This is a genomic window from Shimia sp. SK013, from assembly GCF_001292625.1.
Taxonomy (GTDB): Bacteria; Pseudomonadota; Alphaproteobacteria; order Rhodobacterales; family Rhodobacteraceae; genus Shimia.
The window spans coordinates 456,155-512,750 of record NZ_LAJH01000012.1 but is presented as its reverse complement, the minus strand read 5'-3'; the positions used below and the strand labels follow the sequence as shown (position 1 = coordinate 512,750).

Sequence of the window (56,596 nt, the reverse complement as noted above, 5' to 3'; positions counted from 1 at the left end):
TCCAGCCCGGCAAAACCACCGGTGTGATGCCTGTCTGAAGCGCGCTTTCGATGCCTTCCCAGGTCTGGCGGTGACGCTTTTGCGCGCCAATGAACACAGCGTCTGGCGTCACGCCTTGCTGTTTCAAAGCCACACCCAGCGCTGCGGATTGGCGATGGCCCAACTCTGACAGGTTGTCATAATCGGCAGCGCCAAAACTGGCCTGCGCATGGCGCACAAGGTGGAACATCTGACTCATTTCATGCGGGCCTGAAGCCGGGTCCAAGCGGCGTTGTATTCCCGCTCAAAACGGTCCACCAAATCAGCAGTCGGCACCACGTCTTTGACCGCACCGATGCCCTGACCTGATCCCCAGATGGTTTTCCAAGCCTTTGGTTTTTCCCGATCATCGCCAAAGTTCATGGTTTTGACGTCGCCTTGCGGCAAGTTGTCGGGGTCCATACCCGCATTGGCAACCGAACCTTTGAGGTAGTTGCCAGCCACGCCTGTGAACAGCGAGCTATAGACGATATCGTCCGCGCCACTTTCAACGATCATTTCTTTGTAATCTTGCTGCGCGTTGGCTTCTTCCGTGGCAATGAACGGCGTGCCGATATAGCCAAGGTCGGCTCCCATCGCCTGTGCCGCCAAAAGCGACGCGCCGGTGCCGATTGAACCGGATAGCAAAAGCGGCCCGTAAAACCACTCGCGAATTTCGCTGATCAACGCCAGCGGGCTTTGTGGGCCAGCGTGGCCGCCGGCACCGGCCGCGACTGCGATCAGCCCGTCAGCGCCCTTTTCGATGGCTTTCTTGGCAAAGCGATTGTTGATGATGTCGTGCAACGCAATGCCGCCGCAGTCATGCGCGGCGTCGTTGACCTCAACCCGCGCGCCAAGCGAGGTGATCCAGATCGGCACTTTGTGTTTGTGGCAAAGCTCGATGTCGCGCTCAAGTCGTGTGTTTGAGCGGTGCACGATCTGGTTCACTGCGAAGGGCGCCGCTGGCGAGTCGGGATTTGCCTGATTGTGACGGTCGAGTTCTTCGCTGATTTGCGTCAGCCATGTGTCCAGCAACGGGTGTTCACCCTCACCTTCGCGCGCGTTCAGCGCCGGAAAGCTGCCGATAATACCGGCCTTACACTGGGCAATCACCAATTCTGGCACCGAGATGATAAAAAGGGGAGAGGCAACCGCGGGGATACGCAGACCCTGAAGTGCCTTTGGCAGATGGCTGTCACCGGACATGAAAAACTCCTGTTGTTGGTGAGCAGGATAAGGCAGTGCGCCGTGCGCTCAAGCAAGAGCGTGCGAAAGTAACATGACGTCACATGACGCTGCGCTGATAACTTGCGCCGTTACGATTGAGAGCGTCAGGCGTTTGGCGAAGGACGTTTTTTGCAGAAACAGGTATTTGGGGAACAAAAAAGCCTAAGCCCGCGCCAGAAAACGGAGGATGCGCGATGCGACGTCAGCTGGCTGTTGATGCAGGATCCAATGATCAGCGCCCGCGACCTCCTCGATTGTAAGGTCGTCGCAAAAGGCGTCGAGTCCATCATAGCTTTCCGGCAGGAGCGCGCTGTCGTTCATGCCCCAGATCAGCAGATGCGGCATTGCCACGCGCAGGGCATCGCTGGGCAATGCCGGCAAGTCCTCGGGTGGGATAGGCTGGCTCGGCTTGGCGAGTTTCAGCGGCGAGGCGCGATACCAGTTCAGCATGGCGCGCACACCGTTTTCATCCCCCCAAGCTTTACGGTAAGCCGCCCGCCGCTCCGGCGTCATCCAGCTCATATCCATGTCTTTGTTGAAGATTTCAAAAATCGCGGCGTGGTCATCCTTGATCAGATCACGCTCTTTTCCCTCGATGCGCAGATCATCAATGTATTGGCTTGCTTCTGTCTGTGCCCCGCCCGCCGCCATGGCACGCTGAAACGGGGCTGGATGAACGCCATTGGCGACTACAAGCGCGTCAATTTGAACCCAGTGGCTCATAGCAAGCGCATAGGCCACCGCCGCCCCCCAATCATGGCCAACCACAGCCGCAGCACGTCCGCCGCCAAAGTGGTCCACCATGACAGCCGCGTCACCCGCGAGCTTTCCGGTCTTGTAAGAGGCGACGTCCAATGGTCGCCAACTTTGACCAAACCCGCGCTGGTCCGGTGCAACGACAAAATAGTCCTCGGCAAGTAAAGGCAAAACCTCCTCATAGGCCCCGGAGTATTCCGGAAACCCATGCAGGCACAAAATCAGAGGCGCCCCTTCTTTTCCTGCCGTTTTGGCAAAAAAGGGGCGCCCGCCAATTTCGAAATGGATGTCACGCATCCGGCAGTTTGTGATCGCCAAACTGCTTGCGCAATGTCAGCTTGGACACCTTGCCCGTCGCTGTCATTGGCAGGTCTTCCACGAACACCACATCGTCAGGCAACTGCCATGTGGCGAAGTGTTCTTTGAGCATGTCCATCAGGTCACCAACCTCTGGTTTGCCCTCAGGCGAAGGCACCACGATCATCAAGGGCCGCTCGTCCCATTTAGGGTGCGGCACTGCGATTACGGCACAATTCGCCACCTTGGGGTGCGCCATGACCGTGTTTTCCAGATCCAGCGAGGAAATCCATTCCCCGCCCGATTTGATCAGGTCCTTGGCACGGTCAGTGATGGTCAGAAAGCCATGTGTATCAATAGTGGCCACATCGCCTGTGCCAAACCAGCCGTCTGCGTCAAAGGCCGTCTTGTTGGCCTCTTCGTTCTCGAAATAGCCGGACGTGATCGCGTTGCCGCGCACATAAAGTTCGCCAGCGGCCTCGCCGTCATGCGGCAGGCGTTTGCCGTCCTCATCAACAATCTTGAGATCCACACCAAAGACACGGCGCCCCTGTTTGGATTTGATCGCGATGCGTTCCGCCATCGGCTTGTCGTTGAGGTGATCTGGCAAATTGCCCTGCGTGCCAATCGGGCTCATCTCGGTCATGCCCCAAGCGTGACAGACGTTGACGTCGCCTTCTTCAAAGAACTGGATCATTGAGGCTGGCGCCGCAGAGCCACCGACAACCATGTCACCAAGCCCCTCGGGCATACGTCCCTGCTTGGTGATCTCGCCTTGCAGGCCGAGCCACACCGTTGGAACACCCCAAGCGGAGTAGACCTTTTCGTTGTCCATCAGGCGGAACAGGCTTTCACCATCCAGCGCCCCGCCCGGGAAAATTAGCGAGGCCCCTGTGAGCGGCGCCGCATATGGCAGGCCCCAGGCGTTTACATGAAACAGCGGCACAACCGGCAGAATACGCTTACCCGGCTGCAAAGCCGTTGGCAGAGACAGACCCACCATCATCGCATGCAACACGGTGGAGCGATGGGTATAAAGCGTGCCTTTGGGATTGCCGGTGGTGCCGGAAGTATAGCAAAGACCCGCTGCTGTATCCTCGGGGAAATCAGGCCAATCAAAGCTGTCGGATTGACCGTCCAACAATTCCTCGTAGCACAAAAAATCACCTTCCGGCATGTGATCGCGGTCAGTCATGACCACAACCTTCAAACCCGCCGGCCATTGATCGCGCAACGCTGCCACAAGCGGCACAAACGTTGTATCCACGAACAGCATCGTGTCGTTTGCATGGTTGACAATATAGGTCATCTGCTCGGCCGACAGGCGCGGGTTGATGGTGTGACACACGCCGCCTGCTCCTGAGATGGCATAGTATAGCTCAAGATGGCGGTAGCCGTTCCAAGCCAAAGTCGCGACCCGGTCGCCGGTCTGCATGCCCTGCGATACGAGCCCATGCGCCAGCTTTGCCACGCGACGTGCGGTGCCGGCATAGGTCTGGCGATGGATATCGCCCTCGGTGCGCACCGAGACCACCTCGCTCAACGGGTGAATTTCTGCTGCGTAGCTGAGAATGTCCGCGATTTTGAGCGGACGCATCATCATGGAGCCTTGCATTTCCGGCCCTCCCCTGCCTGAAAGATTCGAGTGGCGTGCAGCCTATGCCGGACAGCGCAAAAATCAAAAGCCCATCTGCGCCATGCCGCAGCGTCGTTATGGATGTAAATCGGGGAAAAGTTGTCGCGGAATCAGGGCAAGGAGTTCGCGAAGCTTGGTGTCTGTCCATATATTGCGGCAATGTCTGGCTTGCTCGCAAAATATTGATTTTTCGATGTGCGGCGCCTGAGGGCGCCTTTTGGATGTCTGAGGCAGGTTGAATGGCTGAGATTGATCTCCTGATGAACGGTGGTGAGGCGGCGGATGCGCCGACATTTCTATTTGCCCATGGGGCCGGCGCCACAATGGACGCGCCGTTTATGGTGATGGTTGCTAAAGGTCTGGCCGCGCGGGGCATTCGGTTGGCGCGGTTTGAGTTTGAGTATATCGCGACGCGACGGCCAAATGGGTCAAATCGGCTCCCGCCGAATGGGGACATCCTGCAGCAGGAATACCGCAAGGCGATTGCGGCACTTTCATGTGACGGGCCATTGGTGATCGGCGGCAAGTCGATGGGGGGGGACGCGTTGCCAGCCTGATCGCGGACGATCTGTTTACCACGGGCGCGATCGGTGGGCTGCTATGTTTGGGCCATCCGTTTCATCCCCAAGGCAAGTCGGAAACGCTGCGCACCGCACATCTTGCGGGGCTGACTGTCCCCACGCTGATCTGCCAAGGCACTCGCGATCCTTTTGGGATTAAAGAAGACGTCGTGGCCTATGCGTTATCCAACAAATTCGACCTCTTTTGGGGGGCAGATGGTGACCACGACCTGAAGCCACGCAAGCGGGTCACGGGGCCGAGCCATGCCGCCAAGTTGAAGCGGGTGTGCAGTACGGGCGGCTGGATGGATCCAACAGCATCTCTGATCTGTTGCGGTGAACGGAAGAGGGTGAATTCGAGCGGAAACCGGACCTTCGCCGCGTTTTGAACCGACGGCGGCTTTTGGAAGCCTGTTGAATCCGACACTGCTCTGGATACGACAGAGTTGCCAATTGGACCGGTGGTCTATTCGTTGCCCGAATATGCAATCAGATCCGCGATCGTAAGGCTGTCATCTTTGCGTTCAAACGTTCGAATGTAGTCGACCATAGTGTGGGAATGCTCCCGCATCATGCCCTCGGCGCGCACAGCATCGCCTTTTTCGATTGCCTCGTAGATGACCTGATGCTGTGCGTTGCCAAGATGCAGCCTGAACAAACCCCGTTCGTTCAGGTTTGGCGACGTCGTCGTAGCGCGATCAAACACCATCGACCCGGCTGACAGCATCGGAAGGTGGCTAATCTGTTCGCAGGCATAGCTGACGTAGTCGTTGCCACAGGTGGCCAGAATGGTGGTGTGAAATGCCTTGTTGGCCACCTGCGCCTGGCGCTTGGCACTGTCACCAAACTCTCCGGCGCTCAAAAGCTTGTCGATGTCCTCGATGGCTTTTGCCATCTTTGGCAGGTGGTCCGCACGATCCTCGGCTTGAGCCATAAGGCGAGCGGCGAGGCTTTCCAAATGCCCGCGCACCTGCACAGCCTGAAGAACATCCTGCACCGTTGGCGCAAAAACCGTGTATCCGCGCCCCTCGCCGCGCCGCAGGAGTCGTTCGCGCTCAAGTATACGCAAGGCAAGGCGCACGGGTGTGCGTGACACATTATACGCCTCACAAAGGCGCGCTTCGGAGAGACGTTCCCCCTCGGTGTAGGCGCCCAAGATTATGTCTTGTCTGATTTGTGCTGCGAGTTCTGTGTCGATTGATTCCATGCTTTGTTGCACCACACTTGGGATCCCAAAGTCAACCATCCAGCGCCTCAAGCGACATCTCGTCGAATTTCATTCCAAAATGGATCCCAAAAATCAAGTAATTAGCCAGAATCGGCGTAATGTTGAAAATTTTTCTTGCTTTGGGATCCCAAAAAGATGTTCATAAAGCGACTCGAGGAGAGTTTCGGGGTTTTTGAGGTTTTTCGGTAGATTTAGGATCCCGAGCCTTGCCAGCCTTGATCAAAATGGGAGGACACTATGAAATTTTCACGTATCACAATGGCTGCCGCGCTTGCCGTCGGCCTTGGCGTTTCGGCACAGACTGCGTCAAGCGAAGAGCTGACGGTTGCCACTTTCCTACCGCCACAACACCACACAAACACGGGCATGTTTGCATGGTTCGCGGAAGAAATCGAAAAGCGGTCCGGTGGATCGTTGACGATGAAACTTTACCCTGCAGGCCAACTTGGCGCAGGTCCGGTGCAGCAGTACAAACGCGCGGTCGAAGGCGTGGCTGACATCACCTTTGGCGTATCCGGCTACACGCCTGCGCTGTTCCCGAAAACGATGATGGGTATTCTGCCTGGCACCGCAGTGAATGCGGATCAATCGACCCGTGCGATATGGGGAATCTATGACGATCACCTTGCCGACGAATATGAAGACGTCAAAGTTCTGGCCATCGGCACAGTGGCAGGCAACCTGTTTGCGGCCACCCGCGATGTCTCCACCATGGAAGGCCTCAAGGGCGCCAAGGTTGTTCCCTACGCGTCCATGACCACACCGATTATCGAAGCACTTGGCGCAGTCCCGGTCCAGATGCCTGTGACAGAGATGTACACCGGCTTGTCCACGGGCACGATTGACGCAACAACCGCGTCTTACAACAACATCACCGCTCCTTGGAATTTCTCGGACGTCTCCACCTATGTCGTTGAAAACATTCCAGCAAGCTTTGCCGTGACCTATGCGGTCATGAACAAGGAACGCTACATGGGCCTATCGGACGAGCATCGCGCAATCATCGATGAGGTGGCGGGGCTGCCGATGTCGCTTGAGCTGGCAAAGTCTTTTGACGGTGCGGATGCGCGCTCCAAGAAGATGATCGAAGAAGATCAGGCAAAGAAGTACGAATGGGTTGTCGTATCCGATGCGGAACGCGCCAAGATGGATGCTGCTGTTGCACTGGGCTTGGAAGAAATCTTCACGGATTACGAAGGCCGCGGCATCGCCAGCGTCCGTGAGATCTACAAGGCTCTGAACCCGTAAGCGTCCAAGCGCCTAACGGCCGCTTGCCTTCCAAACAGGTCCGGCTTTGCCTCCTGGCTCCAAAGAGCCGGATCTGTTCCACCTGACCGCAAATCTAGTATTGTTGGAGTTGTCTGAAATGGCAGTGATCACGCCGACCAACACATCCGTGCAAGAATTGAACGGCCTTCATCTGTATCACGGTGATATGTCGAACTGTTCGATGCGTGTGCGGATGACCCTGATCGAAAAGGGTCTGGATTGGACCAGCCATCACATCGATCTGAAGAAAAAGGAAAACATCTCAGAGGAGTACTTTGGGATCAATCCAAACGGCCTTGTCCCGACATTGGTGCACGACGGTGTTGTTCACATCGAATCCAACGACATCATTGACTATCTGGACAACACTTTTCCGCACCCGTCGTTGCGGGCACTCGATAACAACGCCGAGATGATGGAATGGCTGCATCTCGCCGCCGCTATTCACCTGCCAGCGATCAAGCCCTACGTCTACGCAACCAAGATCGCCAAACACCTCAAAAAGACGCGGGAAGAACAGGCACAATACGACGCGCTTCAAGCCAACGACGACCTCAAAGAGTTCCATGCAAAGCACAAGGGGAGCCGCCAGTTCAGTGACGAAGATGTCGGCAAAGCACAAGCGATCCTTGCCGAGTGTCACGTCAAACTGGAAACAGCCCTACAAGGGCAGGACTGGATCATGGGCGAACAGTTCACGCTCGCCGATATATCCTGGATCCCGCTATATCACGTGCTTTTGGGGTGCGGATACGCCTACGACACATACCCGAACATCCAACGCTGGGCAGCTGCCCTTCAGGAGAAGCCAAGCTTTCAGCAAGGTGTCCTGAAATGGTGCCCGGATTTCTCCAAAGTTTGACTGTTGGAGAAGGAAAAAGAGACATGAAAGAACAATCGAACATACCGAAACCGATCGAATTTCTGGATAGAGGCTTGATCTGGACGTCCCTGATTTTCGGCGGTTTAACGCTGGTGTTCATGACCGCCTTTTCGGTCTGGAACGTGCTGATAATGCGAAAGGCGTTGAATTCCCCCGTCTTGGGGGCCGAGGACCTATTAATCCTGTCGCTCGTGGTGATCGTAGCCTTTTCGATCCCTCTGGGCGCCCGCACCGGTGCGCATATCGAAATCGAAGTGCTGGAGTCCCAAATGTCCGCGAGATTTGCGAAATGGTCGATGATCTTTGTGAAGCTGCTGGGCGTTGGGCTGCTGATCGTTACGTCATGGCGGCTATGGCACGCGGCTGGTACAGCTCAGAAGTTTGGCGAAACCACCCAGCAATTGCTGATCTCTTACCAGCCGTTTTATTATCTCCTGTCCATATCTGCGGGCCTTTATGCGATCGTTGTGTGCCTCGATATCTGGCAGATGCTGCGTTCAGGGCGTGTACAGTACCTTCACGTCGGCGGGGGTGCGCTATGATCAGCATGACACTTCTGGGCCTCTTTGGGCTATTGGCGCTCTTTGTCCTGCTCGCCCTGCGCATGCCAGTTGCACTTTCTATGCTTGGCGTCGGATTCGTGGGAACCGTGATTGCCAATGCCAACAAATTCATTGGCGTGGGCATGGCCGAAGATCAGGCATGGGCCCGCGGGCTCAAAATCGCCTACTCCAACCTTGCGGGCGAGACCTTTGAGGCGGCTTCCAACTACAACTTGTTGGTGATCCCCATGTTTGTCCTGATGGGCAATCTGGCGGGCGTGTCCGGCATGTCCAACGACCTGTTTGCCGCCGCCTATCGTTGGATGGGGCATTTGCGGGGCGGTTTGGCCTCAGCCACAATTGCGGCCTGCGCCGGTTTTGCCGCCCTGTCCGGCTCCTCGCTGGCTTCCGCGGTCACAATGGGCCGCGTCGCCCTGCCGGAAATGAAACGCTACAAATATGCCGATAGCCTGGCCACCGGGTCCGTTGCCGCAGGTGGAACGCTTGGGTTCCTGATCCCGCCCTCCGGTGGCATGATCATCTATGCGGTCCTGACCGAGCAAAGCATCGGTCGCCTGTTTATGGCCGGCGTATTCCCCGGTATCATTCTGACTCTCCTTTTCATCGGGGCCATCCACCTCGTTGTGACAAGACGCCCGGACGCCGGCCCGCGTGGGCAAAAGTTTGGGCGCAGCGAACGCTTGGCCTCTCTCTGGCGCGCCATGCCCATTCTTGGTGTCGTGCTGGTGACCATCGGCGGCATGTACACGGGCTTTTTCACACCGGTTGAAGCCTCCTCTGTGGGCGCGTTCTTCACCTTTCTTGTGGCGGCGTGGCGCAAATCTCTGGATTGGCGCGCAACCAAGGCTGTCGTGCTTGAAACCATGAACGCCACAGCAACCGTGTTCATGATCATTATCGGTGCCTTTGTGTTTATTCCGTTCATGTCACTGACCGAATTGCCCGCGCAAATGGTGACGATCCTCACATCGCTGCCCATCGGTGATCTCGGCATCCTGCTGGTGATCGTGGTGATTTACATGTTCCTCGGCATGTTCCTTGAAGCCATGGCGATGCTGGTTTTGACCATTCCGGTGGTCATTCCAATCGCGATTGCACTGGATTGGAACCTGATCTGGTTTGGCATCATTGTGGTGATCGTGCTCGAAATGGGCATGATCAGCCCGCCAGTGGGGATCAACGTCTTCATCGTGAAATCTATCGCCCCTGATGTGCCTATGGCCGAAATTTTTCGCGGCATCTGGCCGTTCTGGTTCGCCATGGTCGCGATGATCGGCCTTCTCATTCTTTTCCCGCAAATTGTGCTGTTCCTGCCCGAAAAAGTCGTCGGCGGATAGCACCACTTGGAGAGTTCTTATGAACAAAGCAACAGACATCAAAACCCTCCGCCATTTCATAGCGGGCGATTGGGCCGACGCCGAAAGCGGCGCAACTTTCGACGTCCTAAACCCGCTGGATGACAGCCTCTATTGCCACGCAGCGCGCGGCACGGGTGGTGACATGCAAAAAGCAGTGGGCGCGGCCAAAGCTGCCTTTGCACCCTACCGCAACACCCTGCCCAAGGACCGGGAGCTCTGGCTTCTGCGGGTTGCCGAAATCATGGAGGCCCGCAAAGGCCAACTCCTTGATTGCCTAATCGACGAAATCGGCTCGCCTTTTCAAAAGGCCATGTTTGAGTTTGAGAAATCATTGACGATGGTGCGCGCGGCCGCTGGCATGTGCAGAAATGTGCGCGGCGAAACCATCCCCTCGGATGCGCCTGGCAAGTTTTCTATGTCGGTGCGCGAACCCTTGGGCGTCGTTGCTGTCATTACCCCGTTCAACGTGCCGCTCATCAAAACGTCACGGCTGGTTTGCAACGCCCTGGCTCTGGGCAACACGGTCGTGCATTTGCCCTCCGAAATGGCGCCCCACCTCTCCGTCCTGTTTGCCGAAATCGTTGCAGAGGCCGGCGTTCCGGCGGGCGTATACAACGTGGTGACAGGCCTCGGAGCCGAAATCGGCGATGACCTGACAAGCCACAAGGACGTGGATTTTGTCACCTTCACAGGCTCTTCCTTGATCGGTCAGCACATCAGCGAGATTTGCGCAAAGAACAAAACGCCAAGCACGCTCGAACTCGGTGGGAAAAGTCCTACGGTGATCTTGGCTGACGTGGACCTGGATGAGGTGATGCCTCTTGCCGCACGCTCCATCTTTATGTTTGGCGGTCAGGCCTGCATCGGGTCCAGTCGATTTTATGTCGAACGGCCTTTGTATGACGACTTCGTCAAGCGGTTCTCAATGGTGGCAGGCAAAGTCGGCATGGGCGATCTGCGTGATCCAAACACCGTGATTGCACCGATTATTTCAGAGCGGCAGCGCGCCCGCGTGCGCAACCATATCGCCGACGCGGTGGCCAAGGGCGCGACGGTCGCTGCTGGGGGTGAATGGGAAGGCAACCGCTGCCAGCCGACACTGTTGACCGATGTAAGCGATGACATGACGGTATGCAGGTCGGAAACCTTCGGCCCTGTGTCGTCAATCTATCCGATCGACAGCTATGAAGAGGGGCTTGCGAAAGCCAACGATACAGATTTCGGCCTGTCCTCTGCGATCTTCACGAAAGACATCGACAAAGCCTTCCATTTCGCGCGCAATATTGGCGCGGGGATGTGCCACATCAACGGCCCTACCATCCATGATGAGGCGCATGTGCCGTTTGGCGGCAACGGTGAATCCGGTGTTGGGCGGGAAGGTACCGATGCTGACATGGAAGCAATGACAGAACTCAAATGGATTACGGTGCAGCTATGACCTTCACGCTTTATCATCATGGATCTTCGGTCTGCGCGGCCAAGGTGCGTTTTGCCATGGCGCAAAAAGGCCTCGACTGGGAGGGTGTCTACATCGACATTCTCAAAGGCGAGCAGTTTGATCCCGAGTACATGAAACTCAATCCCAAGGCGGTTGTTCCGACGCTGACAGATGACGGAACCGTCATCGTGGATAGCACGGTTATCTGCGAATACCTTGACCGAATCGCGCCTAAAACAAGCCTGCATCCGAGTGATCCTTGGGGCCATGCACAGGTGCGATACTGGACCAAGGCGGTAGACGAGGATTTGCACCCGGCCTGTGGCGCTATGACCTTTGTTTGTTCGCATCGGCACACGGTTTTGAAGAATCTGGGTGAGGAAGGCGTAAAAAAGTTTCTTGCATCCACGCCCCCAATGTCGGTCACGTCGAATTGGAAAGACCTGAAAGACGGCTACACCCGATATGGGTTTGACGCACCCGGCGCGACCGAGAAGGTCAAGCTTTACGACAGCTACCTTTTCAAGATGGAAAAGGCGCTGGAGGGCAATGATTGGCTGGTTGGCAATGCCTTCTCCATAGCGGACGTCGCGCTCACACCTTACGTGAACCGATTGGCGATGATGTCGATGCGCGGCATGTGGGAAAACGGCCGACTGCCCAACGTTGCAAAATGGATTGCCCGGATCGAGGCCCTGCCGAATTTCAAGCCGTGCCTGATTGACTGGGTACCCAAAGACCTGACCAATGATCTGAGAGACAATGGCGCCAAAAGTTGGCCCGAGGTTGCCAAGATTCTGGAAATCGAAATTTGACACGAGAGGACAAACCAATGGGACGTTTGCAAGGAAAAACCGCTGTCATCACCGGCGCCGCGCGTGGAATCGGGGCCGTGATGGCCAAACGCATGGCCGAAGAAGGCGCCAATGTTGTGGTGGCCGATGTACTGGACACAGCCGATACCGTGGCCGAGATCACCAAAGCCGGCGGATCTGCGATTGGTCAAAACGTTGATGTCACCTCCGATGACGACATCGCGGCGATGGTCGAGGCGACTGAAAAGGAATTCGGCGCGCTGGATGTTTTGGTCAACAACGCATCGATTTTTGCGGCGCTGCAGCCCAAGCCGTTCCTGCAAATCGACAATGACGAGTTCGACAAGGTAATGACAGTGAACGCGCGCGGCGTGCACCAAATGACCAAAGCTGTCGTCCCTGCGATGATGCGGGCCGGACACGGAAAAATCGTCAACATCGCCTCCGGTACTTTCTACTATGGGCCTCCGGGGCTGTCTCACTACACCGCCTCAAAGGGGGCCGTAATTGCGTTGACCCGTTGCTATGGGCGTGAACTTGGCGACAAGAACATTCAGGTGAACGCCATCGCGCCCGGCCTGACCGAAAGCGAGGCGTTGCAGGGCCACACCGGCTTTGATCCCGCGCGCGGGCCGACGGTGCAGTCGCGCTCGATCAAACGCGAAATGCTCCCCGAGGATCTCTTGGGGTCACTGATGTATCTGATCACGCCCGACAGCAATTTTGTCACCGGCCAGACGTTGAACGTCGACGGCGGAAAGGTGAATCTCTGAGCCATGTCAAAGCGCTATTCACACGTTCCACCAGGTGGCGGCGCGGACTACGACTGGTCCGCGGATCACACATATGTCAAGGTTTCCGCCGCCGACACCGGTGGCCAGTACACCTTGATGGAAGACAACCTGAAGGCCCATTTTGCGCTGGGCCTTCATATGCATCGCTATCATGCCGAAACCTTCTATATTCTGGAAGGAGAGGTGGATTTTTTCGTGGACGGCGATTGGTTAACGGCTGGCCCAGGCACTTGTTTGCACGTGCCTCCGGGTATTGAACATGCCTGCACGCTGGCAAACGGATGTACAGCGGGCCGCATGCTGATGATCTATCAGCCATCCGGATTTGACGGCTACCTTTCGGAACTGGCGCAGATGACTGAGGCCGATTTTGAAGATCAAGCAAAGATGGATGCGCTGAACCATAAATACGACATCGTAAACATCGGCCCAGTGCCAGAAAGAGATGGATCGTGACCCGCTCTGCAACAACTACAATCCACAGCACCAAGGCCGGCAGCTACCTTCAGCAGCTTTGCAAACATTTCGGCCACAAGGTCGAGGCTGACTTCACCCCCAATAGTGGGTGGATCAAGTTTGGTTTTGGCAGAGCTGACCTCAGCGCTGAGCCCGACTGCTTGAAGATGACAGCGACGTCAGACGACCCGCAGGCACTGGCAACGCTAAAACAGGTGTTGGCCTCTCACTTGGAACGGTTCGCGTTTCGCGAAGACTTGAGAATTGATTGGAAAGAGTGACCATGGCAAAATTGGGTGAAGACATCATCGGCACCAGCGGCGTGCCGCCCTTTTTCAAACTGACGAATGCTGATGACGTGGCCATCGACGCGCCAGAGAACCGCAAAGGTGACGCGCTGCGCACGTGGGTGCGATCGTTGTCAGGGTTTCAGAAAGAAGCCTTGGTGCGCTCTGCCAAAACCGGCGACACATGGCGGCTGGTTTCAGACGAAGGCCCGTATCTGAACGGACACGACGCGGCCCCATGCCCTTTGGCGTTTTTGTCGACAGGAATGGTCGCGAGCTACATGAATGAGATTGTCGCCTTGGCCAAGATGCAAGGTGTCGAGATCCGCAAGCTCAAGCTCGTTCAGGATAACTATTACACAATGAAGGGCTCGATGCCCAAACGAACGATGGTGGGCGGCGCGGAGCCCGTAGAATTGCAGGTAGAGATTGACTGCGATCTGGACGATGGCGCGCTGAACACACTTTTGATGAATGCGGTTCATGCCTCCCCCCTGAACGGGTTGATGCGCGGGCAACTCGAAAGCCTGTTCAAACTGGGCAAAAACGGACAGGAATTGCCGACCGCCAAAGTTGTCGAACTGGATGGCCCGCTGTTTCCCGATCCCGGCGACCATTTTTCTAAAGCCACACCACAGGCCCCCGATCTTTCCTTGATGGCACCTGTAGGCCTGACCCCCAAGAAGGAAGTTGCAAAAGGTACGGCGGCGGGCGCATCGTCGCTGTCAGATGAACAGGACCGGCGTCTGAATATTGGTGCAGTTGCCGAATTGCGCGAAGATGGGATCAAGGACATCCAGCAAATGCAGTATTCGCCGTACGGCACATCGTTTCGGTTTCTGTCCTCCGAAGATGGTCGGGCACCGGATGCCGCCACATTGATCAGCGCCGGCATAGGGTTCTGTTTCATGACCCAATTTGGGCGTTTCGTATCGATGCTGAAACTGGACCTCCCGGATTATCGCATCGTTCAGGATACGCATTTTTCACTGGGCGGCGCCAGCGGCGGCACGGGCAAGGCCGGTGAGGCCGATCCAATCGAGACGCATGTGTATCTGGAAACCAGCGAGAGCGATGCAGTCGCCCAAGAGATGCTCGACATCTCTGAACAGACTTGCTTTCTGCATGCCTTCTGCCGCACAGACCTCAAGACCAAGCTCAAAATTGTGCGCCTATAAGCCACTCTGCCATTCAACACACTCGGCCCGCCCTTGCGCAAGAAATTGCGCAGGGCTGGAAGCTACAGGCATTACAGCGGCCGGACGCTCGGACTTGCGACCTTAGCAATCGCTGCGCCAGGCTTGCACCGCATCTCAGAGGCGTTGATCGAAAGCTCAACGCCACGCGGCGCCGCTACAGAGGAAACGCCACATAATCAAACCAACCAGATGACCTACATACTCGCTTAATTTCGGCAGACTCTGAATCCCAAACCTGTTGCTTGATTGTGCCGGCCGAAGCCCCGGAAAAAGATTGTGCCAGAAATGATTCAAGAGTCGATAGTCGCGCGCACTCTGAACTCATGCGAAGCCTCGCGAGCGATTTGACTTATCTTGTTCCGAGATTGCACCACAAACCTCAAAAAGTGGTCTGGCAACGTCTTGCCCAACCTTGGATGATCGAAAACAAAGCGAGGCTTTTGAACTATAGCTCTGTAGGAGCCGCAGCGCAGCGAAACTGAAGCCCGCGAATGGCTGCTTTGGGCCTAAATCGACACTCGATCCCTCTGCTAAAATCACTTTCTTCAAACATTTAAAGGGAGCAACAACTCTGCTATCCGGCTTCTCAACCATAGGTGTGGCGGACTCTCAGAAAACCGCCGGTGCCAAATCAGAACCAAGCGGGCCGGATCCACAGGGATCGGGGGCTCAAACACATTCAGATTTGCTGATTGTGCTATGCGATGTGCCAACGCGGATGGAAGCAAGGCGATGAGGTCCGAACCGGCGACGGCGCGGTACACTCCAGAGAAAACTGGCAGGGTCATTGCCACACTACGTTCGCGCCCGATCCTCGCAAGGGCCTCATCCCCAAGGCCTTTAGGATTGCCTTCGGTTGAAAACAGGACATGCCCTAAGTCACAGAAGAGGTCGAGCGGCATGACATCGCCTGGTGCAAGCGCAAGCTCTGTTGTCCTTGGATGCGCCTTCCTGGCAATGACAGAGAAGGAAGAGCTGAATACAGGTTGGCCTTCTGCCCAGTCGGGCAACGGTGTTTCAGGGAGCAAAGCAAAATCCACGTCGTGGTTTTCCAATGTGCCCACACGATCGTCTGGCACAAGGTCAACAAGGTGAACGCGCAGCGAAGGAGCATGTGCTGTCAAATATTCGGCCAATGCTGGCAGGAGCATTTCGGCAAAGAAGTCGCTGCCTGAAATCCGAAAACTGTGTTCTGCGGTCGCGGGGTCGAACGCATCCTGTGCGTGGATCAGCGCTTCGACGCGGCTTAGAATGTCTTGGAGGGGTTCTTTAAGTGAGAGGGCGAACTCTGTCGCTTCGAGTTTCTGTCCGCTCCGAAAGAACAACTCGTCGCCGAGAGACAGGCGAAGCCTCTTTAGCGCTCCGGATACGGCTGGCTGGGACAGGCCCAAACGCGCGCCGGCCCTAACGGTTGAATGCTCAATCAGCAGCGCATCGAGCACACGCAGAAGATTCAGATCGAAACTGGATAAATTCCCCATACCGATTGATATTATACAATCTATCGATTTAACAGATTAATTTGACGCGAGTAGCCTTAAATCAGTTCCAACAATCAGCCCAAGGAGGCCCAAAATGCTGAATCGCCCGCGTACCTATAATGTTCTAAACATACTCATGAAGTTCCATGCTTTTCCGTCCGAGACGATGGACAAGTTCTGCTTTGTCGAATGCCTTGTCCCGGTTGGAGCCGGTGCGCCCCCCAATCACCACGCAGGCGAGACGGAGTCGTTCTATGTCATCGATGGGCAGATTGGTTTCATGATCGATGGCAAAGAAGTCCTGGCTTGCTCAGGCGATCACGTTGCAATTCCCGATGGGGCCGTTCACGCTTTCCAGGCTGTCGGAAACAAGCCGGCCCGCCTCTTGATCATCAACGCGCCCGGACACATGCACGACAAGTTTTTCACCGAAATCGGACATCCCCTTCCCGAGGGCCAAACCGAACTGCCGCAACCCAGTGAGCCGGATATTCCGTCAGTGTTGTCCGTCGCTGAGAAAGTTGGCATGACGTTTGTGGCTCCTGCCGAACAGCCAGCTTGACGCGAACCGGAAAGCTTAAGCGGCACATGTTTGAGACGCTCACAGCGCCCGCACCTGAACCGCCCAGACACGGTAGCGTTGGCTTGGCTTAAGTCCCGGTCATCGCGTAGGTGAGTATGCTCTACGATGAATGAACGGCCTGTTCGGGGACGCTGCAGCGCGGAGACGGACTGTCTGTTGAATGTCTCCTGTGGGCCGTGCGCGTGACTTTGACAATCCCGTTTTTTGCGCATTGACGCAATTTGACGTTGGCGCAGCGGCAGTCGTTCGGGTTCCGAGGACATCAAAGGCGGTGCGGCAATTCGGTGATAAATTGCCTGGTCCGCGTCGGGTTGCAGTTTCCCCGGACCGACCGTTCAACAACCTGCGCAGCATTGGTTTGGCCAGATGACGGCTGAGCGGGACGAAACGGACCTATGTTGGTTCACATCGAATGTCAGCTTCAATCGGGGCCGAAACAATATCGATGGAGACAAGCGGCTGAACCGAGTAATGCTGAACGGATAGGAGTAACGGAGATTGCAATGCGCCTGATGACCACCGCCTTAGCCTTGATCTTAGTCCCAAACGGGATTTTACTCGCAGAGACATACGACGTGGATGTCTGGGCAGATAACTGGTTTGAAATGCGGGTGAACGGTAAACAGGTCGCCGAAGACAGCGTTCCCATCACTATGGAACGGTCATTTAACGCCGAAAGTTTCTCCTTCGAGGCGGAAAAGCCATTCATCATCGGCGTCGTCGCCAAAGATTTCAAAGAGAACGACACGGGGCTGGAGTACATTGGCACCCGCCGCCAGCAAATGGGGGATGGCGGCGTCATTCTTCAGATAAGGAATGCCTCAGGCAAGACGGTCGTGGTCAGCAATGACCTCTGGCAATGCCAGGTCATTCATACTGGGCCGCTGGACAAGTCCTGTGAAAACGAGAGCAATCCGGTTGCAGGCGAAGTTCCCTGTGGGTTTGAAGCCTCAGACGAACCCGATGGGTGGGACATGTCTGGCTTTGATGCCTCGGACTGGGCGCAAGCAAGCGTTTACACCGCCGCCGAGGTGGATCCAAAATTTGGATATGACGAAATCGAATGGGACGTTGATGCCCAGTTGATTTGGGGTCCTGATCTCGAACAAAGCAACACCGTCCTTTGCCGCCTTTCAGTCGAATAATCAACGCGTTGAACACAAGGATAACTCACATGCTCAAACCAGCCACCGTCTTTGTTGCCTTGATGGCCGCGAACGGAGCCTATGCCGAAAACGTCGAGGTGTATGTCGTCGACATGCTCGATAACATCCAGAACGGATATTGCCTCGATATTGCGAAGGGGCGCGGGGCCGATGCCAACCCCGATGACGGAATGCAAGCGCACACATGCTATAGCCCATTAGGCGAAGTGCTTGTCGATCAGGCCTTTGACCCCGATCAGTTCGCGGATGGCGTGCTTTATATGCCTGAATTTGACGTTTGCGTGCAAGCGCCCTCGACTGATACAGGCGCCTCGGTTGAACTTGCCGCCTGTGACGGGTCCGATGCGCAAAGCTGGGCGTTTGATGGCGAAGGCACGATTACGCCGGCATCTGCGCCCGAAATGTGCCTGACACTGATCGGAGAAACCCGCACGGGTCGGAGCGACGAGAACCAGATGATCGCGCTAAAGCTGGCAACCTGTTCGAGCGACCTGACCCCGACCCAGACCTGGGCCAACCGCACCGCGGATTACTAAATTAAGCCGGGATTCGGACTTGTGGGCTCCCGGCAAACATCCCACCAATTATCACTGAAAGCAGCCATTCGGTCACCGCGCAGCATTCGCCACTTTGGGCTCAAACCGAATCTTCCCCGCATTCGGCCTAAAGTCCGCTTCTGGGATTGCTGAGACCAACACCAGATGCGGACATAGCCTGTTGTTTCCAAAGCGCCTTGCCGGTGTCTATGACAACGCTGCCGTCATCCGGATCATCGTCGGCCGGTCCGCCTCAAAGGCCCTGCTCAACGCATTCTGCAACTCTTCCAACGTCGCAGGCTCTGTCGCCAAACAGCCATAGCTTTCCGCCAATTTGCAGAAATCCGGGTTCAGCGCGACCACAGCATTGGGCGCAATCTGGCTTTCGACCATGCTGTCCTCGATTTCCTTGAGCTTGTGATTGTCCCACAACAAGATCGGGATCGGCAGCTTCATCTCCACTGCCGCGCCCAATTCCTGCACCGTATACTGGAACCCATAATCGCCTGCGATGCACACCGTCGGTTTGCCCCGTCGCGCCATCGCCCCGCCAATGGAGGCCGGCAACGCATAGCCCAGCGTGCCAAAACCCGTGGGGTGGTGCCAATGGCCCGCCCGGTCCAGATCCCAGACTTCTTTGGCGACATAGGCAAACTGCGTCATGTCGGAATAAATCATCGCATCTTGCGGCATTACATGCCGAAGCGCATCACAGATTGGCGCGATACCTGGCCGCTCCGCATCGCTTTCGGCACGGAACCGCGCTTTGGCCGCTGCAACCTCTTTTGCCACCCATTTTGGCGCGACGTCATTTTCTGGCATCGCGGCCTTTAGCGCCAATACAAAGGCAAACGCCTCCGTCTGCAACGTGGTGTCAGCCCGGTGCCGGTCCGCCAACACTTCGGGATCAATGTCCACCCGCACCAGACGTCCGGTGTGGCCCAACTCATCACGCCACAGATCGTTCTCGCTCAACTCTGTGCCAATCGCGATGACCAGATCGCTCTCGCCAATAATGCGTTTGCTTTCACCGCGCCCCAGATAAGTGCCAAAGCTCATTTCGTCATCAGATGCCAATAGGCCCGAGCCCGCATAGGTCATGAACGCAGCCGCACCGCTTCTGCGGAGCAACTGCCGCATATGAAGCCCCGCCGCCTGACCAGACGCCGCCAATCCACCGCCCAAGATGAACAGAGGCTTTTTGGCAGTCACCAGATCCTGCGCCACGCCTCGCACATCGCCCGCGGCAAACGCTGAATGGCTTTCCATTGCGCCTGGCCGCGCCTCTGGTGCCTCCGGCGCCATTGTGCCCAGCAAACCGATAGGCACCTGAATGTGCTTGGATCGTGGCCGCTGGCTTTCGAATTCGGTAAACGCCCGGTCAATCAAATCATAGGCCGCCCGAGCCGTGCGCGCCTCTTCCGACCAATCACAAACTGTCGCCGCCGCCGCACGCTGATCCTTCATCTGGTGAAGTTGGCCGCGATGGCCGACGTGCTCATCCAGACAGCTGGAAATCGTCAACACCGGCACACTGTCAGAGTAGGCCTGCCCCATCGGTGTCATGATATTGCACAGCCCCGGTCCGGTGATCACATAAGCCACCCCCGGCTTGCCACTGGCGCGCGCATAGCCATCCGCCATGAAACCCGCCCCTTGCTCGTGGCGCGCCAGAACATGGGTGATGCCAGCTTCCTCGATGCCGCGATACATCTCGACGTTATGCACACCCGGAATGCCAAAAATCACGTCCACACCGCGTGATTTCAACATATGCGAGATCTGCGCTCCCAAGGGGCGCATCGCTTCATCTTTTTGACCCATCAGGCCCTCCAGAATTGAATGGTAAATAGTACGTAGACTGCCAAAAGCTCCAGCCGGCCAATCAACATGCCCGCTGCCAAAAGCCATTTGGCCGAGTCGTTAAGCGTCGCAAAGTTGCCCGCGGGCCCGATGATATCCCCCAAACCCGGCCCGATGTTTGCCAATGCTGCCGCCGCGCCAGACAACGCGGTGGTGAAATCCAGCCCCGTCAGTCCCAGCAATACCGCCAAAAGCCCAAGTGACACGGTGAAGAACACAAAGAAGCTCATCACCGAACTCAGCACGTCATCTTCGATCTTGCGTCCCTGATAGGTCGCCATGAACACACCACTGGGGTGCTGAATTTTGCGGATCTGCACTTTGATCGACGCAAACAACAACTGGTAGCGAAAGACTTTGATCGAACAGGCTGTCGATCCCGCGCAGCCACCAATCAGGCCGGCGAAAAACAGCACCGAAACAGGGAACCCGCCCCACAACATATAATCCGCGCTGGCATAGCCGGTGCCGGTCATGATCGAGATCGAATTAAACAGCGCCTTGCGCACACCTTCCTCGGATCGAAGTCCCATCACCATGACCTGCCACAACGCAATCATGATGACGATGGAGGCCGCGACAAAGAAAAACGTCCGTATCTGACTGTCGAGAAACAGCGGTTTCGCACTTCCGGCAGTCAGTTGCACAAACCGCACAAACGGCAAGGCCGCAAGAAACATGAAAACAACTGCAACGTATTCCGTTCCCGCGCCGAAGGCCCCGAAAGAGGCGTCGTAATTTGCAAACCCACCTGTGGCGATGGTCGTCATCGCATGCACAAGCGAGTCAAATTTCCCCATGCCGGTGATCGCATACGCCATCGCACAAATGCCAGTCAGCGCGAGATAAATGATCGAAATCCGGCTGGAAATCTCTGTCGCACGCGGCAGAATTTTCCCAAGCGTATCAAAGCCTTCACTGCGGAAGATCTGCATCCCACCAACCCGCAGCTCCGGCAGGAACACCATTGCGACAACAATAATGCCAATGCCGCCCAGCCACTGCAGCAACCCGCGCCACAACAGGATCCCGCGTGGCAAATCCTCAAGGCCGGAAAACACCGTCGAGCCGGTGGTTGTCAGCCCTGACATGGCTTCAAAGAACGCATCCACCACCCGTGCCTCTGTGGCACCCAACACAAACGGCAGTGCGCCGAACATCGGCAACGCCAGCCAAACACCGGTCGTCAGCAGAAAGGTCTGTTGCAACGTCAGACGCGAGGCCCGCGCATTGTGGCAAGACAACGCCACAAGCCCGCCAATCAAAAACGAAATCAATCCACTGAAGAAAAACGCGCTCCAATGGGCTGCCCCGTCATAGAGATCAACCGCCATCGGCAACAGCATGGTCAGCCCAAGGCTGGCCACCAACATGCCAATCAAATATCCAACGGGTCTCAGGTCCAGCATGGCCGCAGGGTTGGCCGCACTCTTGGCCCCTGTCAAGCGTGATCCACGCCACCAAACACCGGTTTTCTCCCTGCCCTAAGGGCAGATTTGCGAAAACGCCCCCCTAGAGAGTGATTGCGACCAATCTCCGCAGGACCAATGTCTCAGCCAACATGGAACAGAGTGGTAAACAGTTTGGGATCAAGGCTTTGGGCCTCAAAGAATGGCCCATCCGTCAGCACCGACACCGCATCATGGCTGTGCAGGCTTTCCTGATGGCTCGCGATCACGCGAAAATCGCCGATCCGCGGGTCGGCCTTGAGCTGCTCACAGAAAAGCCGCGCCGCGTCTTCGACAAAAATCGGATTGGCTGCATTCAGCTCGGCAAAGGCCTGCTCGTCTTCGCGTTTGACCATAACCTGTGTCTCGGTCGGCACTGCGGCGCGCGCAAGATCAATCAGATCCTCAAACCACAGCATGCCCTCGGTGACCTGCACCGAAATCCGCGCCACCGATCGCTGCGAATGCGGCGTCGCCAACTGCCCCCGCTCTGATCGTGCATGTTCGCTTAACTCCAGCGAACAGGGGCAAGTCGACGAATACACATAATCCAGATGCATCACCTTATGCAGCACGCCGTCCAGCTGCACCTTCTCCAAGGCAATTTCATAGTATTGATACCCTTCCAGCCCTGAACGCAGTGACGTGATTTTCATCGGATAGCTGAACCGCATCTGCAACCGCGCGTCAAAACTCTCCAGATCGGTGATGTAATCCGCCAAAGCGGCCTCCATGACCTCAAAGCTGAAAGTCTTCTCCGCATGTTTGTAAAAAGAGCGCATGATCCGGGACATGTTGATGCCCTTCTTATCTGCCTCAAGACTAACGGTGCCGGTGACGCTGGTTTGCAAAGCAATGTCGCCATTGTCACGGGTGTGAAACCGGATGGGCAGGCGGAAATTGGAAATGCCCACATGCTGTATCTGCTGTTTTTCGCCTTTGATCAGGCTCGATGGACCGTTCTGCAAATCCGGCAACGTCGCCCGGTACTCTGGCGAGACCGCAAACTCCGGATCATAAGTTCGCGACAGCGCCGGATAATTCGCCTTGGGTTGATCAGGCAACAGCCGGGCAATCGCCGGATCCAACTCGGCGATCTCGGTCACGGACGCGTCAGCCGCCCAAGCGCGCAGCTTCTCAAGCGCCGCAGCCGCGTCGTCCCGTGTGATCTCGTCATGTGCTTTCGGTGTCTGCAAATTCATGATCCAACCGCCTTTCGCGTCCATTGCGCTGGTCTAACTTAATAGTTGATCCGGCCAAATGCCAATTACGGTTTCTAATACGCCCAATACGACGTTGCGGTTCACTCATCCAACAAAGCAAAAAGCGGCACCCCACAGGGCACCGCTTTTCCAAAGCTCAATAATTGCAGTTGTTAGGACTGCGACGCTGCAACCGCCTGCTTGATGTCCCTGATCAGATCATCGCTGTCTTCCAGCCCCACCGAGAAACGCACCAATCCAGGTGTGATGCCCAGCGCAACTTTCTGATCTTCTGGCAGTCGCTGATGTGTCGTGGTTGCCGGATGGGTCGCAATCGACTTCGCATCCCCAAGGTTGTTGGAAATCACCGCAATCTCCAGCGCGTTCAGAAACTTGAATGCTGCCTTTTGACCGCCCTTGAGGTCCAGCGACAACACCGTGCCACCTTTACCGCCCAGTTGTGTTTGCACCAAAGCGTTTTGCGCGTGGCCTTTCAGCCCCGGATAAATCACCCGTTCCAGCGCCGCATCGCCTTCAAACGCTTCTGCAATCGCCAACGCGCTCGCCGCTTGCGCCCGAACGCGCAGATCAATGGTTTCCAGACCTTTCAGCAAAATCCACGCATTGAACGGGCTCATGCTGCCGCCGGTGTGCTTCATGTAGGGTTCAACGGTTTTGCGAATAAATTCCTGCGAGCCAAGGATCACGCCGCCAAGGCACCGCCCCTGCCCGTCAATATGTTTGGTCGCCGAGTAAATCACCGCATCCGCGCCCTGCGCAATTGCGTCGCTGAACACAGGGGTCGAAAACACGTTGTCCACCACAACCTTTGCGCCTTTGGCATGCGCAATCTTAGCCACAGCAGCCACATCGATCACCTCAAGAGTCGGGTTGGACATGCTCTCAAAAAACACAGCCTTGGTATCGTCGCGCACAGCCGCGCGCCATTCATCAAGGTTGGTGCCGTCCACAAATGTCACGTCGACCCCGTAGCGTGTCAGGATCTCCTCGAGAATATAGAGGCACGAGCCAAACAACGCTTTGGCGCTGACCACATGGTCGCCCGCCTTCAGCATAGAGGTCAACGCACCGCTGACCGCCGCCATGCCACTTGCGGTGGCAAAGGCGTCTTCTGCGCCCTCTAGTAGAGCAATCCGCTCTTCAAACATCGCCACGGTCGGGTTGCCGTAACGTGCATAAATGAACTCATCCGGGCCGGTCTCGATAAACCGCGCCTCGGCCTGCTCAGCACTGTCGTAAACAAACCCTTGGGTCAGAAAAATCGCTTCGCTGACTTCGTTGTATTGGCTGCGTCGCGTGCCACCATGCACCAGTTTTGTGCGTGTGTTCCAATCGCTCATCTTTGTCTCTCCCGGGCCACGCGTGCGGCCCAAATAAAAAGCCCCGTTCCGGCCAAGCGGAAGGGGCTCCTTCGTCTCGACCTCTTTAGCGGCATGTTTAACGTGGCCCGCAATCCGGTAACAAATCGCCACGCCAGCGGATTACGCTGCAGGTGCAAAAAGGTCAAGGCCGTCACACGGCCGTTACAAGTTTTTCACGCCACATGCACAAACATTCGAGAAACTGCACACAACATATTGTGGGAGAGTCGGGATGCCCCTCATACGGATCAACGCAGCAGGCCGCACGCCAGTTCCCCATTGCGGCGAAACACCACTCCTCCCCGCATTGAACGCAGCTTTGGAAGGATCCGGAACCATCACCATCATGCTGCATGGCTACAAATTCCATCCGCATGATCCGCAACATTGCCCACACCGCCATATATTCGCGGAACAAGACACCGCCTGCCACAAGGCCAAAAGTTGGCCGAGCGCGCTTGGTTTACTGGAGGATGGTGGTCTTGGCATCGCCTTTGGCTGGAACGCACGGGGCACGCTAAAACAGGCGCTGCGCTCCGCTGGCAAGGCCTCTGTCGCACTGGCCAAGCTGATCACAAGCCTTCGTCACATTGCTCCTCATCGTCCCGTGAACCTGATTGGGCATTCGATGGGCGGCTACGTCGCCCTAAAAGCGCTGCGCCACCTGTCGGCAGGCGACGTGCATCGGATCATCGCGCTGAATGCCGCCGTATTCCGAGGCTGCGCCGGTCGGGCAATGGCAACCCCCGCGGGCCAAAGCGCTGAGTTGATAAACATGGTGAGCGGTGAAAACGCAGTCTACGACTTCCTGTTAAAACGCGCCTTGCGCCGCAAAGACGACGCTCTTGGTCGCGGCTTCTCGGCTCACAACGCCCTGACCATAAGGCTCGAAAACCGCCAAGCTCTGGCGCGATTGGCCAGTGTGGGCTACCGGATCGCGCCACCAAAACACTGGTACTGCCACTGGTCCACCTACCTGCGTTCGGGGGTGTTTGATCTCTATGCGGCCCTGCTGGCTGCGCCGGAACGCACGCCGCTCCCTTACCTGCAGTCCCTGCTTGACGGCGCGCCGCAGGTTGCACAGCATTTGCCCGACAAAAATGCGCAGCCCTTGCCCCTCGGCCTGAAACAGGCATCATGACCGCAACTTGACTTTAAGGACGCGCCATGACCGCCCCCATCGACCTTTTCTATTGGCCCACGCCAAACGGCTGGAAAATCTCTATCGCGCTCGAGGAAATGGGGCTGCCTTATGAAACCCACCTGATCAATATCGGCAAAGGCGATCAATTTGCGCCGGATTTTCTGCGAATCGCACCCAATAACCGGATGCCCGCCATCGTTGACCCTGATGGGCCGGACGGCTCACCTGTGTCGATCTTTGAAAGCGGTGCCATTCTGCAGTACCTGGCGCGCAAGACCGGAACCTTTATGGGCACAACCGAGCGCGACCGCATTGCCGTTGAGGAATGGTTGATGTGGCAAATGGGCGGGCTGGGTCCAATGGCCGGACAAACCCATCATTTCCTAAAATACGCGCCCGAAGACATCGCTTATGCCAAGGACCGCTATCGCAACGAAGCCGCGCGTCTTTATGGCGTGCTGGACCGGCGCCTGGCTGAAACCGAGTTTGTGGCAGGTGATGTCTTCTCCATCGCCGATATGTCCATCTGGGGCTGGGCGTCGCTCTGGCAGGGGCAAGAGCAGACGTTGGAAGACAAGCCTCACCTTGCCCGCTGGCTCAAAACCCTTTGGGATCGCCCTGCTTTGCGCCGCGGCCGTGCGCTTCATGCGGACCTGCGCGGCGACCGCTCTGACACTTGGGTGCAAGCCGATCTGTTTGGCCTTCAGACATAGCACTCCCGCCACCTTCGATGCCTAACGGCATCTGCCAGATGTTGGGCGTGTCTCAGCTGCGCTGAGCCTTTAGGTATTTGAGGAACAAAAAAGGCGAAAGAGCAACGCAACAGGCTCAAGGCGGATGCCTTGAGCCATGCCCAACGGATCGCGTGCATCATTGATGCGAAAAGATCGGGCGGGAGCCCGCGCCAACCCGCTTCTTGGACGCTCACCGCTTGCACCGCCAACCCCTGCGCGCTAAAGGCTGTAGCCAAGTTGCAACCCGGAGAGTCTGAGCGATGTCGATTGACGAAAGCACCGCCGCAAAAGTGGCCAAACTGGCCCGTATCAAAGTCGAAGAAGATGCGCTGCCCGCGCTGGCGCAGGAATTCAATGCTGTGCTTGGCTTTATCGAACAGCTCAACGAAGTGGATGTTGAGGGTGTTGAGCCCATGGTCTCTGTCACCCCGATGCGCCTGAAACGTCGCGAAGACGTGGTGAACGATGGCGACCAGCAGGACAAAGTTCTGTCCAATGCGCCCGACGCGCGTGAAGGTTTCTTCACTGTTCCCAAGGTGGTTGACTGACGTCCCCCTTCCCTGATTTTGCCCGATATCCAGAAGGCGCACCCGTATGACTGATCTGACCAAACTCACCCTTGCTGGCGCACGCGACAAATTGCGCAGCGGCGACGTGTCCTCGGTGGAACTGACCGAGACTTTCTTGGCCGCCATAGACAAGGCGGATGCTTTAAACGCATTTGCGCACAAGACGCCCAAACTCGCCCTTGAACGTGCCAAGGCTGCGGACGTGCGGATCAAACAAGGCGATGCGCCGGACATGTGCGGTCTGCCAATTGGCATCAAAGATCTGTTCTGCACCAAAGGCGTGCCGTCGCAAGCCGCGAGCCGCATCCTCGAAGGCTTCAAGCCGGAATATGAATCCACCGTCTCCCAGAAATTGGAAGACGCCGGCGCCGTCATGTTGGGCAAGCTCAACATGGACGAATTCGCCATGGGCTCCTCCAACGAAACCTCGGTCTATGGCAACGCCGTAAACCCGTGGCGCCGCGGAAATGACGACGCCCAACTGACCCCGGGTGGCTCGTCGGGCGGCTCCGCCTCCGCAGTGGCCGCAGACCTGTGTCTGGCCGCCACCGGCACCGACACTGGCGGCTCGATCCGCCAGCCTGCTGCGTTTACCGGCATCACCGGCATCAAGCCGACCTATGGCCGCTGCTCGCGCTGGGGCGTCGTTGCCTTTGCCTCCTCGCTCGATCAGGCGGGTCCAATGACCAAAGACGTGCGCGACGCCGCCATCATGCTTGAGACCATGTGCGGCCACGACGCCAAAGACAGCACCTCGGTTGATCTGGCGGTGCCAAACTTTGAAGCCATGCTGACCGGCGATATCCGCGGCAAGAAAATCGGCATTCCGGCCGAATACCGCATGGACGGCATGCCTGCCGAGATCGAAAACCTCTGGGCTGACGGCACCGCAATGCTCAAAGCTGCGGGCGCTGAAATCGTCGATATCTCGCTGCCACACACCAAATACGCGCTGCCTGCCTATTACGTGATTGCCCCGGCTGAGGCGTCGTCCAACTTGGCGCGCTATGATGGCGTGCGCTATGGTCATCGCGCCACTTTGGGTGCTGGCGATGGCATCACCGAGATGTATGAAAAAACCCGCGCCGAAGGCTTCGGTCACGAAGTGCAGCGGCGCGTGATGGTGGGCACATATGTGCTGTCTGCGGGTTTTTATGACGCCTACTACAACCGCGCCCGTCGTGTGCGCACGCTGATCAAACAGGATTTCGAAAACGTCTTTGCCCAAGGCATCGACGCGATCCTGACGCCGGCCACGCCGTCTGCGGCGTTTGGCCTTGGCGAAATGACCGACGCCGACCCGATCCAGATGTATCTCAATGACGTCTTCACTGTCACCGTGAACCTCGCCGGGTTGCCAGGCATTTCCGTCCCAACAGGCCTGGACAGCCAGGGCTTGCCGTTGGGTCTGCAATTGATTGGCCGCCCATGGGAAGAGGGCGATCTGCTGAATACAGCCTACGCGCTCGAACAGGCCGCAGGCTTTGTAGCCAAACCGGCGCAATGGTGGTAAAACTCTGCCAAAGCTAAAAAACAGCAGGCACGGCAGACATGACACGGATTTTCCTAACAGGATGCGCCCTGGTGGCGCTGGCAGCGTGCCAGCCCGCAATTCCCGACAGCGCGGCGGGTGTGGGCTTTGACAACGTTCACAACTCGCCAGAGGCACGCGCCAAGCGTGACTCTCAACTGACGGGCACAGCTTTGCCCAGTCCCCATGCCGTGTCGCAAGAAACCGTGCCCCCCCCACCCCCTGTCTCCGCAGCTCCCCTAAGTGCGACCCAGCCTGCTGCTGCGGTTCCAGCTGCGCCCGCAACACAGACTGCGCCGCTGCCGACCACGGCACCGGCAACTTCGGAAGCCGCGGACATCGCAGCCGAAACGCAGGCCGCCCTCAGAACCTCCGCCAACAACTCGGGTCAGGAACCGTTGCATGCCAGCCCGTCCAATCCGGCACCGGAAGTGTTTTCCAACCCCGGCATCTCGGACGAAAACAACTTTGGCGCCGTCGAGGACCGACGCTCGCTCGAAGCCGACGCTGCGCGACGCGAACGCAACAAAGCGCAATACACCGTCGTGGAAACCGGCGCTGTGCCGACCCGCAGTGGCGCAACCGGTCCCAACATCGTGGCCTACGCCCTGTCGACCTCCCATCCTGTTGGCACCAAGGCCCACAACCGATTAAGCCTCAAGACCGCAGCCCAGCATCAAGCCGCCTGCAACAAATTCGCAAGTCCCGACCTCGCTCAGATCGCCTTCCTTGAAAAAGGAGGCCCAAAACGCGACCGGCTTGGACTGGACCCTGATGGCGACGGTTTTGCCTGCGATTGGGACCCGACCCCGTTCCGCTCAGTTTCCGGCAACTGATCCGTGGCCTCTGCGCCGCAGATCATCGCGCGCCCTTCGCCTAATTTCGGCCCGCGTCGTGATGGGCTAAAGCCTGAATTCATTGTCGTGCACTACACCGCGATGGACACAGCCGAGGCCGCTTTGGACCGTCTCTGCGATCCAGCGCCCGAAGTGTCCGCCCATTACCTGATCTGTGATAAAGGCCGCATTTTCCAGTTGGTAGCCGAAGACATGCGCGCATGGCACGCGGGCGCGGGATCATGGCAAGGCAAGAGAGACATCAACTCGCGCTCCATTGGCATTGAACTGGACAATCGCGGCACACATCCGTTTTCCGAACCTCAAATGAGCGCGCTAGAAGCCTTGTTGCCCGCAATCATGACCCGCTGGGCCATCGCCCCCACAGGCGTCATTGGACATTCCGACATGGCACCCGGTCGAAAATTCGATCCCGGCCCGCGATTTGATTGGCAAAGGTTGGCATTGCAGGGGCTGGCGACTTGGCCGCGCGTCATTGACCCCACACCTCATTCCCCCTAAACCCGCCAAGCGCAGAGGGCTGGATGGCCGCGGGCGGCAACGTCAGAGGAAAGTCCGGACTCCATAAGGCAACGGTGCCGGGTAACGCCCGGCTGGGGAAACCCAAGGGAAAGCGCCACAGAGAACAGACCGCTCCCGCTTGCGGGAGTAAGGGTGAAACGGTGGGGTAAGAGCCCACCGCGGCCCTGGCAACAGGGACGGCACGGCAAGCCCCACCGGGAGCAATGCCAAATAGGGATCGCGTGTGCGCAAGCACAGGGGCGCCTTGCCCCGAGCAGGTCCGGGTTGGCAGCTATAGGGCGTCTGGCAACAGGCGCTTAAGATGAATGGTCATCGAACCGAGGGCAACTTCGGGGAACAAAATCCGGCTTATAGGCCCTCTGCGCGTTTTAATTTGGAGCCCCGATCCGCTATTTTGGGCGCCACATAGACCACCTTACTCTTCGGCGCGCGCCAAAAGCCACGTTATGGCAGTGTTGATTGCCGCGTTGTGTTTGGTTTTACTCGCCGCAAGCAAATAGAAATCCTGCTTGCCGGGCATGGTGTCCGGCGTGATCTGCACCAGCCGTTTGGCAGCGATATCGCCCGCCACCAGAAAACGGCTCACCAATGCCACCCCCTGCCCAAAAAGCGCGGCATCCACGGCCAAAGACGTCTGGCTCAATCGCAACCCCCGCCCGCTCTTGTCCTCGACATCCTTCAGCCTAAGGAACTCAGGCCAAAGATCATGGGTGTCATGCAACTTTGGCAGTTTTGCCAAAACCGCTGCGTCAACCGGCAAGCCCTGCCCCTCAACAAGGCTCGGTGTGGCAACCGCAATCACCTCTTGCCGAAACAAAAGATGGGCCTCCAGCGCCGCGCCAAAAGGCGGCTCGCCTTGCCGCACCGCAAGGTCAATCCCGTCGCCATGAAAGCTTGATACCTTTTCTGTCGCCAAAATCCGAAGATCAATCTCGGGGTGCCTGGCTGAAAAGTCCGGCAGATTAGGGATCAGCCACTTTGCCGCAAACGTCGGCGTGACACTTACCAGCACTTTGCCCGGTTCGGGTTTCAGATCGTCGGTTGCAGTGCGCAGCGCCTCAAAAGCAGTCGCAACCGTCCCGTGATACCGCCGCCCGATGGACGTAAGCGCGACCCCTTTGGGCAATCTCTCAAACAACTTGGTGCCGAGATAAGCTTCAAGCTGACGCACATGCTGGGCAACCGCCCCCTGCGTAACGCCCAATTCATCGGCGGCCGCCCGAAAATTCAGACAGCGGCCAGCCACGTCAAAAGCGCGCAATCCGTTCAAAGGAGGAAGTTGGCTCATTTGACAATAGTATTGCTATAGTCAGGAAACATCAATTCTCAAGAGCGGACTCTTCGAAAGAGTCATATAATTATAGGTAATTGAGAATGGAGAGACCAAATGACTGTAGTAAAAGTTGCGCTCATCACAGCTGGCGGAAGCGGAATGGGCGCGGACGCCGCCCGCCAATTGGCCGCGGATGGATTTAAGGTAGGCGTCCTATCCTCTTCCGGCAAAGGCGAGGCGCTTGGAACCGAATTGGGCGGCTTTGGCGTGACTGGGTCCAACACCGATCCTGACGCCCTGTCCGCATTGGTTGACGGCGCTGTAAAACGATGGGGCCGTGTCGACGTCCTTGTCAATTCTGCCGGCCATGGCCCCAAAGGTCCGGTGCTGGAAATCTCGGACGACGACTGGCACATCGGCATGGAAGTCTACCTGATGAACATCATCCGCCCGACCCGACTGGTTACACCTTTGATGCAGTCCCAAGGCGGGGGAGCAATCATCAACATTTCGACATTTGCGGCCTTTGAACCCGACCCACTGTTCCCGACGTCTGGCGTGTTCCGCGCGGGATTGGCTGCTTTCACCAAACTCTTTTCGGACAAATATGCCGCCGACAATATTCGTATGAACAATGTCCTGCCCGGCTTCATCGACAGCCTGCCAGAAACCGAAGATCGCAAAGCCCGCATCCCGATGGGGCGCTATGGCCACACGCAGGAAGTATCCTCCGTGATTTCTCTTCTCGCCTCCAGCGGCGGTGGCTATATCACGGGCCAGAACCTGCGCATCGACGGAGGACTGACCCGTGCCGTCTGACATTGCGATCCAAAGACCTCAGCATGACCGTATCGTATTTGCAGTCAAATGGGGCGCGTCCATCATTCAAATCATGGGCTACACCGCAACAGGGTTCGGATGGACACCTTGGAACCTCTACCTGTTCTTGATTGGCGTGCTGGGATGGTTCGCCGTCGGAGCGATGTGGAATGACAAGGCGCTGATGTTGGTGCATTTGGTTGCTTTGGGCGCAATGATCGCCGGAATGGCAAGCGGTTGACCTTCTCCTGCATTACCTAGGGAACACAACATCTGGGGCGCCTTGGTGCGGTCATTTTCGTTTGCACCTCAGCGTGTCACCGCTAAGGTCACCGAAAATCAGCCATCCAAGGCCCTCATGACACCATTTGAAATCATCGCCCTGCGCCAGACTCTAAAATTTGTCTTCATCGGGGTCGGCCTGCTTGCGGCTCTGATCTATGCGGTGTTTTTCTGCCACCGCCCACCTAGCCGTGCCAAGACCATCGTCAAAGCCATCCCTATGCCTGCTTTCGCGGCGGCCGCATGGATCAGCTTCGGCCACCCTGCCGTCGTCATTGCGCTCCTGCTCTCTGCCGTCGGCGACATCGCACTGGCCCGCGACGGCGAACGCCCCTTCCTGATCGGCCTCATCGCCTTTGCTGCCGCCCACGTCGGCTACGTTGTGCATTTCTGGACGCTCGGCACAGGCCCGCTGGACGCGCCGTGGGCCTTTATCGCCGCCATCGCCGTTTTTGCGCTCTCAACCGAACGCTGGCTAATCCCGTTTACCGGCGACATGCGCTGGCCGGTGCGCATCTATGTCATCCTCATTTCGCTCATGGGGCTCACCGCACTTGGCTTGCCCGGGTTGCCGCTCGCCACCTTTGGCGCGTTTGCCTTTCTGGCGTCCGACACCATCCTGTCGCTGCAGCTGTTTCGAATGTCCGACAGCTCGCGCTGGCAACGCCCCGCCTCCGTTGCGCTCTGGCTGCTTTATGCGGGCGGGCAGTTCCTAATCCTTGCTGGCAGCGGTTGGGCCACGCCACTCTTTTAAGTCCTTGCGAATAAGACTAAGTGGAGTGAAGACTTTTTTCGGAGGCCCCGATGGCGTTTTTTTCCAAGCTCAAAGACCGGCTGTTCAAATCCAGCTCCAAACTCGAAGAAGGGCTGGACGCCATTGTCGAAGACGGCGGTGCAGAAGAGGCGGTCGCAGCACCTGAACCTGCGGCGGCACCTGAACCCACACCTGAACCACAGGCGGAAAAACAGCCTGAGCCGACGCCCGACCCAACGCCAGCGCCACTTCCGGAACCCGTCGTCCCAACTCCAGCCGCAGAGCCAGTCCCTGAGCCCGCGCCTCAGCCCGTTGCGACCCCGGAACCGGCGCCAGCCACGGCGGCGCCTAAACCAACACCTGAACCAACCGCCAAACCGGCCCCTGCACCGCAGACCGCCGCCACGCCGGAACCGGCACCTGCTGCCAAACCCGGCCTGCTTGCCCGCCTGACAGGCCGCACCACCGCCCCGACAGAGGTAAAACGCGAACTTGACGACGACATGCTGGAGCAACTCGAAGAGCTGCTCATCACCTCGGATATGGGCGTGGACACCGCCTTGCGCGTGACCGCCAACATAGCCGAAGGCCGCATGGGCCGCCGCGTGTCGTCTCGCGAGATCAAGGAACTGCTTGCGGGCGAAATCAGCCGCATCATGGACACTGTCGCCCGCCCGATGCCGCTTTATCCCTCCAAGCCGCAGGTCGTGCTGGTTGTCGGCGTGAACGGCTCCGGCAAAACCACAACCATCGGCAAACTCGCCAGCCAATTCCGCAACGCCGGAAAATCGGTGGTGATCGCAGCCGGCGACACATTCCGCGCCGCCGCCGTGGAACAGCTGCAAGTCTGGGGTGACCGCGCTGGCGTGCCGGTCCTGACCGCACCCGAAGGCTCTGACCCGGCCAGCCTCGCGTTTGACGCCATGACCAAGGCCGAAGCCGACGGCGCCGACCTTTTGATGATCGACACCGCAGGTCGCCTGCAAAACCGTCAGGATCTGATGGAAGAACTCGCCAAAATCGTGCGCGTGATCCGCAAGAAAGACCCAGACGCACCGCACAACACCTTGCTGGTTCTCGACGCCACAACCGGTCAGAACGCGATTTCCCAAGTCGAAACCTTCCAGAAACTCGCAAATGTTTCCGGTCTTGTGATGACCAAGCTCGACGGCACCGCCAAAGGCGGTATCCTCGTCAGCCTTGCCGACAAATTCGGTCTGCCGATCCACGCCATTGGCGTGGGCGAGCAAATCGATGACCTGCAACCCTTTGATCCCGAAGAGTTTGCAGCGGCACTGACCGGCTTGGAAAAAGGGTGAGCACGCACCGATGAGTGAATGGCTGGTCTCTCTGGAGGGCACGCCTGCCGGTGCCCAGCTTGCTCTGGTCCTCGCTCTTGCTGCCGCCTTCCTGCACGCGGTTTTTGGCGCGCTTCAAAAAGGCCGCCACGATCCCTGGCTCACCCGCGGCGCGATTGATTTTTCCTATGCTGCAATGGCCGCGCCATTTGCCTTCTTTGTGGTGCCGTGGCCAGAACCGCACATGTGGCCGATCTTTGCTGGCGCCTTTGTGATCCACCTGGGTTACAAATTTCTGCAAAGCTGGGCTTACACCAAAGGCGCTTATACCGTGGTCTACCCGGTGGTGCGCGGCATCGGCCCGTTCTTCACCGTGATCGGCGCCTACCTGATTTTTGGTGAGACCTTTACCGGCACGCAGTGGCTTGGAGTGTCGGTGCTGATGTCCGGCATCCTTGGCCTCGCCATTTATAACATGATCTTCATGAAAGAAGGCCGCGAAACGCTGGTCTCGGCTATGGTGATCGCTGTCTTCACCGGCTTTTTTGTGGCACTTTATACGACCTTTGACGCCTACGGCATCCGTGCCACCGCCAACCCTTTCACCTTCCTCGCGTGGTTCTTTTTCATCGACGGGCTGGTGTTTCCGGTGCTGGCGTATCTGCGCTGGCGATCCATGGTCGACGCCCCCACCCCGGGGCCTCTCATGGTGCGGGGATTTATCGGCGGGCTGGTGGCTTTTGCCAGCTTTGGTTCTGTCATGATGGCCACCCGACTGGACAGCGTTGGCGAAGCCGCTGTGCTGCGCGAAACCTCTCCGGTTTTTGCCGCGCTGATCGGTTGGCTGGTGCTCAAAGAAACCGTTGGCCCGCGCCGCATCGCTCTTATGGCATTGATCGCACTCGGTGCTGTGATAGTTGAGTTCGGAGGATAAAGGAGCGCCCATGTCTGAGCAAACGCCGGAACCGACCAAAAAGAAGATCAACCCGTGGCTTAAAACGGGTCTGGAACTCGGCCCAATTGTCCTGTTCTTTATCGGCTACATGCGCCTGAAAGACGCCACCTTCACTTTGGGGGGCACCGACTATCAGGGCTTCATCCTTGTGACCGCGATGTTTGTACCGTTGCTGATCCTGACAACAGGTATCTTGTGGAAACTCACCGGCCATCTGTCAAAAATGCAGGTCATGACGCTTGTGCTTGTGGTGGTCTTTGGCGGGTTGACGGTCTGGCTGAACGATCCACGCTTCATCAAAATGAAGCCCACGATCCTTTACGTGATGTTTGGCGGCATCCTTGCGGTGGGTTTGATGCGCGGCCAATCCTACTTGCGTCACGTGATGGAAGGCATGATGCCTCTCAAACACGAGGGCTGGATGATCCTGACCAAGCGTCTCATGTTATTCTTCTTTGGCCTCGCCATCGCCAACGAACTGGTTTGGCGCCTGATGAGCGAGCAAGCGTGGGTGAACTTCAAAACCTTCGGCCTCACGGCGGCGATTTTTGCGTTCTTCATGACGCAGGGCAAGGTGTTTCAGGACTACGCAGAAGAGACAGACGAAACGTCCTAAAGGGGCTCTGCCCCAAATCCACAGCTGTGCTGTGGAAACCCCGAGGTATTTAGGGAACAAAAAAACCTGAAGAGGAATGGGGCGATGCTTGCGCGAAGGCGCGGCGGGGTGAGACCGCAGGTCGAGGGGCCGCGCCCCTCAGGCTCACGTCGCCAGACGTGAGCCAAGCCCAACCCGCAGGGGCGGGAGCGCGCTTTAAACCGCCAGTCCACGCCCTTTGAGCAAAGCCTCCACGCCCGGCAGCCGCCCGCGGAACCGCTCATAAAGCGCATCTGCTTCGACGGTGCCGCCAGTTGACAGGATGTGGGTTTCCAGCGCTTTGGCTGTCGCCGCATCAAACGGGTCGCCCGCTTCTTCAAAGGCTTCGAACGCATCCGCATCCATCACTTCGGACCACATATAGCTGTAGTAGCCAGAGCTATAACCATCGCCAGCAAAGACATGCGCAAACTGCGGCGTTGCGTGGCGCATCGTGATGGCGCGCGGCATGCCCAGTTCGGCCAGAACCTCCGCCTGTTTCGCCATCGGGTCAGCTGGCGCCGCCTCGTCATGAAACGCCAGATCCACCAACGCCGAAGCGACGTATTCCACCGTCGCAAATCCCTGATCGAAATTCGCAGCGCCGAGGACTTTCTCCAGCATGTCCTGCGGCATCGCCTCACCGGTCTCGGCATGTGTGGCAAATTCTGCCAGCACTTCCGGCACCTCAAGCCAATGCTCATAAAGCTGGCTTGGCAATTCCACAAAATCACGTGCCACGGATGTGCCCGACACGCTTTCATAGGTCACGTTTGACAACATCTGATGCAGCGCGTGCCCAAACTCATGGAACAACGTGCGCGCATCATCGTAGCTCAGCAGCGCCGGATCACCTTTTGCGAAATTGCAGACATTGATCACAACTGGCCCCTGCACCTCAGGGAATTTCGCTTGCCCCCGCATCGCGGAACACCACGCCCCGGACCGCTTTCCGCCGCGTGCAAAATAGTCACCGATAAACACAGCCACATGCGACCCGTCACGCGTCACTTCCCATGCCCGGCAATCCGCATGGTAGAGCGGCACATCGAGCTCCTTGAACGTCAGTCCAAACAACCGCGTCGCGCAGGCGAAGCTCGCTTCAATCATGCGCTCCAATTGCAGGTATGGCTTAAGCGCTGCCTCATCGAGATCATGCTCGGCTTTGCGACGCTTCTCTGCGTAATACCGCCAATCCCATGGCTCCAGATCGCCGTTGATGCCATCGCCGTGCATCATCTCGGTCAACACAGCGCCATCCGCTTCGGCCCGCGCTTTCGCCGGTTCCCAAACCGCCATCAACAACGCGCGCACCGCTGCGGGCGTTTTGGCCATCTCGGTCTCCAGCTTGAAATCTGAGAAACTGTCGTAGCCCAACAGCTTCGCCCGTTCTTCGCGCAAAGCCAGTGTTTCCGCCGCAATTGCCCGATTGTCAGTTTTCCCGCCATTGGCGCCACGTGCTGCCCAAGCCGCAAATGCAATCTCTCGCAAATCCCGACGCGGCGAGAACTGCAAAAATGGCACGATCACCGATCGCGACAACGTCACAACCGGCCCATCCGCGCCCTTCTCTTCCCCGGCCGCCCGCATTGCATCGACCACAAAGTTCGGCAGACCCTCAAGGTCTTGCTCAGTCAGCGGCATGAACCACTCGCGCTCATCCGCCAATAGGTTCTGTGTGAATTCGGTGCCCAGCACCGCCAGACGCGACTTGATCTCCTTCATCCGCGCGTCTTCTGCGCCGTCAAGCGCCGCGCCTCCGCGCACAAACCCACGATGGGTCAGCATCAAAACGCGTTGCTGTTCTTCTGTCAGGTCCAACTCATCGCGTGCCCCCCAAACGGTGGCGATCCGGTCAAACAGCGCCTTGTTTGACGAAATCTCCGCGCTATGGGCTGCGAGCTTCGGTGAAAAGTCACGTTGCAAGGCCTCGCGCTCGGGGTTGCTGTCCGCCCCCGCGACGGAAAAGAACACTGACAACACTTTGTCCAGCGCCACGCCCGCCGCTTCCAATGCCTCAACTGTGTTGGAAAACGTCGGAGCCTCTGGATTGTCCGCAATCGCTGTGACCTCCGCCTGATGCTCTGCCAGTGCCACCTCAAAGGCCGGCGCAAAATCCGCATCGCCAATCTTATTAAATGGCGCGATTTTGAACGGGGTGGTCCAGTCACTCAGCAGCGGATTGGTCATGGCGAAAGTCTCCTTTTGCCGCCACCCTATGTCGCCAAACACCGGGCTGCAATCGAGTGCGCATCACATTTCCGCACCGACGCGATACCGACGTGAAACAGCCGCTATACAAAAGCCGATTTTGCCCCACCACAGGTCGGACAGTCCGCCCGTGGCCGCAGCGTGATTTTGCGGGTTTCGCCCCACAATGCGTCATAAATCATCATTTCACCGCGCAGCACCGCGCCCGCGCCAGTGATGACCTTGATCGCCTCCACAGCCATCATCGTACCGACAACGCCTGGCAAGGGACCTATCACGCCGGCTTCTGCACAACTGGGTGCCAATTCAGGCGCGGGGGCAGTCGGAAAAATGCACTGGTAACAGGGCGCGCCATTGGCCGGATCAAACACGCTCAATTGCCCTTCCCATTGCGAAAGTGCACCTGAAATCAGAGGCTTGCCCAAAGAAACGCAGGTTCGGTTGACCAGATAACGAGTGTCGAAATTGTCTGTCCCATCCAGCACCAAATCATGGTCACCAATCAAGGATGCTGCGTCATCTGCGCTCAGGCGGCGGTTATAGGGGTTCACGGTGACAAACGGGTTCTGCGCAGTCATGGCCTCGGCCGCGGAAAACACCTTCGGCTCGCCAATCATCCGATCCGGATGGATCACCTGCCGCTGCAGGTTGGAGTTGTCGACAACATCATCATCCACAACCCCGATTGTGCCAACGCCCGCAGCTGCCAGATACAGCAGCGCAGGCGATCCCAACCCGCCAGCGCCGATGACCAACACCTTGGCATCTTTCAGTTTTTTCTGCCCCAATCCGCCGACTTCACGCAACACAATATGACGTGCATAGCGGTTTAATTCGGTGTCAGAAAATGGTCCGTCGGTGACCTGTGACTCAGCGGTTTTTGCATTGGCGTCCGCCTTATCGCGCAACCAGCTGAGCACCTCTCGATAAACCAGAACCAACGCGGCAGCCCCGCCCAAAATCGCCCAAAGCGCCGAGGATTCCCCGGTTGCCATCCGCAAGGGATGCCCCTCTTCCAGCACCAAATGCAGACCGAGAACCGCGAAGTACAGCACAGCAATCATCGTCCAGCGCAGCCTTCTGGGGGCGCCAGCCAAGGCCCCAACGCCCCAGATTGCGGCCGCCATCGCCAACACCATAAGCATCAGGAGACACCCGTCGAGCCAAACCCGCCAATTCCACGCTCACTGGCGCTAAGGTCTTGATGCAGTTCAAATTTTGCGGTCAAAACCGGCGCAACGACCATCTGCGCGATGCGCATTCCATGGCCAATCTCAAACGCTTCCTGTCCCGCGTTCAGGACGATCACACCAAGGGGTCCACGATAGTCACTGTCAATCGTGCCCGGGCTATTGGGCAGCGTGATCCCATGCTTCAGTGCCAAACCGGATCGCGGACGCATCTGCACCTCATATCCAGCGGGAATTTCAAGCGACAAACCAGTGGGCACCAAGGCCCGCTTTCCCGGTGCCAGAGAGATGCCATTGCGTTGATCTTCGGGAAAATTCGCGCGCACATCCGCCCCCGCCGACCCGACTGTCTCATAAGACGGCAGGGCCACGGTTTGATCGGCCCCGTCCAACCAGCGCAACTTGATGGGCACCTTGGTCATGACTTTTCTTCCCCCAAAACACCTACGCCGTCAGCGCAAAATCCTGATATCAAAGCGTTTTTGCGATCCGCTCCGCCAACTGACGCGCGACTTCGCCTTTGCTCATGCGCGGCCAACTCTCCGCGCCCTTATCGGAAATCAACGTCACCGCATTTTCGCTGCCGCCCATGATCCCTGTTTCCGGGCTCACATCGTTGGCCACAATCCAATCACAGCCTTTGCGCAAACGCTTTGCGGTTGCGTTTTCAATCACGTCATCCGTCTCCGCCGCGAAGCCAACCACCAGATCCGGCCGCCCTTCCGCCATTTGGCTCACTGTGGCAAGGATGTCCGGATTTTCTGCAAATTCCAAAGTCGGCAGGCCGTCCTTGGTCTTTTTTATCTTGCTGTCAGAAGCGCTAGAGACCCGCCAATCGGCCACGGCCGCGCTAAACACCGCAGCGTCCACCGGCAGCGCGCCCTGCACTGCCCGCATCATCTCTTGCGCGGTTTCGACCTCTACCAATTGCACGCCATGCGGCCGCGCGGCATCCGCAGGGCCGGTCACAAACACCACGTCCGCGCCTTGCGCCACCAGCGCTTCCGCGATGGCCGTGCCTTGCGCCCCAGAAGATCGGTTGGCGATGTATCTGACCGGGTCAATCGGCTCATGAGTGGGTCCCGACGTCACCAGAACACGACGCCCCGACAACGGGCCAACCTTCATTGCGCCCTCAATTGCCGCAACGATTTCAAGGGGTTCCGACATCCGCCCCGGTCCAAATTCACCGCAAGCCATATCGCCTTCATTGGGACCGACAATGCTCACCCCGTCCGCCCTCAAAGTCGCCAGATTGCGCTGTGTTGCGGGGTGTTCCCACATCCGAACATTCATCGCAGGCGCCACCAGAACCGGGGTATCTGTCGCCAAAAGCAACGTCGAGGCCATGTCATTGGCCAGCCCGTTCGCCATCTTGGCCATCAGGTCCGCCGTACCCGGCGCAACCACAATCAAATCCGCTGAACGGGACAACTGAATGTGCCCCATCTCGGCCTCATCGGTCAGATCAAAAAGATCGCGATAAACCTTTTCTCCCGCCAGCGACGACACGGACAAAGGCGTCACAAACTCTTCGGCCGCACGTGTCAGCACGGGTGTCACCCACGCGCCGCGCTCCCGTAGGCGCCGGATCAGATCAAGCGATTTAAAGGCGGCAATGCCGCCTGCAATAATCAATAGAATGCGCTTATCCGTCAGCATGTTGTCGGCCTTTTGTGTCAAGTTTTGCAAACCTATGCCGCACGCCCGCGCGACACAAGCCGACCTTCGCTCTATTTGAACGCCTCACAAGGGTCCTCGCGCTCCGCCGCGGCTGTTACCAGCCACTTATCAAACGGCTCCGGCCCTTGCGATGGGGTCTCAAACTGGGCGATCAATAAGATGGAGACCTCTTGTGGCAACAAGGCAGGTGCGCCCCAATCCGTCCGCGCATGGCCGTTGCCTGTGATCACCACAACCGGCCCGTCTGTGGCCTCCAGCGCGGCAAGCACCGCGCGCGCCAAAGACGCGTCCCGCAGCCGCTGTGCCAATACCATCCCGGGCAACATTTCCGCGGGCAACGCGTTGCAATGCGCCGCCATCTGCTTGGCTTCGCGCTCCTCCTGTTGCGCTTCGGGCAATTTTGCAAGCAACCCAAACCGCTCGGCCCCTTCGCCAAAGGCTTCGGCCAAATCCTCGCCCATCACAGCCGCGCGGGCTGTCGCGCGCGGCACCTGCGCGCCGTAAATCTCCGCACCCGCGCTGGCAGCAAACACCGGATAATACATCTCAAAACTCGGCCAACCGCTGTTCGCCCAATCCAGCGCCTTGGCCAGTTTCGCCTGATCTCTTAGCAAACTGGGCGTTACCGCTGCGGCCTTCTCATGCGTCAACATTTCAAACACCACCGCTTTCGGGGCAATCGCCACCAGCGCCGCCGCCTGGTTGTCATGATGGTGCGGATTGTCGTGCACTTCGCCGAGAAAAACGACCTGCGCCTGAGGCAAGTCCCCGAAATCCGAAACAAATATCTCTTCCGCACCGGCACCACCCGTGACGACCGACATGGCAAAAGCCATCAACGCAACACTCTGTTTCATAAAGCTCCTTTCGCCGGCCTAACACCGCGTGCCGCCACAAAATCACAAACCCGCCCGCCGTGATGCCAACACACAGCCCCTTGCACTTGCGCCATCTTTTGACAATCTACGCGCCAGCGCAACAGACGGATGACACATGCTGCCAAAACTGAGCCTGATCTTAGGAGGCGCCTCCTCCGGAAAATCCGCATTTGCCGAGTCGCTGGTGGTGAACACCGGCGCGCCGCGTGTGTATCTCGCGACCGCGCAAGCATTTGACGACGAAATGCGCGCCAAAGTGACCGCGCATTTGGCGCAGCGTGGCACCAACTGGCGCACCATCGAAACACCGCTGAACACCGCCGATGATCTCACGCAAATCTCGGAATCCGAAGTGGTTTTGCTGGACTGCGCCACGATGTGGCTGTCCAATCACCTGCTCGCTGAAAGCGATCTACCAGTAGAAACCGACAAGCTCTTGGATGCGCTCGCGACCTGCAAAGGCCGCGTTGTTGTGGTTTCAAACGAAGTCGGACTGGACGTCGTGCCCGACAACAAACTCGCCCGCCAATTCCGCGACGCCCAAGGCCAATTGAACCAGACCATCGCCGCGCAGGTCGACCTCGCGGTTCTGGTTGTGGCCGGTCTGCCTATGGTCCTCAAAGGAGACTTGCCGTGACAGAACTGCACCTTGTACGTCATGGGCCGACCCACGCCAAAACCATGGTTGGCTGGTCCGATCTGCCTGCGGATCTTTCTGACACCGCGGCGCTCTCGCGTCTGTCAGATGTATTACCCACGGACGGCATTGTCATCTCTTCGGACCTGACCCGAACCATTACAACCGCCGATGCCATTCAGGGCAGCCGCACTCGCCTGCCCCACGACGCCGATCTGCGTGAAATCCATTTTGGGGATTGGGAGCTCAAGAAATTCACAGACATCGAAGCCGAAGACCCTGACCGCATCCGCGCCTACTGGGAGCACCCGGGCGATGTGCGCCCTCCCAACGGCGAAAGCTGGAATGACGTCACCACCCGCGTCGATCGCGGCATCGACCGTCTGCTCACCAACCATGCGGGGCAAAAACTGATTGTGGTTGTGCACTTCGGCGTGATCCTCACACAGATTCAGCGCGCCGAACGCCTTACTGCGTCCGAAGTCTTCGCACACCGCATCGACAATCTGTCTGTGACCTCGATCCATATCGATGATGACTGGTCCCTCAAGCGCATCAATCACATCGCGTGATGGAAGTCGCCACAATCTTTGGCTTTGGCGATGAATGAACCGGCGCTAAGCTAAGGGCATGACATATCAGCTTCTTCTTGGCGATTACGCCTATTCCTCATGGTCGCTCCGCGGCTGGCTCTTGTTTGAAAAATTTGGACTCTCCCGTGTGCAAACAATGGTGGATTTCTCTGACAAATCAGTCGGCGAACAGTTGGCCCAATTCGCGCCCGCACGAACCGTGCCTACAATGGTTACACCCGAGGGTGCCGTGGTCTCCGATAGCCTCGCCATCGGCGAAGAGCTGGCCAGCCGCCACCCCGACGCCGGTCTTTGGCCCACCGACCCCAAGGCCCGCGCAACCGCACGGTCACTCGCGGCGGAGATGCACTCGGGCTTCATGGCGTTACGGTCTGATTGCCCGATGAACCTGCGCCTGTCATATCAGGATGCTGCCCCGTCTGACGCAGTCCGCGCCGACCTTGCTCGCCTTGAAACCATTTGGTCCCACGCCCGCAGCACCTGCGCTCCGACCGGCCCGTGGCTTTGCGGCGACTTTTCGGTTGCCGACGCCATGTTCGCACCCGTGGCCGCGCGCATCGCGGGCTATAACCTGCCTGTCGGGCCGGACGCCAAATCTTATGTTGCCGCGCATCTTGCAGATCCGGCATTCCGACGTTGGCGGGCAATGGGGATGGTGCATGGCGCGACTTTGCCTTGGTATGCAAAGGATTTCACGACCCGTCCATGGCCCGGCCCTGAACCAATGGCGGCAACAGCCGTCGAAACCGGCACGCCCGAGAACGCCAATTGCCCCTACTCCGGCAAACCATCCACACATTTCTTGCAGCTGGATGGACGCACCTTTGGCATGTGCAACGCGTTTTGTCGGGACAAAACCGTTGCGGACCCCTCGGCATGGCCCGCCTTTGTCGCGATGCTTTAAAAAACCGGCATTAACTCTTCGCTAACCATGATCCGCCTAACCTTATTAACGAGTGTTAATCGTTAATTGGTGGGCGGGTTTTGTCATGGTTTCACGGGCTTATTCCGTGGCGTTCGAAGGCGTAGAGGCGCATCAGGTTGAGGTGCAATGTGCCGTAACCCCGGGGCTGCCGGCTTTCTCCATCGTCGGCCTGCCCGACAAAGCTGTTTCCGAGGCCCGTGATCGCGTGCGCTCGGCATTGGCCTCGATGGCCATCGCGTTGCCGTCCAAACGCATCACCATTAACCTTTCGCCAGCCGACCTTCCCAAAGAGGGCAGCCATTTTGATCTGCCCATTGCCGTGGCACTTTTGTCCGCACTTGGCATTATCCCCGAAGACGCCTCCGAGGGCTCCGTCAGCCTCGGGGAATTGTCGCTAGACGGCACACTTGTCGCTGTGACAGGCGCGTTGCCCGCAGCAATGGCCGCAGCACAAGACGATCGAACGTTGCTGTGCCCCAGCGCCTCCAGTCCCGAAGCCGCGTGGGTCGCCGCTACACAGGTGATTGGCGCCAAAACGCTTGCCGATGTGGTCCGTCATTTTTCCGGCCAATCGCCATTGCCGCCATCCCTCCCCGGCGAAGTTCTAAGTCCGGTCAGCGTTTTAGATATGCGCGACGTCAAAGGTCAGGAGCGCGCCAAACGCGCGCTGGAAATCGCTGCTGCAGGTCGCCACCACCTGTTTATGGTTGGTGCGCCGGGCTCCGGAAAATCCATGCTCGCTGCCCGCCTGCCAACAATCTTGCCACCGCTTAGCCCCGCCGAGGCGTTGGAAACCTCTATGATCCACTCGGTCGCTGGCATCTTGGATCAAGGTGGCATCTCCCGCGCACGCCCGTTTCGCGAACCCCACCACACGGCCTCAATGGCCGCGATTGTTGGCGGTGGGCGCCGCGCAACGCCCGGTGAAATCTCGCTGGCGCACAATGGCGTTCTTTTTATGGATGAGTTGCCCGAATTCGCCCGACCTGTTCTGGAAACCCTGCGCCAACCCATTGAAACCGGCAAAGTCATGATCGCGCGCGCCAATGCGCATGTGACCTACCCCTGCCGCTTTATGCTGGTCGCCGCCGCAAACCCGTGCCGGTGCGGTCATATGTTTGACCCCTCACAGGCTTGCGCACGTGTGCCCAATTGCGGCGAGGATTACCTTGGCCGCCTGTCAGGTCCGTTACTGGACCGGCTGGATCTGCGCATCGAAGTGCCCCCCGTCAGCTTCACCGACCTCGACTTACCCGCCGATGGCGACACATCTGCAACCATCGCCGCGCGCGTGCTCGCCGCGCGTGACCTGCAATTGGCCCGCTTTGCCGAAACAGACGGCATTCGCGCCAACGCTGACGCCCATGGGAAAATACTCGAGGATATCGCCACACCAGACGATGAGGGGCGCACGCTGCTTCTCAAAGTGGCCGAGACTTATGGCCTCACCGCGCGCGGCTATCACCGCGTGATGCGTGTGGCCCGCACAATTGCCGATCTCGCAGGATCCGAAACCGTGCGTCGCCCGCATGTCGCGGAGGCAGTCAGCTTTCGACTTACCACAAAAACCGCCTAGGCCCGTTTGGCTTCGATTGCGTCCCAGATTTTGCCTGCAACGTTGATCCCGTCGAACCGCTCCAGCTCCTGAATGCCAGTTGGCGAGGTCACGTTGATTTCCGTCAGATAGTCACCAATGACGTCGATCCCGACAAACACTTGGCCTTTTTCCCGCAACAGCGGTCCAATCGCTGCGCAAATTTCCAGATCGCGTTCGGACAGACCAATCTTTTCAGGACGCCCGCCAACATGCATGTTTGATCGCGTTTCACCTTTTGCGGGCACGCGGTTGATCGCCCCCACCGGCTCGCCATCCACCAAAATCACACGCTTGTCGCCGTTGCTAACATCCGGCAGGAATTTCTGCACAATCAGCGGCTCACGGCTGAATCCAGTGAACAACTCATGCAGCGAGGTCAGGTTGCGATCGCCCGCATCAAGCCGGAAAACCCCTGCGCCGCCATTGCCATAGAGCGGCTTCAGAATAACATCGCCGTGCTTTTCCTTGAACGCCTTGATGGTGTCCAGATCACGCGCAATCGTCGTGGGCGGCGTCAGGTCCGGAAAATCCAGCACCAGAAGCTTCTCAGGATAATTGCGCACCCAAAACGGGTCATTCACAACCAACGTGTCTGGCATCAGTCGATCCAAAAGATGAGTCGACGTGATATAGTGCATATCAAACGGCGGGTCTTGCCGCAGCCAAACAACATCAACATCTTTCAACAAGACAACCGTTTCCGGGCCCAGCGCCACATGATCGCCCTCAACCCGCTGCACCGTCATCCAATGACCACGCGCAGTGATCTCACCTTCTTCATAGGCAAGCTTGTCGGGCGAATAGTAAAATAGCTCATGGCCACGTGCCTGCGCCTCTTCGGCGATACGAAACGAGCTATCGGCGTTGATGTCCACAGACTGGATCGGGTCCATCTGGAATGCGATTTTCATGGGCGGCACCCTCCGTTGATGCCTCTTCATGGCCCAAGCTGTCGGCGGGTGCAATGCCTGCTCAAGCGGCGCACAAAGCATTCTCTAGAATTTGAATGCGGCCCTGATCATCCATCAAGGCCACGTCAAACCGCATCGGCGTCAGCAGCCCTGCAGGCTCACCTCCGACAAATTCCTCCCCAGCCCGCATCAGGCGGGCCATTTGACGTGGCCGAAGCTGTTCCGATGCGCGCGCAAAATCACGGCTTTTCTTTACTTCAACAAAAATGATTTCCGCGCCATTGCGCACAATAAGGTCAATTTCGCCGCCACGACCACGCCAACGACGTCGAAGAATGACCATACCTGCAGCTTCATAGGCGCGCGCCACCGCTGCCTCAGCTGCCATTCCAGACAAAAAATTTTTCTGCCCACGGTGTTTTCGGTTTGACTGAGGCGCGACTTCACCCTCATCGTTTTCAACCTGATCAGACACGGCAAAACCTCGCCAAACACAAAAAATAGGGCATCTCAAGGGTATCACATTACCCCTGATCCTTCTTCAGTTTCAGGGCTATTTGGTAAATACTTCGTTTATGCCCACCAAATGTCTCCGCAACTTCGGCTGACGCATCACGCACAGACAGGGTCTTCAGCGCCTCGCGCAAAGCCTCTTCGATAACTTCCTCACTGGCCGCTCGAACCGGGGTCCGCTCGATCAAGACAACGATTTCCCCTTTAGGTGGCGCTTCCTGAACGCTCGCCGACAATTCCGCGAGCGTGCCTCGGCGCACCTCTTCGAATTTCTTGGTCAACTCACGCGCCACAGCCCCCGCCCTGTCAGGGCCATAGACCTCCACGGCATCCGCCAGCATTGCGCCAATTCTCTTTGGCGATTCGTAAAACACCAAAGTTCCAGGAACCGCCGCGACGGCCTGCATCGCTTTGCGCCGCGCCGCGCGGGCATTGGGCAAAAAACCCGCAAAGAAAAACGCATCCGTTGGCAGGCCAGCCAAAGTTAAGGCCGTGATGATCGCCGAAGGTCCCGGCGCGGACGTCACCAGATGCCCAGCTTCCGCAACCGCACGAGACAAGTGATATCCCGGATCAGCGATAAGCGGCGTGCCCGCCTCTGATGCGTAGGCAACTGACCGTCCAGCGGCAATGTGCGCTACCAGTTTCGTCCGCGTTTTCTCACCCGAATGGTCGTGATAGCTTAACACCGGCCGATCTCCCAGCGGCACGCCGTGAATCTCCAGCAACCGCTTCATCGAGCGGGTGTCCTCAGCCGCGATCACATCCGCAGACGCCAAAACATCGAGCCCCCGCAATGTGATATCACGCGCCGACCCAATGGGTGTGGCGACAAAGTACAAACCCGGCTGCAATTTCTCCGTCTGGTGATTCCCCACTGGACCCGCCTTTTCATCCGTTTATTATCCGCGCTCAAAACCTATAGCCGACCGCGCAAGCGAACGCACCCAAGCAGGGAATGGAGTTATTCCGATGTTGTCTTTTTTTAAACCCGCCCGACGTTTTTTGACAGGGGCGGTTCTCGGATTGTCCGCGCTCACGCTTGCGGCCTGTTTGCCGGATGGCGGTGGCCCAACTATTTCCACCTCAAATCCGGTGCCTGTTGCGCTTTTGGTTCCCAATGGGTCAAGCAACACTGGCGACGTCATTCTGGCGCAAAGCCTTGAAAACGCAGCGAAACTGGCCATTGCGGACCTTGATGGCGTTCAAATCGACTTGCGGATTTATCCAACAGCCGGTGACCCTAATACTGCGCACGCTTCGGCGGTGCAGGCCGTGAACGAGGGCGCTAAGATCATCATCGGGCCGGTTTTCGGTGAGGCAGCGAACGCAGCTGCCAAGGCGGTTGCCTCCCGCAACATCAACGTATTGTCGTTCTCCAACAACACCTCGATCGCCGGCGGCAACCTGTTTGTGCTTGGCCCAACGTTTCAGAACACGGCGGACCGCCTCGTCAACTATTCCGTGCGCAGCGGCAAACCAAACATCCTTGTGGTGCATGCTCAAAACGAAGCCGGCCGCCTCGGAAAGATCGCTATCGACAACGCCATCGCCAGCCAACGCGCACAGGCGGCAGGATCCGTAAGCTACCAATTCTCTCAGGAGGGCGTGATTGCTGCTGTGTCTCAAATCAAACTGCAGGCAGAGGCCAACAGCGCAGACACCATTTTCCTGACCTCCAACACATCAGGCGCCTTGCCTTTGATGACACAGCTTCTGCCAGAGGCCGGTCTCAGCCCCGCTACAACACAGTTTATGGGCCTGACCCGCTGGGACATCCCCAGCCAGACGCTGGAACTGCCGGGTGTGCAAAACGGCTGGTTTGCCCTGCCCGATCCTAATCTGACGCAGCAATTCCAAACCCGTTATGCTCAGGCATACGGAGGCCTGCCGCATCCGATTGGCGGGCTGGCCTATGATGGCATTGCGGCGATTGGCGCACTGGTCAAAGCTGGCAAGAGCAATGCATTGACCACAAGCGCCTTGACACAGGGCGCCGGTTTTCAGGGCGTGAATGGCATCTTCCGCCTGCGCGCCGATGGTACGAATGAACGTGGGCTGGCCGTGGCCACAATCCGCGACAAGAAGGTGGTAATCATTGACCCAGCCCCACAACGATTCGGAGGCGCTGGCCTCTAAAACCGGCTCCATTGTCCCACCAGTACCCGCGGCGGGGTTGATCTGCGCCGCTGACGAGATCTTTGACCGCGCTGCCGTGCTTGCCGAACTTGATGCCCTCTTTGCACAAGACGGCTTCGACGGGCGGCGTGGCGAAGTGGTCAAAATCCTGTTGGTGCGGCGCAAGGCGGCGATGACCACCATCGCCGACGCCTTCCGCGCCAAACCTTGGGCTGCACGCGAGATGACCCGGTCTTATACTTGGCTGACCGACTGCCTGATCGGCAGCGCCTTTTTCGTGGCCACCGAACGTCTGCATCCGGCGCACACTCCGACAGAGGGCGAACGGTTGTCGCTACTGGCTGTGGGTGGCTATGGCCGTGGCGAAATGGCGCCGCAGTCTGATGTCGATCTGCTGTTTTTGACGCCTTACAAGATCACCCCTTGGGCCGAGAGCGTGATCGAAACCATGCTTTATATCCTTTGGGATCTGCGCCTAAAGGTTGGCCACGCCTCTCGCACCGTGCGCGATTGCCTGCGTCTGGGTCGCGAGGATTTCACCATCCGCACAGCACTGCTTGAACATCGCTACCTGTTGGGGGACGCATCACTGGCCCAAGAGCTGGCAGAACGGCTGGAAAACGAGCTTTTCAAAGGGAGCGAGCGTGAATTCATCGACGCAAAGCTTGAAGAACGCGACAATCGACACCTGAAACAGGGTCAACGCTATGTGGTGGAGCCCAACGTCAAAGAAGGCAAAGGCGGGCTGCGTGATCTGCAATCGCTCTTCTGGATTGCCAAATACGTCTACCACGTCTCTGAGGTACAGGAACTTGTCGCACTCGATGTGCTAAGCGATGACGAGCTGGAAAACTTCATCGCGGCTGAAAGTTTCCTTTGGGCGGTACGCGGTCACCTGCATTTGATTGCAGGCCGCCCCTCAGAGCAGCTCACGTTTGATGTGCAGGTCGAGGTCGCCGATGCGCTTGGGTACAAAGACACCGGTGGACGCCGTGCGGTCGAACACTTCATGCAGGACTTTTTCCGCCACGCGACCTCCGTGGGCGACCTGACACGGATCATCCTGACCAAGCTGGAGGCGGACCACGCCAAGGCAGCTCCGCTGATGGAACGCATTTTCCGCCGACGCCCGCGCGTCAAAGCCGGCTATCAAGTGATCCACAACCGCCTGGACGTGGCGGACGCCGACACGTTCCTTGCCGACCCCCTCAACCTGTTGCGCCTGTTTGAAGAGGGTCTGCGTACCGGCATGCTGATCCACCCGAACGCCATGCGTCTGGTGACGGCCAACCTGCAACTGATCGACGATGATCTGCGTGCCAACAAAGAAGCGCGGCGCATCTTTCTTGATCTGCTGCTAAAGCATGGCAACCCCGAACGCGCCCTGCGCCGGATGAACGAATTGGGCGTCCTCGCCGCGTTTATTCCCGAATTCGAACCCATCGTCGCGATGATGCAGTTCAACATGTATCACGCCTACACCGTGGATGAGCACACCATTCAGGTGATCGCCAATTTCACCCATATCGAGAAAGAAGAGCTGCAGGACGAACTGCCGCTCAGCTCGGAAATCCTGAAAACCGGCATCAACCGCAAGGTTCTGATGGTTGCCATGCTGCTGCATGACATCGGCAAAGGCCGCGACATTGACCACTCTATTCTGGGGGCGCAAATCTCGCGCAAAGTCGCGCCACGCCTGGGCTTGAACAAATCCGAGGTCGAGACGGTAGAATGGCTGGTGCGCCATCACCTTTTGATGTCGGACATGGCGCAGAAACGCGACATCGCCGACCCACGCACTGTGCGCGACTTTGCCAAAGCGGTGAAAACCGTGGAACGCCTCAACCTGCTGACGGTTCTGACAGTGTGTGACATTCGTGGTGTCGGCCCAAACACGTGGAACAATTGGAAAGCCGTTCTGCTGCGCGCGTTGCACGGCCAAACCAAACTGGTGCTCGAGGACGGCATGGAAGCCATCACTCGCGAAAACCGTGGCACCAACGCCAAAAAGCTGTTGCGCGCGGAACTGGCGGATTGGCCAGCCAAGGATCTCAAGAAAGAGACCGGGCGGCACTACGATCCCTACTGGCAAGGTTTGCACATCACCGCGCACAAAGTCTTTGCCGAACTGCTGCGCGACATACCCAACGATGAAATCCGCATCGATTTGCACCCCGACGACGACCGCGACGCCACGAGGGCGTGTTTTGCGATGTCCGATCACCCCGGCATCTTTTCACGCATGTGCGGCGCGCTGGCGCTTGTGGGCGCAAATATCGTTGACGCCCGGACCTTCACCTCCAAAGACGGCCACGCGACTGCTGCCTTCTGGATACAGGACGCCGAGGGCAAACCTTACGAGTCCAGCCGCCTGCCGCGCCTGCGCCAGATGATTGAAAAAACCTTCAAGGGAGAGGTTGTCACCCGCGACGCCATGAAGTCGCGCGACGTGATCAAAAAACGCGAACGCGCCTTCAGGGTGCCCACCACCGTCATCTTCGACAACGAAGGCTCAGAGATCTACACCATCATCGAGGTCGACACCCGCGATCGGCCGGGTCTGCTTTACGATCTCACCCGCACTCTCGCCAACACCAACGTCTACATCGCTTCCGCCGTTATCGCGACCTACGGCGAACAGGTGGTCGACACCTTCTACGTCAAAGACATGTTCGGGCTGAAATTTCACGCGGCACACAAGCAGAAAACCTTGGAGAAAAAGCTGCGCGAAGCGATTGAACAGGGCGTCGAAAGGGCTACAGCTTGAAACCGATCCGCCTGATACGAGGGTTTCTGACCGTAGGGGTCTGGACGCTGCTTAGCCGTGTTTTGGGTTTCGTGCGCGAAATCCTTCTGCTTGGCTATCTTGGCCCCGGCCCTGTGATGGACGCCTTTGTGGCGGCCTTCCGCCTTCCCAACATGTTTCGCCGTTTCTTCGCCGAAGGGGCCTTCAACGCTGCTTTCGTGCCGATGTATTCCAAGAAACACGAGGGCGACGAAGATCCCGACGGCTTTGCCAGCGATGCTTTGTCGTGGCTTGCGCTGGTCGTGCTCACATTGACGGCGCTCGCCATGATCTTCATGCCCGCGTTGGTCTGGGCCACAGCCGAAGGGTTTTCCAATGACGCGCGGTTTGACCTGACCGTTGGCTATGGCCGCATCGTCTTTCCCTACATCGTCTTTATGTCCCTCGCCGCTCTGTTCTCCGGCGTGCTGAACGCACGCGGCCATTTCGCCGCTGCTGCTGCCGCGCCGGTGCTGCTCAATATCATGGTGATACCGGCGCTGGTTCTTGGCAGCTGGATGGGCGAAAACGTCATCTACTGGCTGCTCTGGACCATTCCCGCCGCCGGTGTCGCCCAGCTCGCTCTGGTCTGGACCGCCGCCTATCGTGCCGGAGCACGCATTTCTCTGCGCGTGCCGCGTCCGTCGCCTGAGATGGGAAAAATGGTCAGGGTCGCAGTTCCCGCCGCACTGGCCTCAGGCGTTATGCAGATCAACCTTGTGGTCGGCCAGATTGTGGCCTCTGCGAATGAAGGCGCGGTTAGCTGGCTTTATGCCGCGGACCGGCTTTATCAACTCCCGCTGGGTGTGATTGGCATCGCGGTGGGCATCGTTTTGTTGCCTGATCTCGCGCGCCGTCTCAAGGCGGGCGACGACGCAGGAGCCAAAAACGCCTTCTCCCGCGCAACCGAATTCGCGATGTTCCTGACAATTCCTTGTGCGGTCGCCTTCCTCGTGGTGCCGCTGCCGATCGTGTCTGTGTTGTTTGAGCGCGGACAAACCGGCCCGGATGACAGCGCGGCAATTGCGGTGGCCCTGTCGATTTACGCCGTGGGTCTGCCCGCGTTCGTACTGCAAAAACTACTGCAGCCGCTCTATTTCGCCCGTTCTGACACCAAATCCCCCTTCCGGTATGCGGTCTGGGCGATGGTGGTAAACGCCGCACTGGCCTTTGGCCTTGCCCCCTTCATCGAATGGCTGGCACCGGCCATCGCCGCCACGGTGTCGGCTTGGGTGATGATCGCGCAACTTGGTTTTGGCGCCCGGAAATTTGGCGACACCGCGAAATTTGACACCCGGCTGCGCAAGCGTCTTTGGCGGATCGTTTTCTCCAGTGCGCTTATGGGCGCCGTGCTTTGGATGCTGTGGATTGTTCTGATCCCTTGGCTTGGCAGTCCGGGATGGCGCTATCTGGCCTTGGCCATGCTGATTGTGGCTGGCGGGCTGATCTATTTTGCCGTTGCCCGTGTCACCGGAGCATTTTCCATGTCCGATCTGCGCGGTGCGGCCCGACGGGGCAGCTGACACGCGGAACACACCGAACAAAGAAAACCATTGCCATACACCCTTTGTACGACGTTACATCCCCACATAATCGCAAAAGGGAAATTGAAATGGTAAATTGGATCGTCATGCTGATCATCGGCATATTGTCAGTCGTTTTGGGCCTCGTCGCACTCGCCAACCCATTTGGCGCTTCGGTCACCGCTACGCTCATCGCCGGGTGGAGTTTCGTTTTTCTTGGTGGCATTCAAGTGATTGCCTCTTTCGGCGCGCCCAGCGCCGGTGGCAAAATCTTTGGTGTTATCTTTGGACTCATCGCCCTCGCGATCGGTATCAACATCCTGCAAGAACCGCTTCAAGGCATGCTTACCCTGACCTTCGTCGCCGGCATTATGTTCTTGCTGTCCGGCATTACCAAAGCCTGGTTCGGCTTTTCTGGCGCAGAAGGCACCTCGCGCGCCGCTCTTTATCTGTCGGCCATCGTTTCATTGGTGCTGGGCGCCATGGTGCTGTCCAACTTCCCGCAGTCCGCCGCTGTGATCCTCGGTGTTCTGTTGGCGGTAGAGCTTTTGTCCAACGGCATCAGCGCCATAGCCCTCGCACTTGTTGCGCGCGATATGGACCGAAACGCCTGAACTAGTCGCGGCGGATCTTTTCGCGGATCCGCTGCCAGCCACCCGGCACCAAGACAAAGCTCATTAAGAATCCGGCACCAAAGCCAATCACGTCGGCAACCCAATCCGGGTTGCCGCCAAACAGCAAACCAAACAACAGCTGAATGCCCACCAGCACGCCGATCAATGAAAATGCCCGCGCTTGCGGCGCGCCCAGCTCTCCCAGCCGTGTCCACATCAGGAACGTAAAGGCACCGATCAGGCCATAGACACCAGGATAGCTGCCAACCAACGGCAGGTCCGGATCAAGGATCACCGCATAGCCAATCGCGCCCGCAATGCCTGACCCGACAAACACCAAAAATGTACCCAGTTGCGAAAACACTTCGCCGACCATTTTGCCAATCGCCAGCAACAGCACCCCGCCAAACAGCGCGTGGGTAAAGCTGATGTGGATAAACAGATAGGTCGCAAAGCGTTTCACATGCTCAATCGGCCAACTTCCCGTGGCCAGCATCCAGTCCATGATTTCGGCTGAAAATGCGTACTGCTGCAACGCAGCCAAGCGCCACCCCACGGCACTCGGCCCGCCAATAAGCCCCTTAGCCCCGGCCCAAAGCATCGCCTCCACGCCGACAATCAAAAGAAAAAGCGCCACCACAACGGGCGGCAGCGGGTTGACCGGACTTTGATCGTCGGGATGGCTCATATGGCACGTTCCTTCTTGTTGCTCATGCCCCCGCGCATGACTTCTTGACGGGGGTTTGCGCCCTGAGTAAGCCACTCTCACCTTTTAATCCAGACGGAGTAACTCCAATGACAGAGGCGGTCCAAACGTCCTCCACTTTTACCCCACGCGTCTTTTCCGGGATCCAACCCTCGGGCGGCCTGACGTTGGGCAATTACCTTGGCGCGATGAAGCGCTTTGTCGACATGCAAGAGGCCGGTACGCACCAGACCGTGTACTGCATGGTCGATTTGCACGCGATCACCGTCTGGCAAGACCCCGACAAACTGCGCCGCGCCACCCGCGAACTCTGCGCGGGCTTCATCGCCGCCGGCATTGACCCCGCAAAATCTATCCTGTTCAACCAGTCCGCCGTGCCCGAGCACGCGCAGCTGGCGTGGATCTTCAACTGCGTCGCCCGTATGGGCTGGATGCAGCGCATGACTCAATGGAAAGACAAGGCCGGCAAGAACCAGCAGAACGCCTCGCTGGGCTTGTTTGCCTATCCAGCGTTGATGGCGGCGGACATTTTGATCTACCACGCCACCCATGTCCCGGTGGGCGAGGATCAAAAACAGCACCTCGAGCTGACCCGCGATGTGGCGATCAAGTTCAACCACGACTACGGCGTCGACTTTTTCCCTGTCACCGAACCGGTGATCGAAGGCGCGGCCACCCGCGTTATGAGCTTGCGCGATGGATCCAAGAAGATGTCGAAATCCGACCCGTCGGATGCCTCGCGCATCAACATGACGGATGACGCCGACACCATCGCCAAGAAAATCCGCAAAGCCAAAACCGACCCCGAGGCGCTGCCGTCAGAGGCCAAAGGCCTTGAGGAGCGCCCCGAGGCGCGCAACCTCGTGAACATCTATGCTGGGCTCTCGGGTCTGAGCGTCGATCAGGTTCTGGCAGACGTTGGCGGCAAGCAGTTCTCGGAGTTCAAACCGATGCTGTCGGAACTGGCGGTCGACAAACTCGCGCCGATCAGCACCGAAATGGCCCGCTTGATGCAAGAACAGGACGAGATCGACAAAATCCTCGCTCATGGCGCTACTCAGGCCCGCGAAATCGCCGCGCCGATCCTGAAAAAGACCTACGAAATTGTGGGAATGGTTGGCGCCTAAACCTCCACCTTTTGCACTCTGAAAAAAAGCCCGTCCTCTATGGCGGGCTTTTTTGCCGTCCAGGTCCATAGACAGACGGAATTTGGGCCTCTAGGCTCTCCCAATACGGTTGGAAATGTGCCACGCGCACCGCCCTGCCACGCGGCCTTCCAATTGGATGAAAGAGCGCACATGCCCAACAAATCGCCAAGCCCCCTGCTGATCACCGCGCTTGCAATCAGCGCCGCTATCGCGCTTTGGGGCATTCTGGACCCGCAAGGTTTGGGCTCGATCGCCGCCGCGGCCGTTGCCACCCAATTTGCCAGCCGCGGCTGGTTCATCATGCTAGAGGCCAGCGGCCTGCTGTTTGTGGCAATCTTCCTCGCCTTTTCCCGCTTTGGCAAAATCCGCCTTGGCCCAGACGATGCCGAACCAGAATTTTCCACCCCAGCCTGGATCGCCATGCTGTTTGCTGCGGGAATGGGCATCGGCTTGTTGTTTTACGGCGCCGCGGAGCCGCTGACGCATTTTGAAGAGTTGCGCCAATTCACCAGCGACCCACAGGCCGCCGGACATGGCCTGTTTGTCACATATCTGAACTGGGGTTTTCACGCTTGGGCGATCTACGGCGTGGTGGGTCTGATCATCGCCTATTTTGCATATCGCCGCCAACGCAGCCTTTTGCTCAGCGCGCCTCTGACGGATTCGATTGGCGATGCACCTTGGGTCCGCGTTTTGGCGTGGCTGTTTGATTTGACCACAATCGTC

56 protein-coding genes, 1 other RNA gene, 1 pseudogene and 1 riboswitch (2 of these 59 cut by a window edge) are annotated in these 56,596 nt (G+C 57.9%); of the genes and pseudogenes, 38 read left to right on the top strand and 20 right to left on the bottom strand.

All coding sequences use genetic code 11. From position 1 onward, the window contains the following. The 4 genes from SHIM_RS12205 to SHIM_RS12190 all read right to left on the bottom strand — a co-directional run. On the bottom strand, window positions 1-238 hold the 5' end (the start) of the coding sequence (locus SHIM_RS12205; protein WP_241488853.1) for a histidine phosphatase family protein. It extends 434 nt beyond the left edge of the window; the window shows 238 of its 672 coding nt (coding positions 1-238); its start codon is at window positions 236-238; the stop codon falls past the left edge of the window. After that, complete coding sequence (locus SHIM_RS12200; protein ID WP_054002901.1) at window positions 235-1,224, bottom strand: NAD(P)H-dependent flavin oxidoreductase; 990 nt, start codon at window positions 1,222-1,224, stop codon at window positions 235-237. The genes SHIM_RS12205 and SHIM_RS12200 overlap by 4 nt, the downstream gene beginning before the upstream one ends. A gap of 183 nt (window positions 1,225-1,407) precedes the next feature. Beyond that, complete coding sequence (locus tag SHIM_RS12195; RefSeq protein WP_054002900.1) at window positions 1,408-2,298, bottom strand: alpha/beta fold hydrolase; 891 nt, start codon at window positions 2,296-2,298, stop codon at window positions 1,408-1,410. Next, complete coding sequence (locus SHIM_RS12190) at window positions 2,291-3,913, bottom strand: long-chain fatty acid--CoA ligase (RefSeq protein ID WP_054002899.1); 1,623 nt, start codon at window positions 3,911-3,913, stop codon at window positions 2,291-2,293. The genes SHIM_RS12195 and SHIM_RS12190 overlap by 8 nt, the downstream gene beginning before the upstream one ends. 260 nt (window positions 3,914-4,173) lie before the next feature. Between SHIM_RS12190 and SHIM_RS20675 the strand changes: the two genes are divergently transcribed. Beyond that, window positions 4,174-4,491, top strand: coding sequence for an alpha/beta family hydrolase (locus tag SHIM_RS20675; RefSeq protein WP_206541363.1), 318 nt, complete (start codon window positions 4,174-4,176; stop codon window positions 4,489-4,491). Next, on the top strand, window positions 4,443-4,883 hold the full coding sequence (locus tag SHIM_RS20670; protein WP_342585516.1) for an alpha/beta family hydrolase: 441 nt from the start codon (window positions 4,443-4,445) through the stop codon (window positions 4,881-4,883). Before SHIM_RS20675 ends, SHIM_RS20670 begins: the two co-directional genes overlap by 49 nt. A 77-nt stretch (window positions 4,884-4,960) precedes the next feature. On the opposite strand, the gene SHIM_RS12175 is transcribed toward SHIM_RS20670, so the two are convergent. Continuing rightward, window positions 4,961-5,701: a GntR family transcriptional regulator gene (locus SHIM_RS12175; protein ID WP_193749913.1), complete on the bottom strand. Its 741-nt coding sequence runs from the start codon at window positions 5,699-5,701 to the stop codon at window positions 4,961-4,963. 258 nt (window positions 5,702-5,959) lie between these two features. Here SHIM_RS12175 and SHIM_RS12170 point away from each other — a divergent pair, with 258 nt between their 5' ends. The 10 genes from SHIM_RS12170 to SHIM_RS12125 all read left to right on the top strand — a co-directional run bounded on the left by SHIM_RS12170 (window position 5,960) and on the right by SHIM_RS12125 (window position 14,763). Further along, complete coding sequence (locus SHIM_RS12170; protein ID WP_082358381.1) at window positions 5,960-6,970, top strand: TRAP transporter substrate-binding protein; 1,011 nt, start codon at window positions 5,960-5,962, stop codon at window positions 6,968-6,970. A gap of 118 nt (window positions 6,971-7,088) precedes the next feature. Beyond that, window positions 7,089-7,853: a glutathione S-transferase family protein gene (locus SHIM_RS12165; RefSeq protein WP_054002895.1), complete on the top strand. Its 765-nt coding sequence runs from the start codon at window positions 7,089-7,091 to the stop codon at window positions 7,851-7,853. A gap of 23 nt (window positions 7,854-7,876) precedes the next feature. After that, the gene (locus SHIM_RS12160) at window positions 7,877-8,416 is read left to right on the top strand and encodes a TRAP transporter small permease (RefSeq protein WP_054002894.1); all 540 of its coding nucleotides are present in this window, start codon (window positions 7,877-7,879) and stop codon (window positions 8,414-8,416) included. After that, window positions 8,413-9,774, top strand: coding sequence for a TRAP transporter large permease (locus SHIM_RS12155; RefSeq protein WP_054002893.1), 1,362 nt, complete (start codon window positions 8,413-8,415; stop codon window positions 9,772-9,774). The genes SHIM_RS12160 and SHIM_RS12155 overlap by 4 nt, the downstream gene beginning before the upstream one ends. A 19-nt stretch (window positions 9,775-9,793) precedes the next feature. Beyond that, the gene (locus SHIM_RS12150) at window positions 9,794-11,233 is read left to right on the top strand and encodes an aldehyde dehydrogenase family protein (protein ID WP_054002892.1); all 1,440 of its coding nucleotides are present in this window, start codon (window positions 9,794-9,796) and stop codon (window positions 11,231-11,233) included. Continuing rightward, entirely contained in the window at window positions 11,212-12,048 is an 837-nt protein-coding gene (locus SHIM_RS12145) for a glutathione S-transferase family protein (protein WP_054002891.1), read from the top strand. Before SHIM_RS12150 ends, SHIM_RS12145 begins: the two co-directional genes overlap by 22 nt. A gap of 17 nt (window positions 12,049-12,065) precedes the next feature. Next, window positions 12,066-12,821 (top strand): SDR family NAD(P)-dependent oxidoreductase, encoded by a 756-nt coding sequence (locus SHIM_RS12140; RefSeq protein WP_054002890.1) that lies wholly within the window; start codon window positions 12,066-12,068, stop codon window positions 12,819-12,821. A gap of 3 nt (window positions 12,822-12,824) precedes the next feature. Next, window positions 12,825-13,298, top strand: a complete 474-nt coding sequence (locus SHIM_RS12135) for a cupin domain-containing protein (RefSeq protein WP_054002889.1) — start codon at window positions 12,825-12,827, stop codon at window positions 13,296-13,298. Beyond that, window positions 13,295-13,579, top strand: a complete 285-nt coding sequence (locus SHIM_RS12130; protein ID WP_206541362.1) for a DUF2218 domain-containing protein — start codon at window positions 13,295-13,297, stop codon at window positions 13,577-13,579. The genes SHIM_RS12135 and SHIM_RS12130 overlap by 4 nt, the downstream gene beginning before the upstream one ends. A 2-nt stretch (window positions 13,580-13,581) precedes the next feature. Beyond that, window positions 13,582-14,763, top strand: coding sequence for an OsmC family protein (locus SHIM_RS12125; RefSeq protein WP_054002887.1), 1,182 nt, complete (start codon window positions 13,582-13,584; stop codon window positions 14,761-14,763). Between the two features lie 566 nt (window positions 14,764-15,329). Here the strand turns inward: SHIM_RS12125 and SHIM_RS12120 are convergent. Further along, on the bottom strand, window positions 15,330-16,265 hold the full coding sequence (locus SHIM_RS12120) for a LysR family transcriptional regulator (RefSeq protein WP_054002886.1): 936 nt from the start codon (window positions 16,263-16,265) through the stop codon (window positions 15,330-15,332). Window positions 16,266-16,359: 94 nt separating this feature from the next. Here SHIM_RS12120 and SHIM_RS12115 point away from each other — a divergent pair, with 94 nt between their 5' ends. The 3 genes from SHIM_RS12115 (at window position 16,360) to SHIM_RS12105 (ending at window position 18,550) form a co-directional block, all read left to right on the top strand. Further along, entirely contained in the window at window positions 16,360-16,827 is a 468-nt protein-coding gene (locus SHIM_RS12115) for a cupin domain-containing protein (protein ID WP_054002885.1), read from the top strand. Between the two features lie 524 nt (window positions 16,828-17,351). Continuing rightward, window positions 17,352-17,993 carry a PEBP family protein gene (locus tag SHIM_RS12110; protein WP_054002884.1) on the top strand — a complete coding sequence of 214 codons (642 nt, stop codon included), beginning with the start codon at window positions 17,352-17,354 and terminating at the stop codon, window positions 17,991-17,993. 29 nt (window positions 17,994-18,022) lie between these two features. Next, a complete protein-coding gene (locus SHIM_RS12105) occupies window positions 18,023-18,550 on the top strand; it encodes an RICIN domain-containing protein (RefSeq protein ID WP_054002883.1) in 528 nt (175 codons plus the stop codon). Between the two features lie 207 nt (window positions 18,551-18,757). On the opposite strand, the gene SHIM_RS12100 is transcribed toward SHIM_RS12105, so the two are convergent. The 4 genes from SHIM_RS12100 to metZ form a co-directional block, all read right to left on the bottom strand. Further along, window positions 18,758-20,374 carry a 5-guanidino-2-oxopentanoate decarboxylase gene (locus SHIM_RS12100; protein WP_054002882.1) on the bottom strand — a complete coding sequence of 539 codons (1,617 nt, stop codon included), beginning with the start codon at window positions 20,372-20,374 and terminating at the stop codon, window positions 18,758-18,760. Continuing rightward, a complete protein-coding gene (locus SHIM_RS12095) occupies window positions 20,374-21,822 on the bottom strand; it encodes a TrkH family potassium uptake protein (protein WP_054002881.1) in 1,449 nt (482 codons plus the stop codon). Before SHIM_RS12095 ends, SHIM_RS12100 begins: the two co-directional genes overlap by 1 nt. A 143-nt stretch (window positions 21,823-21,965) precedes the next feature. Further along, entirely contained in the window at window positions 21,966-23,063 is a 1,098-nt protein-coding gene (folE2, locus tag SHIM_RS12090) for a GTP cyclohydrolase FolE2 (protein WP_054002973.1), read from the bottom strand. A 173-nt stretch (window positions 23,064-23,236) separates the two neighbouring features. Further along, complete coding sequence (gene metZ, locus SHIM_RS12085; RefSeq protein ID WP_054002972.1) at window positions 23,237-24,424, bottom strand: O-succinylhomoserine sulfhydrylase; 1,188 nt, start codon at window positions 24,422-24,424, stop codon at window positions 23,237-23,239. Window positions 24,425-24,488: 64 nt separating this feature from the next. After that, a riboswitch (SAM riboswitch) is annotated at window positions 24,489-24,566 on the bottom strand. A gap of 111 nt (window positions 24,567-24,677) precedes the next feature. Here metZ and SHIM_RS12080 point away from each other — a divergent pair. From SHIM_RS12080 to rnpB, 7 genes and pseudogenes are all read left to right on the top strand, one after another. Then, a complete protein-coding gene (locus tag SHIM_RS12080) occupies window positions 24,678-25,586 on the top strand; it encodes an esterase/lipase family protein (protein WP_082358379.1) in 909 nt (302 codons plus the stop codon). Window positions 25,587-25,612: 26 nt separating this feature from the next. Next, window positions 25,613-26,302 (top strand): glutathione S-transferase N-terminal domain-containing protein, encoded by a 690-nt coding sequence (locus SHIM_RS12075; protein ID WP_054002879.1) that lies wholly within the window; start codon window positions 25,613-25,615, stop codon window positions 26,300-26,302. Between the two features lie 281 nt (window positions 26,303-26,583). Continuing rightward, the gene (gatC, locus tag SHIM_RS12070) at window positions 26,584-26,871 is read left to right on the top strand and encodes an Asp-tRNA(Asn)/Glu-tRNA(Gln) amidotransferase subunit GatC (RefSeq protein ID WP_054002878.1); all 288 of its coding nucleotides are present in this window, start codon (window positions 26,584-26,586) and stop codon (window positions 26,869-26,871) included. A 46-nt stretch (window positions 26,872-26,917) separates the two neighbouring features. Next, window positions 26,918-28,405 carry an Asp-tRNA(Asn)/Glu-tRNA(Gln) amidotransferase subunit GatA gene (gatA, locus tag SHIM_RS12065; protein WP_054002877.1) on the top strand — a complete coding sequence of 496 codons (1,488 nt, stop codon included), beginning with the start codon at window positions 26,918-26,920 and terminating at the stop codon, window positions 28,403-28,405. A 38-nt stretch (window positions 28,406-28,443) separates the two neighbouring features. Further along, complete coding sequence (locus SHIM_RS12060) at window positions 28,444-29,259, top strand: hypothetical protein (protein WP_054002876.1); 816 nt, start codon at window positions 28,444-28,446, stop codon at window positions 29,257-29,259. Between the two features lie 3 nt (window positions 29,260-29,262). Next, window positions 29,263-29,739: pseudogene (locus tag SHIM_RS12055) on the top strand (N-acetylmuramoyl-L-alanine amidase); the annotation flags it as partial. A gap of 53 nt (window positions 29,740-29,792) precedes the next feature. After that, window positions 29,793-30,169: RNase P RNA component class A (rnpB, locus tag SHIM_RS12315), an RNA gene on the top strand. 48 nt (window positions 30,170-30,217) lie between these two features. On the opposite strand, the gene SHIM_RS12050 is transcribed toward rnpB, so the two are convergent. Continuing rightward, the gene (locus tag SHIM_RS12050) at window positions 30,218-31,090 is read right to left on the bottom strand and encodes a LysR substrate-binding domain-containing protein (RefSeq protein WP_054002875.1); all 873 of its coding nucleotides are present in this window, start codon (window positions 31,088-31,090) and stop codon (window positions 30,218-30,220) included. Window positions 31,091-31,189: 99 nt separating this feature from the next. Between SHIM_RS12050 and SHIM_RS12045 the strand changes: the two genes are divergently transcribed. From SHIM_RS12045 to SHIM_RS12020, 6 genes are all read left to right on the top strand, one after another. Beyond that, entirely contained in the window at window positions 31,190-31,894 is a 705-nt protein-coding gene (locus tag SHIM_RS12045) for an SDR family oxidoreductase (protein ID WP_054002874.1), read from the top strand. Beyond that, on the top strand, window positions 31,884-32,135 hold the full coding sequence (locus SHIM_RS12040) for a DUF6552 family protein (RefSeq protein ID WP_054002873.1): 252 nt from the start codon (window positions 31,884-31,886) through the stop codon (window positions 32,133-32,135). Before SHIM_RS12045 ends, SHIM_RS12040 begins: the two co-directional genes overlap by 11 nt. 117 nt (window positions 32,136-32,252) lie before the next feature. After that, complete coding sequence (locus SHIM_RS12035) at window positions 32,253-32,930, top strand: lysoplasmalogenase (protein WP_152926533.1); 678 nt, start codon at window positions 32,253-32,255, stop codon at window positions 32,928-32,930. A 50-nt stretch (window positions 32,931-32,980) separates the two neighbouring features. Continuing rightward, window positions 32,981-34,249, top strand: coding sequence for a signal recognition particle-docking protein FtsY (ftsY, locus tag SHIM_RS12030; protein WP_054002871.1), 1,269 nt, complete (start codon window positions 32,981-32,983; stop codon window positions 34,247-34,249). Window positions 34,250-34,259: 10 nt separating this feature from the next. Continuing rightward, the gene (locus SHIM_RS12025) at window positions 34,260-35,162 is read left to right on the top strand and encodes an EamA family transporter (RefSeq protein ID WP_054002870.1); all 903 of its coding nucleotides are present in this window, start codon (window positions 34,260-34,262) and stop codon (window positions 35,160-35,162) included. A 10-nt stretch (window positions 35,163-35,172) separates the two neighbouring features. Next, window positions 35,173-35,799: an inner membrane-spanning protein YciB gene (locus SHIM_RS12020; RefSeq protein WP_054002869.1), complete on the top strand. Its 627-nt coding sequence runs from the start codon at window positions 35,173-35,175 to the stop codon at window positions 35,797-35,799. Window positions 35,800-35,994: 195 nt separating this feature from the next. On the opposite strand, the gene SHIM_RS12015 is transcribed toward SHIM_RS12020, so the two are convergent. The 5 genes from SHIM_RS12015 to SHIM_RS11995 all read right to left on the bottom strand — a co-directional run bounded on the left by SHIM_RS12015 (window position 35,995) and on the right by SHIM_RS11995 (window position 41,758). Next, window positions 35,995-38,007 (bottom strand): M3 family metallopeptidase, encoded by a 2,013-nt coding sequence (locus SHIM_RS12015; RefSeq protein ID WP_054002868.1) that lies wholly within the window; start codon window positions 38,005-38,007, stop codon window positions 35,995-35,997. Window positions 38,008-38,111: 104 nt separating this feature from the next. After that, the gene (locus tag SHIM_RS12010; RefSeq protein ID WP_054002867.1) at window positions 38,112-39,173 is read right to left on the bottom strand and encodes a HesA/MoeB/ThiF family protein; all 1,062 of its coding nucleotides are present in this window, start codon (window positions 39,171-39,173) and stop codon (window positions 38,112-38,114) included. Further along, a complete protein-coding gene (gene dut / locus SHIM_RS12005; RefSeq protein WP_054002866.1) occupies window positions 39,173-39,640 on the bottom strand; it encodes a dUTP diphosphatase in 468 nt (155 codons plus the stop codon). Before dut ends, SHIM_RS12010 begins: the two co-directional genes overlap by 1 nt. 49 nt (window positions 39,641-39,689) lie before the next feature. After that, window positions 39,690-40,880, bottom strand: coding sequence for a bifunctional phosphopantothenoylcysteine decarboxylase/phosphopantothenate--cysteine ligase CoaBC (gene coaBC / locus SHIM_RS12000; protein WP_054002971.1), 1,191 nt, complete (start codon window positions 40,878-40,880; stop codon window positions 39,690-39,692). A gap of 71 nt (window positions 40,881-40,951) precedes the next feature. Continuing rightward, window positions 40,952-41,758, bottom strand: a complete 807-nt coding sequence (locus tag SHIM_RS11995; protein WP_054002865.1) for a ChaN family lipoprotein — start codon at window positions 41,756-41,758, stop codon at window positions 40,952-40,954. A gap of 136 nt (window positions 41,759-41,894) precedes the next feature. Here SHIM_RS11995 and cobU point away from each other — a divergent pair, with 136 nt between their 5' ends. From cobU to SHIM_RS11975, 4 genes are all read left to right on the top strand, one after another. Then, a complete protein-coding gene (gene cobU / locus SHIM_RS11990; RefSeq protein WP_054002864.1) occupies window positions 41,895-42,416 on the top strand; it encodes a bifunctional adenosylcobinamide kinase/adenosylcobinamide-phosphate guanylyltransferase in 522 nt (173 codons plus the stop codon). Then, on the top strand, window positions 42,413-42,988 hold the full coding sequence (locus SHIM_RS11985; protein ID WP_082358377.1) for a histidine phosphatase family protein: 576 nt from the start codon (window positions 42,413-42,415) through the stop codon (window positions 42,986-42,988). Before cobU ends, SHIM_RS11985 begins: the two co-directional genes overlap by 4 nt. A 58-nt stretch (window positions 42,989-43,046) precedes the next feature. Continuing rightward, window positions 43,047-43,913, top strand: coding sequence for a glutathione S-transferase (locus SHIM_RS11980; RefSeq protein WP_054002863.1), 867 nt, complete (start codon window positions 43,047-43,049; stop codon window positions 43,911-43,913). A gap of 85 nt (window positions 43,914-43,998) precedes the next feature. Further along, complete coding sequence (locus SHIM_RS11975; protein ID WP_054002862.1) at window positions 43,999-45,510, top strand: YifB family Mg chelatase-like AAA ATPase; 1,512 nt, start codon at window positions 43,999-44,001, stop codon at window positions 45,508-45,510. On the opposite strand, the gene gshB is transcribed toward SHIM_RS11975, so the two are convergent. The 3 genes from gshB to rsmI form a co-directional block, all read right to left on the bottom strand. Next, window positions 45,507-46,442: a glutathione synthase gene (gene gshB, locus SHIM_RS11970; protein WP_054002861.1), complete on the bottom strand. Its 936-nt coding sequence runs from the start codon at window positions 46,440-46,442 to the stop codon at window positions 45,507-45,509. The genes SHIM_RS11975 and gshB overlap by 4 nt on opposite strands. A 61-nt stretch (window positions 46,443-46,503) precedes the next feature. Continuing rightward, window positions 46,504-46,830 carry a YraN family protein gene (locus SHIM_RS11965; RefSeq protein WP_054002969.1) on the bottom strand — a complete coding sequence of 109 codons (327 nt, stop codon included), beginning with the start codon at window positions 46,828-46,830 and terminating at the stop codon, window positions 46,504-46,506. Window positions 46,831-46,966: 136 nt separating this feature from the next. Next, entirely contained in the window at window positions 46,967-47,833 is an 867-nt protein-coding gene (rsmI, locus tag SHIM_RS11960) for a 16S rRNA (cytidine(1402)-2'-O)-methyltransferase (RefSeq protein WP_054002860.1), read from the bottom strand. A gap of 94 nt (window positions 47,834-47,927) precedes the next feature. Between rsmI and SHIM_RS11955 the strand changes: the two genes are divergently transcribed. The 4 genes from SHIM_RS11955 (at window position 47,928) to SHIM_RS11940 (ending at window position 54,016) form a co-directional block, all read left to right on the top strand. Next, window positions 47,928-49,094, top strand: coding sequence for a penicillin-binding protein activator (locus SHIM_RS11955; RefSeq protein WP_054002859.1), 1,167 nt, complete (start codon window positions 47,928-47,930; stop codon window positions 49,092-49,094). Next, window positions 49,054-51,861 carry a [protein-PII] uridylyltransferase gene (locus SHIM_RS11950; RefSeq protein ID WP_082358376.1) on the top strand — a complete coding sequence of 936 codons (2,808 nt, stop codon included), beginning with the start codon at window positions 49,054-49,056 and terminating at the stop codon, window positions 51,859-51,861. Before SHIM_RS11955 ends, SHIM_RS11950 begins: the two co-directional genes overlap by 41 nt. Next, window positions 51,858-53,402 carry a murein biosynthesis integral membrane protein MurJ gene (gene murJ / locus SHIM_RS11945; protein ID WP_054002858.1) on the top strand — a complete coding sequence of 515 codons (1,545 nt, stop codon included), beginning with the start codon at window positions 51,858-51,860 and terminating at the stop codon, window positions 53,400-53,402. Before SHIM_RS11950 ends, murJ begins: the two co-directional genes overlap by 4 nt. 89 nt (window positions 53,403-53,491) lie before the next feature. Next, on the top strand, window positions 53,492-54,016 hold the full coding sequence (locus SHIM_RS11940) for an HdeD family acid-resistance protein (RefSeq protein ID WP_054002857.1): 525 nt from the start codon (window positions 53,492-53,494) through the stop codon (window positions 54,014-54,016). Between the two features lies 1 nt (window position 54,017). On the opposite strand, the gene SHIM_RS11935 is transcribed toward SHIM_RS11940, so the two are convergent. Continuing rightward, window positions 54,018-54,704: a rhomboid family intramembrane serine protease gene (locus tag SHIM_RS11935; RefSeq protein ID WP_054002856.1), complete on the bottom strand. Its 687-nt coding sequence runs from the start codon at window positions 54,702-54,704 to the stop codon at window positions 54,018-54,020. Between the two features lie 107 nt (window positions 54,705-54,811). On the opposite strand from SHIM_RS11935, the gene trpS reads away from it, so the two are divergent. Both trpS and SHIM_RS11925 read left to right on the top strand, forming a co-directional pair. Beyond that, window positions 54,812-55,849, top strand: a complete 1,038-nt coding sequence (gene trpS, locus SHIM_RS11930) for a tryptophan--tRNA ligase (RefSeq protein ID WP_054002855.1) — start codon at window positions 54,812-54,814, stop codon at window positions 55,847-55,849. Between the two features lie 171 nt (window positions 55,850-56,020). After that, window positions 56,021-56,596 carry the beginning of a BCCT family transporter gene (locus SHIM_RS11925; protein WP_054002854.1) on the top strand. 918 nt of this gene lie beyond the right edge of the window, so only the first 576 of its 1,494 coding nucleotides appear in the window; the start codon lies at window positions 56,021-56,023; its stop codon lies beyond the right edge, outside the window.

Bases quoted from the DNA above. Each gene is read 5' to 3' on its own strand.
- SHIM_RS12200 (WP_054002901.1), bottom strand. From the start codon at position 1,224: ATGTCCGGTGACAGCCATCTGCCAAAGGCACTTCAGGGTCTGCGTATC.
- SHIM_RS12195 (WP_054002900.1), bottom strand. From the start codon at position 2,298: ATGCGTGACATCCATTTCGAAATTGGCGGGCGCCCCTTTTTTGCCAAA.
- SHIM_RS12190 (WP_054002899.1), bottom strand. From the start codon at position 3,913: ATGCAAGGCTCCATGATGATGCGTCCGCTCAAAATCGCGGACATTCTC.
- SHIM_RS20675 (WP_206541363.1), top strand. From the start codon at position 4,174: ATGGCTGAGATTGATCTCCTGATGAACGGTGGTGAGGCGGCGGATGCG.
- SHIM_RS12175 (WP_193749913.1), bottom strand. From the start codon at position 5,701: ATGGAATCAATCGACACAGAACTCGCAGCACAAATCAGACAAGACATA.
- SHIM_RS12170 (WP_082358381.1), top strand. From the start codon at position 5,960: ATGAAATTTTCACGTATCACAATGGCTGCCGCGCTTGCCGTCGGCCTT.
- SHIM_RS12165 (WP_054002895.1), top strand. From the start codon at position 7,089: ATGGCAGTGATCACGCCGACCAACACATCCGTGCAAGAATTGAACGGC.
- SHIM_RS12160 (WP_054002894.1), top strand. From the start codon at position 7,877: ATGAAAGAACAATCGAACATACCGAAACCGATCGAATTTCTGGATAGA.
- SHIM_RS12155 (WP_054002893.1), top strand. From the start codon at position 8,413: ATGATCAGCATGACACTTCTGGGCCTCTTTGGGCTATTGGCGCTCTTT.
- SHIM_RS12150 (WP_054002892.1), top strand. From the start codon at position 9,794: ATGAACAAAGCAACAGACATCAAAACCCTCCGCCATTTCATAGCGGGC.
- SHIM_RS12145 (WP_054002891.1), top strand. From the start codon at position 11,212: ATGGATTACGGTGCAGCTATGACCTTCACGCTTTATCATCATGGATCT.
- SHIM_RS12140 (WP_054002890.1), top strand. From the start codon at position 12,066: ATGGGACGTTTGCAAGGAAAAACCGCTGTCATCACCGGCGCCGCGCGT.
- SHIM_RS12135 (WP_054002889.1), top strand. From the start codon at position 12,825: ATGTCAAAGCGCTATTCACACGTTCCACCAGGTGGCGGCGCGGACTAC.
- SHIM_RS12125 (WP_054002887.1), top strand. From the start codon at position 13,582: ATGGCAAAATTGGGTGAAGACATCATCGGCACCAGCGGCGTGCCGCCC.
- SHIM_RS12120 (WP_054002886.1), bottom strand. From the start codon at position 16,265: ATGGGGAATTTATCCAGTTTCGATCTGAATCTTCTGCGTGTGCTCGAT.
- SHIM_RS12115 (WP_054002885.1), top strand. From the start codon at position 16,360: ATGCTGAATCGCCCGCGTACCTATAATGTTCTAAACATACTCATGAAG.
- SHIM_RS12110 (WP_054002884.1), top strand. From the start codon at position 17,352: ATGCGCCTGATGACCACCGCCTTAGCCTTGATCTTAGTCCCAAACGGG.
- SHIM_RS12105 (WP_054002883.1), top strand. From the start codon at position 18,023: ATGCTCAAACCAGCCACCGTCTTTGTTGCCTTGATGGCCGCGAACGGA.
- SHIM_RS12100 (WP_054002882.1), bottom strand. From the start codon at position 20,374: ATGGGTCAAAAAGATGAAGCGATGCGCCCCTTGGGAGCGCAGATCTCG.
- SHIM_RS12095 (WP_054002881.1), bottom strand. From the start codon at position 21,822: ATGCTGGACCTGAGACCCGTTGGATATTTGATTGGCATGTTGGTGGCC.
- folE2 (WP_054002973.1), bottom strand. From the start codon at position 23,063: ATGAATTTGCAGACACCGAAAGCACATGACGAGATCACACGGGACGAC.
- metZ (WP_054002972.1), bottom strand. From the start codon at position 24,424: ATGAGCGATTGGAACACACGCACAAAACTGGTGCATGGTGGCACGCGA.
- SHIM_RS12080 (WP_082358379.1), top strand. From the start codon at position 24,678: ATGCCCCTCATACGGATCAACGCAGCAGGCCGCACGCCAGTTCCCCAT.
- SHIM_RS12075 (WP_054002879.1), top strand. From the start codon at position 25,613: ATGACCGCCCCCATCGACCTTTTCTATTGGCCCACGCCAAACGGCTGG.
- gatC (WP_054002878.1), top strand. From the start codon at position 26,584: ATGTCGATTGACGAAAGCACCGCCGCAAAAGTGGCCAAACTGGCCCGT.
- gatA (WP_054002877.1), top strand. From the start codon at position 26,918: ATGACTGATCTGACCAAACTCACCCTTGCTGGCGCACGCGACAAATTG.
- SHIM_RS12060 (WP_054002876.1), top strand. From the start codon at position 28,444: ATGACACGGATTTTCCTAACAGGATGCGCCCTGGTGGCGCTGGCAGCG.
- SHIM_RS12050 (WP_054002875.1), bottom strand. From the start codon at position 31,090: ATGAGCCAACTTCCTCCTTTGAACGGATTGCGCGCTTTTGACGTGGCT.
- SHIM_RS12045 (WP_054002874.1), top strand. From the start codon at position 31,190: ATGACTGTAGTAAAAGTTGCGCTCATCACAGCTGGCGGAAGCGGAATG.
- SHIM_RS12035 (WP_152926533.1), top strand. From the start codon at position 32,253: ATGACACCATTTGAAATCATCGCCCTGCGCCAGACTCTAAAATTTGTC.
- ftsY (WP_054002871.1), top strand. From the start codon at position 32,981: ATGGCGTTTTTTTCCAAGCTCAAAGACCGGCTGTTCAAATCCAGCTCC.
- SHIM_RS12025 (WP_054002870.1), top strand. From the start codon at position 34,260: ATGAGTGAATGGCTGGTCTCTCTGGAGGGCACGCCTGCCGGTGCCCAG.
- SHIM_RS12020 (WP_054002869.1), top strand. From the start codon at position 35,173: ATGTCTGAGCAAACGCCGGAACCGACCAAAAAGAAGATCAACCCGTGG.
- SHIM_RS12015 (WP_054002868.1), bottom strand. From the start codon at position 38,007: ATGACCAATCCGCTGCTGAGTGACTGGACCACCCCGTTCAAAATCGCG.
- SHIM_RS12010 (WP_054002867.1), bottom strand. From the start codon at position 39,173: ATGCTTATGGTGTTGGCGATGGCGGCCGCAATCTGGGGCGTTGGGGCC.
- dut (WP_054002866.1), bottom strand. From the start codon at position 39,640: ATGACCAAGGTGCCCATCAAGTTGCGCTGGTTGGACGGGGCCGATCAA.
- coaBC (WP_054002971.1), bottom strand. From the start codon at position 40,880: ATGCTGACGGATAAGCGCATTCTATTGATTATTGCAGGCGGCATTGCC.
- SHIM_RS11995 (WP_054002865.1), bottom strand. From the start codon at position 41,758: ATGAAACAGAGTGTTGCGTTGATGGCTTTTGCCATGTCGGTCGTCACG.
- cobU (WP_054002864.1), top strand. From the start codon at position 41,895: ATGCTGCCAAAACTGAGCCTGATCTTAGGAGGCGCCTCCTCCGGAAAA.
- SHIM_RS11980 (WP_054002863.1), top strand. From the start codon at position 43,047: ATGACATATCAGCTTCTTCTTGGCGATTACGCCTATTCCTCATGGTCG.
- SHIM_RS11975 (WP_054002862.1), top strand. From the start codon at position 43,999: ATGGTTTCACGGGCTTATTCCGTGGCGTTCGAAGGCGTAGAGGCGCAT.
- gshB (WP_054002861.1), bottom strand. From the start codon at position 46,442: ATGAAAATCGCATTCCAGATGGACCCGATCCAGTCTGTGGACATCAAC.
- SHIM_RS11965 (WP_054002969.1), bottom strand. From the start codon at position 46,830: ATGGCAGCTGAGGCAGCGGTGGCGCGCGCCTATGAAGCTGCAGGTATG.
- SHIM_RS11955 (WP_054002859.1), top strand. From the start codon at position 47,928: ATGTTGTCTTTTTTTAAACCCGCCCGACGTTTTTTGACAGGGGCGGTT.
- SHIM_RS11940 (WP_054002857.1), top strand. From the start codon at position 53,492: ATGGTAAATTGGATCGTCATGCTGATCATCGGCATATTGTCAGTCGTT.
- SHIM_RS11935 (WP_054002856.1), bottom strand. From the start codon at position 54,704: ATGAGCCATCCCGACGATCAAAGTCCGGTCAACCCGCTGCCGCCCGTT.
- trpS (WP_054002855.1), top strand. From the start codon at position 54,812: ATGACAGAGGCGGTCCAAACGTCCTCCACTTTTACCCCACGCGTCTTT.